Origin of the sequence: Streptococcus constellatus subsp. constellatus, from assembly GCF_023167545.1 — a bacterium.
Taxonomy (GTDB): domain Bacteria; phylum Bacillota; class Bacilli; order Lactobacillales; family Streptococcaceae; genus Streptococcus; species Streptococcus constellatus.
Genome location: NZ_AP014647.1, coordinates 576,716 through 634,386 on the forward strand (window position 1 = coordinate 576,716; position 57,671 = coordinate 634,386).

A 57,671-nucleotide genomic window follows, 5' to 3' on the forward strand; every position below is an offset into this window, starting at 1 on the left:
GAGATTTGCCCTTAGACAAGCAAGCTTATAGACGTTGGCTAATTGGACTGGGCGTGGCTGCAAGTTTAGTTAGTTATGCGGCTGTATGGATGATTCACTTACTGTAAGAAGGGAGGATGAGATTATGTTGAAGAAATTCATAACATTACTGACAACTCTTCTTCTCTCCTTTCTCATGATTGGGACTGTCTGTGCAGAAGAAACCAGCTATATTCGTGATGAAGTCTCAGCCTTTTCAAGCAAGGAAATAACAGAGATTAACAAAGCGGCTAAAGCTATTGAAGAACAATATCATTTGAAAGTTTACTTTTTAGCAGCAAAATCAGTAGGTGAAGATGGTATTTTGTCTTATGCTGAAAAGGTTTATCAAGAATCTGCAGGCACAGCTGAAGGTATTCTCCTTGCTGTTGATAAAGAAAAAAATGAATGGATCCTATATTATGCCGGAAACGCTAAAGAAAAGCTAGGAGCAAAGAGTGACGACATACTTTGGAAAGCTTTTGAGAGTGGGAAAAATATTTATAGCGGTGTTCGGTATTATCTCAATAAAGTAACCAAATTGCTCAATGCATCGGCCAATCCATTACTGGTAGATGAAGCGGACTTGCTGAAGCCGAATCAAGAAAAAGTCTTACTATCAAAGCTCCAAGACATTAGTCAGCGCCAAAAATGCGATGTTGTTGTCGTGACCGTTAAGAGTCTGGAAGGAAAAAGTGCTCAAGACTTCGCAGATGACTACTTCGACTACAATGGCTACGGTCAAGGAAAAAATCATGATGGGGTGCTTTTCTTAATCAGTATGGCAGAACGGAAGTGGCATATTTCAACGACAGGCTACGGCATCACTGCTTTTACCGATGCTGGCTTAGACTACCTATCAAAGCAGTTCTTGCCTGATTTAAAAGATGGTGACTACAATGCTGCTTTTACAACCTACGCTGAGCAGTGTGATGAATTCCTCACTCAAGCACGAAAAGGGCAGCCTTATGATGTAAAAAATCTCCCTAAGGAGCCTTTAAGTTGGTACTGGATTCCTGGAGCATTGGCTATTGGCTTTGGTATCGCCTTTCTCATCGTAACAGGAATGAAAGGTCAGCTCAAATCTGTCTATCATCAAACCGGAGCCACTGATTACATCAAGAAAAATAGTCTCCAGATTACCAATGCTCAAGAATTCTTCCTCTACTCAAATGTAGATAAGAAAGCAAAACCGGAGCCTAGCAGCTCCAGTGATTCTGGGGGTAGTAGCACACATACATCTTCATCAGACAGAAGTCACGGGGGCAGTGGCGGAAGTTTTTAGATGGATAATAGTGGAAGTTAAAAAAGGTCAGGATATTTATGCTGACCTTTTTATTACACTTCATTTTACAACGGTGCGAATTTTAAAATTTTCAAACGATGTTGTCCACAATAATTTTATTTCTAGGGGAATTCAACGAGGAATTGGAAACGCTATTATTTTGCTTTACATCATTTTCCAAGTCAGAAAGAATATCTTCATTTGCCAGTTGATTTTCATACAAAAAAGTAGCAAACATCTTTCCTTTTATATTTGCATTGAAATCTGCAATGACTTTTGCATAGAAATAGCGTTTGCCTGCCAAACCTAAGACAATCAACATATTTCCAAGAATTCCCAACATCAAGATTTGCCAGAGAATCATTAAATTTTTCGTTTGAAAACTATCAATAATCATCCGAACGAGGGTAGGATTTAAGACCGACTCAACCCATGTCAGCACGATAAACAGAAAGTAAATCGCTAGTAGTTTTTTTGAAATAAATCGTTTAAGCATATCTGATAAATCCTTATAGAACATATGAATACTTTAAAAACTCTCAAAAAGCTGTTTGAGAGTTTTAAGCGCGCCGTAGCAATTTTTTAATCAAACTGAGAATTTTAAATTTTAATGGCTGTGGATAATAGCGGAAGGTACCCATTTTGCGAACAATATAACCATTGAAATTTTGTTTAAAGCGGAGCACGCCGTCTGAACCGTCGAAAATTCCAGTAATACCAAGAAAATTATAAAAAGGAATACCTCGCTTGATAGCTTCTTTCATGATGTATTCTTGGAGAAGCGCTGGAGCATAAAATTTGTTAAATTCAGGATAGGAACCACTAAAGAGGTAAGTTGCCTCTTGTGGTGTGTACAGGAAAAGGCTGCCAGCCATCACTTGGTCTTCCATTCCATATTTATCTATCAATTCTTGTGCTTCGGCCTTACGTGTTTTAAAACTTTCAAATTGGCTAGAGAATTCACGCAGTTGATTGTGCTTTTTCTCCGACTGAGGATTTTTTTCTAAATCCGCTTCTAATTTTTGAATTTTTTGTCTGAGTTTTTTTTGATCATTTTGCAGATGTTGCAAATAATCTTGAAAATTAAGCGTTGCAATCATAAAGTCTGCTTGATTACCAAAAGCATCGTAGAAATCTTGGTAGTAATCTAAAGATTTGTCACTATATTCACGCCGTTCGGAAGTGGCAGAAGTGATTTCTTTGAAAATATTTAATTCATCTCGCTTCAATTTTTTTAATTGAATGCCGAAAGTATTCGCCTTTTTGACGGTTGATTTGCCATTTTTGCTGAAGGATTTGATGAGGTCTTTTTCGGTAAGACCTGCCAGATCTTTGACATAGTGCCAGTCAGGTTCCCCACCGGGATAGCCAGTCTGTAAACCATCAAATTCATAACCTAAGTCTGTCAAATCTTTTATCAATTCTGTTTTTTCGGGCGAAGTAGGTTGACCATTGCTGTCAAATGTTTGATAAGTTTCATAAGGTTTGACAATTAGCTCTAAAGCACCATTTTCTTTGGCGTAGGTCTTGAGTTCACGGTAAAAAGCTTGCAGGTCTTGAGGATTTGTTGAAACAGGGCCACAATTTATTTCCATGTGAAGTCCACCTGTCATGGGCATACTGTAGAGCACGGCTGAAACGGTTAATTCACCGTGTTTATTTGTGTGACCGACATATTGGCAAGTAAAACCGCGTTTCGCTAAGAGCTTCTCCATTTCTACCGTCTGCATAAAAGAACGTTGAGCGCAAGAAGCGCTGTGTTTTACAAATTCTTCCTGACGAAGTTGTTTGAGTGTCATGCGATTCCTTTCTTAGTGTTTGCTGCGGTATTTCTTTCTCAAAGTATAAGCAAAGTTCGAGAGATGATAGAGAGGATTAGTTGGGAGGTTAAATTCACCAACATATTCCTCAATAGTTGGATTGAACTTGGATTTGAAATGATAAAGCCCGCCGTTTAGATCGTTTTCAACTCCCCCCATATTTTGCCAATCGGCGCCACGTTCAAAGGCGTGCTTTGCGGTTTCATACCAAGTGAGGAGGGCTGGCTGGTAGCGGCGGTATTCTTCGTCCATTCCAGCATAGATATTTTCAGAGGTAGTTCCATATTCGAGAACCAAAGTTCCAGATAGAGGCACTGTTGTGACTCCTTGAGTCATTTTTTCTGCTAAGAAATCCATTTCTTCTTGCAGCCGTTTTTGTTCCTGCTTGTTGTTTTCAATTTTACCGGGCTTGGTTTTTTCAGTAAATTTGCTAGCTTCTTTTTCAGCCTTGGATTTTTGTACTTGGAGATTTTCTAGACGCTCGTTTAAATTAATACTTGCAAGTGTGATATAGGACTGCTCAGGGTAAGTATCCAGCAGTTTTTGATAATAATCTTGACCACGCAGATGGATACTTTTTCGATTTTCTGTTTTTTTCATCAAAGCAGAGAAATCGTCCAAAAGCTCTGAACCACCAAATTGGACTTGAATACCTTTGTTGCGAGCAGTGCGAATAGCTTGTCGTGTGCTTTTCGATAAAAGTTCTTCACTGAAATTATCCTTGTAAATATTTGCTTGAAAGCGTGGCTGAATGGTTTCATCCAATAATTCAGTGCGTCCAAGCCAGATAGCACCTGCTTTTTGCAAGTTGTTAATCAAATCAAGAGTTTTTGGATTATCCTGTCGTTCTTCCCCACTTTGATTTTGAACTAAGAAAAGACTAGGATCAAACTTGATAAAAAGAGCTTTTTTAGTTTTGGCAAATTTTTTTAAAGAAGTCAGAACAAAGTGTAGCAATTCCTGATCTTGATAGTCCATAATAGGACCACGCGGAATATAAAGCATGGTCATACTGAGCGGCAGTGGCTTGATGAGAATGCTAGCCGAGGCTACTAATTGATTATTTTTGTAAAAACCAATTCGTTCATTGTCCCAGTTATCTTTAACCTTTGCCCAAGAAGCGCTTTGAAGTAAGTTGGTTTGAGAACTTTGCTTAACAAAATCATCGTGTTCTTGAGCAGAGATTCCGATTTTATAAGTGTACATTAGTTTAAAACCCACTCTCTAATAGCGTATGCAACGCCTGATTCGTCATTTGATTTGGTAATGTATTTGGCGATTTTTTTCAGTTCATCAGTCCCATTTTCCATTACAACAGGATTTCCAACGACTTCTAGCATAGAACGATCATTTTCTTCGTCACCAATCGCCATAGTCTCCTCTTTTGTCAATCCTAATTTTTCTGCTAGATGCACGACTGCAGCTCCTTTGTTGACAGTTTTTTTGACAATTTCTAAGTAAAAAGGTGCAGATTTTACGAGTGTGTATTTATCGTACAATTCTTTAGGAAGTTTCGTGATTGCTTGATCCAAAATTTCTGGTTCGTCAATATACATGATTTTAACGATTTCTTTATCTATCATTTCCTCTGGAGTGCGGTAGTAGACTGGCATATTAACTAACCCAGCTTCGTAAACAGTATATTTTCCAATGTTACGGTTAGCAGTATAAATGCCGTCCTTGGTGATAGCGTGCATATGAACTCCTAGCTTGCGGCTGAGGCATTCGATGTCCAGATAATCCTCATAAGACAGGGGTTCTTTGATATATTCTTCCCCTGTGACTGTATCTTGAACCAGCCCGCCATTGAAGGTAATGACATAATTACCTGGCTCATTTAGATGTAATTCTTCGAGCAAAGTTCTCACTCCTGGAATGGGGCGTCCGGTTGCAATGACAATCTTTACTCCAGCAGCTTTGGCATCTTGTACAGCAGAAAAAACTTCTGGTGTGACTTCTCTTTTGGTGTTTAATAAGGTTCCGTCAATATCAACGGCAACTAGTTTAATACTCATGTTTGTGTGCTTCTCCATAGATAAATTGGTCATTTTTGATATACGACAAGAAAGTTTTGCTATTTTCGCTAAAAAGTCCAGCATCTTTCAGCATCTCTTTTGGGAAATAGAAACGATTGTCTCCATGTCTTGTGCCTGCTAACGATTCAACAATGGGCGACAAAGTGGATAATTCAGCAAGATTGCCATCTTTTTGCACAATTTCAATCTGCGTTCGCGGATTTTCTACATGTGGTCGATAGAAATCATACGGCAAGTCAAAATTACGATGAATGGCCGTGTAGTAGTCAGGGTTAAAGCCGACTTCTGCAACTAAATTCCGCATGATATTCAGATATTTTTCATTTTTTTCAGAGAAAATAATGGATTTAAAGACCTTACGGTTGATGAAACGCTGTGCTAAATCAGATAAAATCGTATCAGGACTCGTCATCCAAACTTGGAAATAGGTGTTCATCACACCGTCATCCAATGCTAAATAATCTTTCAAAGTCACTCTTTTTTCAAAGAAAGGAATAAGGTTGGGAGAAGAAAGCAAAAAATAGTCTTTCTGCTTTTCATAGAGAAATTTAGCTCGTTTGAGTAAATTCTGTAAGAGTACCTCCATCGCACGACTAGCTGGATGGAAATAGACCTGCATATACATTTGATAACGACTGACGACATAATCTTCTACAGCATGCATGCCGTTGCGCTTAAAAGCAATGCCATTTTTGACAGGACAAATAACGCGCAAAATCCGTGTTAAGTCAAATTGTCCATAAGAAGCACCTGTATAGTAGGAATCTCGCAAGAGATAATCCATACGATCCACATCGATTTGACTGGAAATCAACTGAACAACCTGTTTATTAGGATAAGTATGGTTGATAACACTGGCTACTTTTTCTGGAAAATCAGGTGAAACTTGAACCAGCACTTGGTTAATCTCTGTTTCAGGGCTCGTGATAATCTGGCGTGTAATTTCTTCATGGTCGGTATCAAATAAACGCTCGAAAGTATGTGAATAAGCGCCGTGACCTACATCGTGCAAGAGGGCTGTTGCCATGACTAAGAGACTTTCATGACGATTCCAAACTTCTGGATATTTTTCGTTAAAAATCTTTGTGATGCGTCTGGAAATTTCGTAGGCTCCAAGACAATGTGAAAAACGGCTGTGTTCGCCTCCATGAAAAGTATAGCCAGAAGTTCCCAGCTGTTTAATGCGGCGCAGTCGTTGAAATTCTTTAGTGTTTATTAAATCATAGATGACTTGGTGATCTACATGAATGTAATTGTGCACGGGATCACGAAATACTTTTTCAATCATGGCTCTATTATACCATAAAACAGAAGAAGACCACACTGAAAAAATTAAAGGAAAGAAAGGAAGAAATCTTTGAGATTTTCTGATAAAATAGAAAAGAAAAGCAGTAGATGAGGAGCTTATAGTGTGAAGATTAGAATCAAAAATCAGATACAGTTTGATGAACAAGTAGAACAAATTGATCAAACTTATGACGGAGAATGGCAGAAAAAGGGAGCTTATCATTACTTGCGTTTTGAAAATGAAGAGAATGAAAATGTTGTTTTGAAGTTTCAGGATGAAGAACTAGTCATGACACGCTTCTCTACTCCTAAATCTTTGATGCGGTTTATCAAAGGAGGAGAAGCTTTGATTGGAATTCCCACACCGGTCGGCATACAACAATTTATCACAAAAACAAGTCATTACCAGGTTGATTTGAAAAAGCAGACACTTGAACTGCATTATCAATTGAGAACACCTGATGGCGGTCGAACTTTTGCGGATTATCAAATGGAAATTTCGTGGAGGTAGAAAGTGATGGGAAGAATCCTTTTTAGTTTAGTAATAGCGGCTATTTTTATTCTCAGCAGATTTATTTGGTTTTTATAACAAGACAAAGCTTAATATGTTCTTTGACCTAACAGGGACACTTGTCATAGCGATTATTTTATTTATTGCGTCTTATTCTTTGCTGGGCAAAATAGATAGAAATTGAACTTTTTTGCTTGAAAAAATTGAAGAATTTGATATAATAAAAACACTCAAGGGAGTAGCTAGCGGGATATCCGTTACAAGGTCGTCAATACGAAAGCAATTTCCGGCCTTGTATGAAACAGCGAGACTTGTTACAGCAAACAGGTCTCTTTTTGTTTGTCAAAAAGAGATTAAAGGAGGAACTATTTTGTCGAAAGAACAAAAGCGCCAAGCGTTTTATACGCAAAGTTCGGAAGAAGTTTTAAAGAATTTGGAAACTTCTAATCAGGGTTTAACAAGCAATGAAGCTACTAAGCGTTTAGATGAGTATGGTCGCAATGAACTAGATGAAGGAGAAAAAAAATCCCTTCTGATGAAATTCGTTGAGCAATTCAAGGATTTGATGATTCTCATTTTGCTGATTGCTGCTATTCTTTCAGTTGTGACTTCAGGTGGTGAAGATATTGCAGATGCGATTATTATCCTAGCTGTGGTCATTATTAATGCCATTTTTGGAGTTTACCAAGAAGGCAAGGCAGAAGAAGCAATTGAAGCACTCAAATCTATGTCTAGCCCAGCTGCGCGTGCGCTGCGTGACGGGCATGTGACAGAAGTGGATTCTAAGGAATTAGTTCCAGGAGACATCGTTATACTGGAAGCTGGTGATGTGGTACCTGCTGATATGCGTCTTTTGGAAGCGAACACGTTGAAAATCGAAGAAGCAGCTCTGACTGGTGAATCTGTTCCTGTTGAAAAACATCTGACTGATGATGTAGCTGCGGATGCAGGACTGGGTGACCGCATCAATATGGCTTTCCAAAATTCAAATGTTACGTATGGACGGGGAATGGGTGTAGTTGTCAATACAGGTATGTATACGGAAGTTGGTCATATTGCTGGTATGCTTCAAAACGCTGATGAAACAGATACTCCACTCAAGCAAAATCTAAATGGTCTGTCAAAAGTGCTCACCTATGCGATTTTAATTATTGCAGCTATCACTTTTGTGGTTGGTGTATTTATTCAAGGAAAAGATCCACTGGGCGAATTGATGACATCAGTCGCACTTGCTGTTGCAGCGATTCCAGAGGGGCTTCCTGCTATTGTAACCATTGTCTTGGCACTTGGTACCCAAGTTTTGGCGAAGAGAAATTCTATTGTTAGAAAGCTTCCTGCAGTTGAAACGCTTGGCTCTACTGAAATTATTGCTTCTGATAAGACTGGTACGTTAACTATGAACAAAATGACAGTTGAGAAAGTCTTCTATGATGGTAGCTTGCACGAAGCAAAACAGGCTATTGAGCTTGGGCTCGACTTGCCTTTGCTACGCTCGGTTGTACTTGCTAATGACACTAAAATCGACCAAGAGGGGAAACTCATTGGTGACCCAACAGAAACAGCCTTTGTTCAGTATGCACTTGATAAGGGCTATGATGTTAAAGCTTTCTTAGAGCAATATCCTCGTGTAGCGGAGTTGCCGTTTGACTCGACCCGTAAGCTCATGTCAACTATTCATCCTTTGCCGGACGGTAGATTTTTGGTTGCTGTAAAAGGTGCGCCAGATCAACTCTTAAAACGTTGTGTGTCTCGTGACAAGGCAGGAACTATTGCGCAGATTGATGAGGCAACGACTCAGCTGATTAAAGATAATAATTCAGGTATGGCTCATCAAGCCTTGCGCGTGTTGGCTGGCGCCTACAAAATTATTGATGAAATCCCAGAAAACTTAACGTCTGAAAATCTTGAAAATGATTTAATTTTCACAGGTATGATTGGAATGATTGACCCTGAGCGTCTAGAAGCAGCAGAAGCCGTTCGCGTTGCCAAGGAAGCAGGGATTCGTCCAATTATGATTACGGGTGACCACCAAGCTACGGCGGAAGCCATTGCCAAACGTCTAGGAATTATCAATGATGATAGTAAAGACCATGTCATGACTGGTGCCGAGCTTAACGAATTGTCAGACGAAGAGTTTGAAAAAGTTGTTGGTCATTATTCTGTCTATGCGCGCGTATCACCTGAGCATAAAGTACGGATTGTCAAAGCATGGCAACATCAGGGGAAAGTTGTTGCTATGACCGGTGATGGTGTCAATGATGCACCAGCCCTGAAGACAGCCGATATCGGTATTGGAATGGGGATTACAGGTACAGAAGTTTCGAAAGGTGCTTCTGATATGATTTTGGCTGATGATAACTTTGCAACGATTATCGTGGCTGTTGAAGAAGGCCGTAAAGTCTTCTCTAACATTCAAAAGACGATTCAATATTTGCTTTCGGCCAATACGGCAGAAGTTTTGACTATTTTCCTAGCAACTCTTTTTGGTTGGGATGTGCTGCAGCCGGTTCACCTACTTTGGATTAATTTAGTGACAGATACTTTCCCTGCCATTGCTCTGGGGGTTGAACCTGCTGAGCCAGGTGTGATGACGCATAAACCGCGTGGTCGCAAGTCTAGCTTCTTCTCAGGTGGTGTCATGAGCTCGATTATTTATCAAGGATTCTTGCAAGGTGCTTTGGTACTTGGTGTTTATGCTTATGCATTGATGAATCCTGTTCATGTTGGGGATATGAGAGCCATTCATGCAGACGCATTAACTATGTCTTTTGCAACGCTTGGATTAATTCAGCTCTTCCACGCTTTTAATGTGAAATCTGTTTATCAATCACTTCTAACAGTCGGGCCATTCAAGTCTAAAACCTTTAATTGGTCTATCTTGGTCTCCTTTATCTTGTTGGCTTCTACTATTTTGATTGAGCCACTAGAAGGAATTTTTCATGTGACAAAATTGGATCTTTCACAATGGACAGCAGTCCTTATTGGCAGTTTTTCAATGATTATCATTGTAGAAATTGTCAAATTTATCCAACGCAAACTTGGCTTTGATCAGAATGCTATTTAAGAAGAGTCTGGGACAATAGTCCCTTTGCTACAAAAAAAGCAACGGATTTGCCGTTGCTTTTTGCATGGTTGCGATAGTCTTGGTAAAATAGAATTGCCCAATAAACCATTTAGAAAGGCTATCCCATGCATATTCACTATAACACAAATCAAACAACTTTACCACTAGAAATCAGTTCTTTCTTGCCACAAGACCATCTCGTCTTTACTATTGAAAAAGTGGTGAATGCCTTGGAGGATCGTCACTTCCACACGTTCTATCATAACTTTGGTCGCCCGTCTTATCACCCTAAAATGCTTTTAGCCGCTCTACTATTTGCCTACTCGCAAGGGATTTTCTCTGGACGAAAAATCGAAAAAATGATGATTGAAAATCTGGCTATGCAGTACCTAACAGGACAGTTGGTTGTCAGCTACCGCACTATCAATCGATTTCGAGTCGCTAAAGGGATGGAAGACCTCATTCGTGATCTTTTCATTGACCTCAATCTTCGTTTAAAAATGGAAGAGTTAGTGACCTTAGATTGTCTGTTTATTGACGGGACTAAGATTGAAGCCAACGCTAACAAGTATAGTTTCGTGTGGAAAAAGGCCACAGACAAGTTTTCCGTCAAACTTCAAGAACAGATACAGGTCTATTTTCAAGAAGAAATCACTCCCCTTATCCATCAGGCCATTAGGCTGGACGAAGAAGAACCGATTGCTTCAGAGCAGTTGATTGAATTCGCTCAAGTCCTCGAAGAAGAATTGGAAAAACTGAACCAAGACATTGAGGAGACACCCGTTAAAGGAAAGGATGAACGTAAAACTCAACGTCGGAAACTCAAGAAAGTCCTGCGTAAAGTCAAGGATGATTTTTCAGTACGTGCTGAAAAATATGAAGGCTACCAAGAGACATTTGAAGGGCGTAACAGCTTTTCCAAAACAGATACAGATGCCACTTTTATGCGGATGAAAGAAGACCACATGAAGAATGGTCAACTCAAGGCTGCTTACAATCTTCAAATCGCTACTGAAAATCAATTTGTTCTTCATTATGATGTCTTCTCAAATCCGACAGATACCAAGACTCTCCTGCCATTCCTTGAAACTTATCCACATGACTTGAAGACCGTTGTCGCAGATGCCGGCTATGGAAGTGAAGAGAACCTCCTTCGTTTAGATGAAAATGAGGTGAACCATCTGATTAAATATGCCATGTTTGATCAGGAACAGAAGAAAGGGTATAAACAGTCGGCTAGAAACTTAGCGAATTGGTACTATGATGACAAGGAGGATAGCTACACTCATCCTGATGGCTGGTGCTATCGTTTTCATCATATCAAACATCAGAAAACACAGACGGACTTTCAACAGGAAATCAAGGTTTACTACGCTGATGAACCTAAATCAGCCCCTCAAAAGGGACTATATATCAACGAACGTTATCAACACTTAAAAGCTAAAGAATGCCAAGCGCTTTTATCTCCCGAAGGTAGACAGATTTTCAATCAACGTAAGATTGATGTGGAACCTGTCTTTGGGCAGATAAAGGCTTATTTGGGTTACAAGAGATGTAACCTAAGAGGCAAGCGTCAGGTGAAAATTGACATGGGTTTAGTGCTCATGGCCAATAATCTCCTTAAATACAATAAGAGAACGACTCAAACTTAAAAAGCTAGAGTTCCATAATTGGGAATCTCTAGCTTTTTTGTGACTGAGAACTATTTTGTCTCAGACTCAATAATCTAATTGAAAAGGAAAGATATGGAAAAAATACTAAAAGAAAAATTAGCACAGGATATGCTGATTTATCAACAAGAAGAAATCCTTTGGATGTTAGATCATATTGGTCATCCAAATTATAAAATACGAGATGACTTAATCTTTGTTTCTCTAGCCAGAGCCATACAAGAACAGTTATTTACAAAGGACCAGTTTGATTTTGTAGTGGTTGAAGCTCTTAAACGACAGGGACTTTTGTATAAAAAGGAAGAAGTTGGTCAGGCTACTCTGATTCGATCTTTTACGGCTTTATTATTCGCTAATTTGCTAAATGCAGATGCTAAGAAAAATTCACTTTATTTTAAAAGACTTTCTAGTCATCAAAGAATGGCTCTATTTGAACAAGGTCTGTCTTATTTATTGTATGAAAATGATAGTACTGGTTATTCTGAAGAATATGGTTGGGTGCATGCCTTTGCTCATGGTGCAGATCTTTTAGTTGAGATTATCTGTCATCCAGATTTTCCTATAACACGAGTAAATGAGGTTCTTCAAGTATTAGAAAAGATTTTTAAAAGAGTGGATTGGCGCTTTATTAGTGATGAGAATGGCGTTTGGCACGAGTAATCTATCAAGCTGTTTTAAATGAGAGACTCTCACAAACCAGAGTTGCGGTTTGGTTAACTTCACTTAGCTTTCCGTTAGAAAACTCAATAGACTTCATACAGTTTTCCAATGTTCGTTCGTGCTTATTAGAAATTTATCTCCAATTAAATAAAGAAAAAGTTCTTGCAGACGAGCTGAGAGAAGCCATTCACTTATTTTCGTACTAGATTTTAAAAGAGATAAGTGTAGCTACAATTTCTTCGTTAAAGTGCTTCTTCTTGTATTTTAAAAAAAGAGATAGGAACGATTGTCGTCAAAAATCATAGGAATTTTTAAGTTTTTTAGTATAAAATTGAGGTAAAGAGGAGGGATAAAAGATAGTCAAATTAGTGGCATTTGATGCGGATGATACATTCCTGTGCTTTGACAATACCTATGATGTGAAGTATTTCGAGAAAATTTATCGAATGTTGCAAGATAAAGATATTAAAGTAGTTGTCATCTCAGGTAATCAATATGCCCAACTGGCTTCGTTTTTTCCAAAAGATCAGTTCCACAAGAGATAATGGCTTTTGGAGACGGTGGAAATGACCTAGAAAAGCTAGCTTATGTAGAGCAGGCTATGCGATGAAAAACGAATCTGAAATAGTAAAGAGAGTAGCAAAGTATCAAGCACCAGGTAATCAAGAATCAGGTGTTTTAGAAGTTCTTGAGCGAGAAATTGCAAAGTAGAACACTACCATACAGATCATTTCGGTATATCTATCTTCTTAATATTTTTCTTCAGCCAGCAACCTATCTAACAATCATGTAACAAAGAACGAAATTTCTTGATTACAACTTAGAAATTTTATACAATAACTATTATGGGGTTCTGTCAGAAATTAGAAAAAAATACTGACTTGTGATATAATAAAACGATATGTGAAAAGAGGTAGATATGGACATTTCAGAAATTCGTCAAAAAATTGACGCAAATCGTGAAAAATTAGCTTCTTTCAGGGGGTCTCTTTGACTTAGAAGGTCTGGAAGAAGAAATTGCTATCTTAGAAAATAAGATGACAGAACCTGACTTTTGGGATGACAACATTGCAGCTCAAAAGACATCTCAGGAGCTCAATCAACTCAAGCAAACCTATAATAACTTTCAGCAAATGACTGATTTGTTTGATGAACTAGAAATTTTGCTGGATTTCTTAGCTGAAGATACATCTGTTCAAGAAGAACTAGAAGAAAAGCTAGTTGAATTGGACAAGATGATGGCAAGTTATGAGATGACCTTGCTTTTATCAGAACCTTATGATAACAACAATGCTATCCTTGAAATTCACCCAGGTTCAGGAGGAACAGAAGCTCAAGATTGGGGAGATATGTTGCTTCGTATGTATACACGCTTTGGCAATGCTCATGGTTTCAAGGTTGAAGTTTTGGATTATCAAGCGGGGGACGAAGCGGGAATTAAGTCTGTTACCTTGTCTTTTGAAGGGCCTCATGCTTATGGTTTGTTGAAATCTGAAATGGGGGTTCATCGATTAGTGCGGATTTCTCCGTTTGATTCAGCTAAGCGTCGGCACACTTCCTTTACATCGGTAGAAGTCATGCCGGAGTTAGATGATACGATTGAAATTGAAGTTCGAGATGAAGACATCAAGATGGATACTTTTCGTTCAGGTGGTGCTGGTGGACAAAATGTCAATAAAGTTTCGACGGGGGTGCGTTTGACGCATATACCGACAGGAATTGTGACACAATCAACGGTTGACCGTACACAATATGGAAACCGTGATCGGGCAATGAAGTTGCTTCAAGCCAAGCTCTATCAAATGGAGCAAGAAAAGAAAGCAGCAGAAGTAGATTCGCTCAAAGGAGATAAAAAAGAGATCTCTTGGGGAAGTCAAATCCGCTCCTATGTTTTTACACCTTACACTATGGTTAAAGATCATCGAACTAGTTACGAAGTAGCTCAAGTTGATAAAGTTATGGATGGTGATTTAGATGGCTTCATAGATGCCTACTTGAAATGGCGGTTGAACTAAAAAGAAGGCTTTTATCAAAGAAAGTGTCATTTTAGTAACTTGAGTATTTAATGAAAGGACTCTTTGCAATATATGTCAATTATTGAAATGAGAGATGTTGTCAAAAAATATGACAACGGGACAACAGCCTTGCGTGGTGTGTCCATCAAAGTGGAACCAGGAGAATTCACCTACATTGTAGGACCTTCTGGAGCTGGGAAATCAACTTTTATTCGATTATTGTATCGTGAAGTGAAAGTTGATAAGGGAAGTCTGCAAGTTGCTGGCTTTAATCTTGCTAAAATTAAAAAACGTGATATTCCAATGTTGCGTCGTAATGTTGGCGTCGTTTTCCAAGATTATAAATTGCTACCCAAAAAGACGGTGTATGAAAATATCGCTTACGCCATGGAAGTTATCGGTGAGCGTCGTCGCAATATTAAAAAGCGTGTTATGGAAGTGCTAGATTTAGTTGGTTTGAAACATAAAGTTCGCTCTTTTCCAAATGAGCTATCTGGTGGTGAGCAACAACGGATTGCGATTGCACGAGCTATTGTCAATAATCCAAAGGTTCTAATCGCTGATGAACCAACAGGAAATTTGGATCCGGATAATTCATGGGAAATCATGAATCTTCTGGAACGAATTAACCTTCAAGGAACAACTGTTTTAATGGCCACTCATAATAGCCAAATTGTAAATACTTTGCGTCACCGCGTTATTGCCATCGAAAATGGTCGTGTGGTGCGTGATGAAGCAAAAGGAGAATACGGATACGATGAATAGTAGATTTTTAAGTCACCTGCTAGAATCGCTTAAAAGTTTAAAGCGCAATGGTTGGATGACGGTTGCTGCAGTCAGCTCCGTGATGATTACGCTGGGATTAGTTGCAATCTTTGTGTCAGTCATTTTAAATACAGCGAAGCTAGCAACAGATATTGAAAATAATGTGCGGGTCATGGTCTATATGCGTCCAGATACGGCAGATAATAAAGAGACGATTACAAAAGAAGGCCAAAAAGTTAAAAATGAGGATTATCATAAGGTTTATGATGCTCTTAATAAAATGGCCAATGTCAAATCTGTTACATTTTCTAGCAAAGAAGAACAATTAAAGAAATTAACGGAAGTCATGGGAAAAGATTGGAAACTCTTTGAAGGAGACGCCAATCCTTTGCATGATGCCTATATCGTGGATACGACAGAACCGAAGTATGTTACTTCTGTCGCAAATAATGCGAAGAAGATTGAAGGAGTTTCTGAGGTCGAATACGGTGGAGCCAATACAAAACGTATTTTTGCTCTGGCTAATTTTATTCGTACGTGGGGTATTGTAGGAGCACTCCTCTTAGTCTTTATTGCTGTTTTCTTAATTTCAAATACTATTCGAATTACGATTATTTCACGCAGTCGTGAAATCCAAATCATGCGTCTGGTAGGTGCGAAAAACAGTTATATTCGAGGACCGTTCTTACTAGAAGGAGCTTGGATTGGCTTACTTGGAGCGGTTGTTCCAGCTGGATTAGTTTATTTTGTTTATGAAGTAGCTTATAAATCGTTCAATCCATCACTTGCCAGTCAGAATCTCTCAATGATTGTACCGCAAACCTTTATTCCATTGATGATTGCCTTCCTTTTTGTCGTAGGAATCATTATTGGCTCATTTGGATCAGTTCTGTCTATGAGACGATTCTTGAGGATTTAGTAGAAAACAATAATAAAAAGCCTGTTTAGGGCTTTTTTCATTGTAAAAATGGATTAAACATTTTTTCGTGAACAATGGTAGTCTGAGAACCATGACCGGGATAAACATCATAATTAGGCAAGGTCAGCAATTCTTCTTTAATGCCAGCAATGAGTTGTTCCAAGTTTCCAGTATAGAGATCCGTTCGACCGATTGCTTCACAAAATAAGGCATCACCAGTTAAAACAAAACGCTCGTTAGGAAAGACAATTGAAACGCCACCGATTGAATGTCCGGGTGTTGGTACGACATAAAAATAAAAATCATCTAAGCTGTAAGAATTATGATAATTATAGAAAACATCGGCAGGTTGGAGGATGATGTCGTCAATATCTTGGTGACGCTCTAGTCCAGATAGATTATACTCCGGACTATAGAGCCAAGTAGCTTCGCTTTCAGCGACATAGACAGGTGGATTGCTAAACTGTTGACGAACTAAATCAACACTCATAATATGGTCGTAATGGGTATGAGTCAGTAAAATAGCTGTAATTGGCTTATTGATTTCTTGGATTTTTGCTGCAATTTTCTCCCAGTCGCTACCCGGATCAACTACGATAAGATGATGCTCGTTTTCTAAATAATAAGTATTTTCGTATGCTTGAGAATTTAAAGTTTTATGAATTGTTATCATGAGATCTCCCTTCCTTTCATAGTTTAACAAAAAATGTGAGAAATGACACAAAAGAAATATTACTTTATTCGTCAAAAGAAAATAAGACATAAAACGTGATACGAAATAGTTGGATTTATGGTATAATTTTTCTAGTATGACACAAGAAAAAAGAAAATATGCTGTGGTAGATTTGGAGGCGACCAGTGCCAGTAGCAATGCAAAGATTATCCAAGTCGGAATTGTGATTATTGAAAATAGTCAAATTGTCAAAACGTATGAAACCGATGTGAATCCTCATGAAAAGTTGACTTCTCATATTCGCCAATTAACAGGATTGACAGATAAGCGATTGAGAAAGGCGCCAGACTTTTCTCAAGTGGCTCGTGAGATATATGAGTTGATTGAAGATGCCATTTTTGTGGCTCATAATGTGAAATTTGATGCCAATTTACTTGCAGAAGCCCTTTTTTGGGAAGGGTTTGAATTGGTGACTCCGAGGGTAGATACAGTAGAACTTGCACAAGTCTTTTTCCCGATGTTTGAAAAATACAATCTAGGAATATTATGTGAACAGTTAGACATCCCTTTAAAACATGCACATACAGCGATTGCGGATGCTTCAGCAACTGCTACCTTATTTTTAAAAATACAGGAGAAAATCCAAAAACTTCCAAAAGAGTTAGTGGAATATTTGTTAACTTTTTCCAATAGTTTGATTTATGAATCACGTTTGGCAATAGAGGATGCTTTTGATCACATGTCGGATTTCACTTGCCATGATTTGGTAAAGCGGCAGGGGATTTTTCTTAGAAAAAGTAAAAAGATTAAAAAAGCAAGGAAATTATCCAAAAATTTCCAACACAATATCAATTTGTTGGCTTTAGAGGAACGAAAAGAACAAGATGAGTTTGCCCATGCGGTAGAACAGGCTTTAAAAAGTCATCAATCAAGCTTTTTACAAGCTCAGACGGGGTTAGGAAAGACCTATGGTTACTTACTTCCAGCTTTAGGTCAAACGAGCAAGCAAATCTTGGTGACGGTTCCTACGAAAGTATTGCAGGATCAGATTGTGGCAAATGAAGGACAGAACTTAGAACAAATTTTTCATATTTCTCTTCATAGCTTAAAAAGTCCTGCCAATTATTTGAAACTTGACTTCTTTTATGATAGTTTGCAACAAGTAGATGATAATCGTCTGGTCAATCGTTGCAAAATGTTACTTTTAGTTTGGCTTACAGAAACAGAATCGGGTGATCTGGATGAAATTGGCCAACGACATCGTTATCAGACTTATTTACAACAGGTTCTTCACGACGGGAAATTGAGCAAAAAATCTCATTTTTGGGATACAGATTTTTGGCAAAAAGGTCAAGAAAAATCGAAGCGTAGTCGTGTGTTAGTGACGAATCATGCCTATTTTTTGAAGCGGTTAGAAGATGATAAGTCAATTGTAGAAAATCGGCTTTTGATTGTGGATGAAGCGCAGAAGTTGTTTTTAGCTTTGGAAAATCTATCTCGAAAATCACTTAATATGACAAAATGTTTGCAGCAGATTCAATTGGAACTAAAAGAAGTAAATACTATCTTAGAACGCCGTTTGTTAGAGGATATCCAATTTGAGTTAGCTCATGCAATAGAACAATTCCAACGCTACAGAAAAAATGAACTGGCAAAGGAAACTTGTTCTAAACTTCGACAAGACTTGTCAGAGATAAATACCTCCTCTCTTTCTGACTTACGCGCTATTTTCGCTACAAAATATGACCAGTTCTGGTTAAAAGAGGAGCGATTTGATGATTATCGAGTGACAATGTTGGAAGCTGCTTGCTTAGAAATGCTAGATTTTAGAGCCTTGCTACCCGAAGAAGTTCAAGTCTTGTTCGTTTCGGCTACACTGGAAATCAGCAAAAAAGTGCATTTGGCTCATTTACTTGGTTTTGAACATGCACCATTTTATCAGTTGCCACAAAAGCAGAAATATCAGCAGAAAATATGGCTGGATAAGAATTTTCCAAATGTTGTAGAGTTGGATATAGATATTTATGCAGATTTGATTGTTAAATGGGTACATAAGTTGGCTACTCAAGGGGTTCCTCTCCTCGTTTTGTTTACATCAAAATCGTTACTACTGGCTGTTTCAGAACGCTTGCGTCTTCCTCATTTAGCCCAGTATAAGAATGGTGAAGCCGCTAATATTAAACGACGTTTTGATAGAGGGGAAAGTAGTATTTTACTAGGAGCGGGTAGCTTTTGGGAAGGGACAGATTTTTCTAGTCAGAAACAAATGATTGAAGTTATTACGCGAATCCCTTTTGATAATCCGAGTGATTTCTTTACGCAGAAGCTCAATCGCAAATTGCGGCAAGAAGGTAAGAATCCTTTTTATGATTATAGCTTACCTGTTGCGATTTTACGGATAAAACAGGCTTTAGGACGTACAATTCGACACCAAGAGCAGCAATCAGCAGTCGTTATTTTAGACAATCGCATTTTAACCAAACGATATGGACGCCAAATTCAAACAGCTCTGGAAAAAGTTGCTCCACTATCCATCACAAGTATGAAACAAATTCCAAAAGAGATGGAGCAATTTTTGAAGAAGGAAACGATGTAACTTCAATTTATGAATGACTCAGTTCAAAGTAAACTGAGTTTTTTTGTTAAAAATACTGATTTTCTCTGCTGCTAGTTTTAAATTTTGTTATAATAGAAACACAAAGAAAGAAGGTTCAATATGTATCAAAAATATCTTCCAGGGATTGGTTTTGCTTTTGTATTAGCGGCAGTAGCAACCGTCTTGGGAAATTTCTTTCCCTTGATTGGCTCCAGCGTTTTTGCCATTCTTTTGGGAATTTTAGCCAATAATCTTTTTCATATAAAAAAGACTTATCATGCTGGTTTAGCTTATTCAGGTAAGAAATTACTGCAATATTCCATTATTTTGCTGGGGTTCAGCATGTCCATTGGTCGTGTCTCTGCTACGGGTATTTCCTCATTAAAGATTAGTATTTTAACGATTCTCATCGCCTTTCTTTCAGCTTATGTGGTAGGTCGTTTGTTGGGGATGGGTAAAGTTTTAACCACTTTGATTGGGTTCGGGACTGCTATTTGTGGTGGTTCTGCCATTGCAGCAGCCTCACCGATTTTAGAAGCAAAAGATGAAGACATCGCTTTATCTATTTCAACAATTTTTTTCTTTAACATTTTAGCAGTTTTTATTTTCCCATTTTTAGGGCATCTGATGCATATGAATAATGCAACTTTTGGAACTTGGGCAGGAACCGCTATCAATGATACATCATCTGTTGTAGCAGCAGGATACACTTACAGTCAGTCGGCGGGAGATTTGGCAACGATTGTCAAACTAAGTCGTGCTTTGATGATTGTACCAGCCTGTCTCATCTTTGCAGGAGTCCGATATATACGCTCACAAAACAGTCATCAAAAAGTTGATTTAAAGAAAATTTTCCCGTGGTTTATTCTGTGGTTTGTCGTGGCATCCATTGTTACTAGTGTGGGGATTTTTCCAAGTTCATTTGTTCCTGCAACGAAGTTCTTGTCACAATGGCTCATGGCAATGGCTCTTGCTGGGATTGGGGCGAGAGTATCCTTTGGACAATTTAGAAAAGCAGGTGTAGCACCGTTGGTAACAGGTGCCTTTGCTTGGTTTGCAGTTGCTGCATCTAGCTTAATTATTCAATACTTTTTCTCGTAAAAGTTTTTGATGTTTATTACGTATGTTGGAGGAGATATGCCTTATCAAAAACGCTCGATTGATTCACGAGTGGATTATAGTTTAATATTACCAGTATTTTGTTTGCTTTTTATTGGTATTGTTGCCATTTATATTGCAGTTAGTCATGATTATCCTAAAAATGTTTGGCCGATTGTAGGGCAACAGATTGCTTGGATTGCTCTGGGGACAGTTATCAGTTTGATTATTATGCTATTTAATACAAAATTTCTTTGGCAAATAACGCCATACTTATATGTATTTGGCTTATCCCTGATGGTGCTTCCGCTTATTTTTTATAGTTCAGAATTAGTTGCTTCGACAGGAGCAAAAAACTGGGTAACTATAGGGCGTGTCACCTTGTTCCAACCGTCTGAATTCATGAAAATTTCTTATATTCTGATGTTGTCACGAGTCGTTGTTAATTTTTTGAAGCGCTATAAAGATAGAGAGCGAACAATTCAATTAGACTTTTTTCTGATTTTTGAATTAGCACTTTATACCTTGCCTGTCCTGATTTTGTTGGCATTGCAGAGTGACCTAGGGACAGCTTTAGTTTTTATTGCCATCTTTTCAGGAATTGTTCTCCTGTCCGGTGTGTCTTGGAAAATAATCGTACCAGTTGTTTTGACAGTTCTGATTGTAGGTGGTGGCTTTTTACTTATTTTCATTTCAAAAGACGGGCGAGCCTTTTTGCATCAAATTGGGATCCCAACTTATCAGATTAATCGAATTTTGGCTTGGTTAAATCCATTTGATTATGCGCAAACAACTACGTATCAACAGGCACAAGGTCAAATAGCAATTGGTAGTGGTGGTCTCTGGGGACAAGGGTTTAATGTATCCAATCTATTGGTGCCTGTACGTGAAAGTGATATGATTTTTACTGTCATTGCAGAAGATTTTGGTTTTGTCGGTGCAACGATTGTGATTGCCTTGTACTTGCTATTGATTTATCGTATGTTAAAAATTACGCTGAAATCAAATAATCAATTTTACACCTATATTTCTACTGGTTTTATCATGATGTTACTCTTTCATATTTTTGAAAATATCGGAGCTGTAACAGGAATTTTACCTTTAACAGGAATCCCGCTTCCATTCATTTCTCAAGGTGGTTCTTCGATTATTAGTAATTTAATTGGTGTCGGACTCTTGCTTTCGATAAGTTATCAAAATAATCTCTCAGATGAGAAACGCTCCCATTATCCTACAAGGCATAAAAAAGTAGTATTAAAACAATTAAAATAAAGGAGAAGAAGTATGATGAAAGTAGCTGTTATGTTAGCCAATGGATTTGAAGAGATTGAAGCGTTGACGGTTGTGGATGTTCTGCGTCGTGCTGATATTACTTGCGAAATGGTTGGCTTTGAAAAGGTTATAACGGGTTCTCATGGTATTTCAGTTCAAGCAGATAAAGTTTGGGCTGGAAAGTTAGAGGATTATGGCCTAGTAGTGCTGCCGGGAGGAATGCCTGGGGCGACAAATTTGCGAGATGATGATCGTTTGATGTCAGCTCTACAGAAGATGCAAGAAGAAGGTAAGTGGATAGCAGCCATTTGCGCAGCACCGATTGCACTCAATCGTGCAGGAATCCTAAAGGATAAACAGTTTACCTGTTACGATGGTATCGAATCAGATATTGATTCTGGTACTTATATCAAGCAAACCGTTGTTGTTGATGGGAAAGTGATTACTAGCCGAGGACCTGCAACTGCTCTAGTTTTTGCTTATGAATTAGTTCATCAGTTAGGCGGAGATAGTGAGCGGCTTGCAACGGCAATGCTTTACAATGATGTTTATGGTGATTGATTTTCTGGGATACTGAAACTTATTTGGAATTAACCAAGTAAGTTTTTTTATGGGAATTCATATCTAAAATAAGCTCTCCTATCCCTTTTTACCGCCATTTTTTAGAAAAATATGTTATAATAAAGGATATGGATTATCAAGATTATATTTGGGATTTAGGGGGAACTCTCCTCGATAATTACGAGACTTCAACGGCTGCTTTTGTAGAAACATTAGCTAGTTTTGGTATTCAAGCTAACCATGATGAGGTTTACAAGGCATTGAAGATTTCCACTCCCTATGCAGTTGCTCAGTTTGTGCCTGATATTCCTCCATTCTTACAAACTTATAAAGCGAACGAAGCGATAGAATTAGCTCATCCTGTTTTATTTGAAGGGGCTTCGGAGTTGCTTAAGAAAATTCTTGCGCAAGGAGGGCGTAATTTTCTGATTTCTCATCGGAATGACCAAGTTTTAGAGATTCTTGAAAAAACAGGGATTTTGGCATATTTTACGGAAGTTGTGACTTCTAGTAGAGGCTTTAAAAGGAAGCCAAATCCTGAGTCGATGCTTTACTTAAAAGACAAGTATCAGATTGAGAATGGTTTAGTCATTGGAGATCGTCCGATTGATATAGAAGCTGGTCAAACAGCTGGTTTTGCGACTTATCTCTTTGATAATATGGAAAATCTCGAGCAATTTATAAAAATATAGAAAAGGAATCGTATGTCAGAAGAAACTAAAGAAATGCAAGCACAGGATTATGATGCTAGTCAAATTCAGGTTCTCGAAGGGTTAGAAGCTGTTCGTATGCGCCCAGGAATGTACATTGGCTCAACTTCAAAGGAAGGACTTCACCACCTTGTTTGGGAAATTGTGGATAACTCAATTGATGAGGCACTAGCAGGTTTTGCAACTCATATTCAAGTATTTATAGAAAAAGATAATTCGATTACAGTTGTCGACGACGGTCGTGGGATTCCTGTGGATATTCAAGAGAAAACAGGTCGTCCTGCGGTAGAAACAGTCTTTACAATTCTCCACGCTGGAGGAAAATTCGGCGGTGGCGGTTATAAGGTTTCCGGTGGCCTTCATGGGGTGGGTTCTTCCGTTGTCAATGCCCTCTCAGCTCAGTTAGATGTTCGGGTTTACAAAAATGGTCAGATTCATTTTCAAGAATATCGTCGCGGTCAGGTCGTAGCGGATTTGAAAATTATTGGAGAAACAGATCGAACAGGGACAACTGTTCACTTTACTCCAGACCCAGAAATATTCACAGAAACTGTTGAATTTGATTTTGAAAAATTGAATAAACGGGTACAGGAACTAGCGTTCTTGAATCGCGGATTGCGGATTTCTATCACAGATAAACGCGAAGGATTGGAACAAACAAAAGATTACCATTATGAAGGTGGAATTGCTAGCTATGTCCAATACATCAATGAAAACAAAGACGTTATCTTTGAGAATCCTATATATACAGACGGAGAAATGGATGATATTACTGTTGAAGTAGCTATACAATACACAACAGGTTATCACGAAACAGTCATGAGTTTTGCAAACAATATCCACACTCACGAAGGTGGAACTCATGAACAAGGATTCCGTACAGCACTCACGCGTGTCATCAATGACTATGCGAAGAAAAATAAACTTTTAAAAGAAAATGAAGATAATCTAACTGGTGAAGATGTTCGTGAAGGTTTGACAGCTGTCATCTCTGTCAAACATCCTAATCCTCAGTTTGAAGGACAAACAAAGACAAAGTTGGGCAATAGTGAAGTTGTTAAAATTACCAATCGTCTCTTTAGTGAAGCCTTTTCAGATTTTCTTTTGGAAAATCCTGCAGTTGCTAAGAAAATTATTGAGAAGGGAATTTTGGCATCTAAAGCTAGGATTGCAGCTAAGCGGGCACGTGAAGTGACCCGCAAGAAATCAGGACTAGAAATCTCCAACTTACCTGGTAAATTAGCAGACTGCTCTTCCAATGATCCGCACGAAACAGAATTGTTTATCGTGGAAGGAGACTCAGCAGGTGGTTCAGCCAAGTCTGGTAGGAATCGGGAATTTCAAGCTATTTTACCAATTCGTGGTAAGATTTTAAATGTTGAAAAAGCCAGTATGGATAAAATCTTGGCAAATGAAGAAATTCGTAGCCTCTTTACTGCAATGGGAACAGGCTTTGGCGCAGACTTTGATGTGAATAAGGCTCGCTATCAAAAGCTAGTCATTATGACTGATGCTGATGTTGATGGTGCCCATATCCGAACTCTTCTGTTGACATTGATTTATCGTTATATGAAACCTGTTTTGGAAGCAGGATATGTTTATATTGCACAACCGCCTATTTATGGTGTTAAAGTTGGCAGTGAAGTGAAAGAATATATCCAACCTGGAGCCAATCAAGAAGAAGAGCTGCAGTTGGCATTGGAACGTTATTCTGAAGGTCGCTCCAAACCAAGCATCCAGCGTTATAAAGGGTTAGGTGAAATGGATGATCACCAACTTTGGGAAACAACAATGAACCCAGAACATCGCTTAATGGCGCGTGTTTCAGTAGATGATGCAGCAGAAGCAGATAAGATTTTTGACATGCTGATGGGTGATCGTGTAGAACCTCGCCGTGAATTTATCGAAGAAAATGCCGTTTATAGTACATTGGACGTTTAAAAAAATCTGAAAAAATTCACATTTACCAGTAAAATTATGATATAATAATCATGATTATTTTCAAGTAATATTTTGAAGGAGTTTTACATGTCTAACGGACTAATCGTACTAATTATAGTGATAGCAGTTCTCTTAATTGTTGCTTATATAGCTGCTGTCTTATTGAGAAAAAGAAATGATGCTTTACTTGCTAAGTTAGAAGAGCACAAAGAAGAACTTTATAATCTTCCTGTAAACGATGAAGTAGAAGCAGTTAAAAATATGCACTTAATCGGACAAAGTCAAGTGGCCTTTCGTGAATGGAATCAAAAATGGGTTGATCTTTCTTTGAATTCTTTTGCCGATATTGAAAACAATCTTTTTGAGACAGAAGGTTACAATAATTCGTTTCGATTTTTAAAGGCAAAACACGGTATTGATAAAATCGAAAGTCAGATTGACCTAATTGAAGAGGATATCACTGCTATTCGTAACGCACTTGCTGAGCTAGAAAAGCAAGAGTCAAAAAACAGTGGTCGTGTCCTGCATGCCTTGGATTTGTATGAAAAGTTACAGGTATCTGTTGCGAATGATACAGAAAGTTATGGTTCGGCACTTCCTGAGATTGAAAAGCAATTAGAAAAAATTCAATCTGAATTCTCTCAATTTGTAACCTTAAATTCATCAGGAGACCCTGTTGAAGCAGCAGAAATTTTGGATAAAACAGAAGATCACATCCTTGCTTTGACGCATATCGTTGAAAAAATTCCAACTCTTGTATCAGAATTAGTGGAAAAATTGCCAGAGCAGTTAGAAGATTTGGAATCTGGTTATCGCAAACTGTTGGAGTCAGGATATCATTTTATTGAAACGGATATTGAATCTCGTTTCCAACAGTTACACACTAGTTTGAAACGGAATAGCGAAAACGTTGCCAGTTTGGAATTGGATAATGCGCAGTATGAAAATACGCAAATTCAAGAAGAAGTGGATGCTTTGTATGACATGTTCAACCGAGAAATCAAGTCACATAAAGTAGTTGTCAAGTTAGTCAATAGTTTACCAGGTTATTTGGGTCATACAAAAGAAAACAATCAAAATCTGTTGACAGAGATTGCCCGCCTTTCAAAATTATATCTATTGACAGAAAGTGATACGAATCATGTTCGTCGCCTTCAAAGTGAACTTTCGAGTTTAGATGATGTTGTTTTAGAAGCTATTGAAGATTCTTCAGAAAGAAAACAAGCTTATTCTGTTCTTCAAGAAAATCTTGAAACAATTCAAAAACGCGTGAAAGAAATTGAAGATGAGCAGTTAGTACTGAGTGAAAAATTGGCCAAAATTGAAAAAGATGATGACAATGCTCGACAAAAAGTCAATATTTATATCAACAAACTGCATACAATTAAACGTTATATGGAAAAACGCAATCTGCCAGGTATTCCACGAAGTTTCTTGACCATTTTCTTTACTGCAAGTGATAACACGGAAAGCTTAGTGGCAGAATTGGAGCAGTATCGTGTCAATATTGAATCGGTGAATCGTATGCTGGAAATTTTGACAAATGATATGAATGAGCTTGAAAATGAAACCTATCGAATTGTTGAAAATGCAACGTTGACAGAACAATTATTACAGTATTCGAATCGCTATCGTTCATTTGATGAAGGTGTACAAACTGCTTTCGACCGTGCATTAGAAATTTTTGAGAATGACTTTGATTATCAAGCTTCATTTGAAGAAATCTCACAAGCATTGGATGTAGTAGAGCCCGGTGTAACCAATCGTTTTGTTACATCGTATGAAAAAACACGAGAAAATATCCGATTTTAAATTGAAAAGTTATACAAATAAAGAGAAGGTTTATTTCCTTCTCTTTATTTGTATTATATGAAAATCCGATTGTTCTATTCCTTTTTATAAGAAAATTACGTGGATCCTCAATGAGTAAATGTATAGGTGTTTTTTAATTCTTTACTTTCGGATCAGTCAAAAAGTAGGCAATGTTTTTTTAAGTAACCCAGAATAATGGTAGCAATTTGTGAACTGATTTTATAGAAAGCTTTTTCTGTTCAATGCTCATTTGAATGTCATTACGGTCTGAGAGGGTTAAATGTTTGTATTTTAGTTTAATAAGTCCTACTAATGTTTTGCACTATTTTGTCATTTCAATCTAACTCTTATTTGTGATGAAAACTGGAGGTGACTTTAAGAAATTACCATTGAATTTGACATTGGATATTTATACATAATTAGTTGAAAAATTAAAAGAAAAGCATTAAAATTAAAGTGTAAGCGAATGCATTTGTTTAATAAAAAATAAAGGAGTAAAAAGTGGTTAATGGAGGTGTTGATTTGTTAACACCTTCAGAATACCCTCCTCTTGAGATAGGCTCAGGAACAAATACGTTGAAAGCAAAGCCACAACAAGTTATTTTAAATATACCATTCCAAACACAGATTAATGATTATTACTGTGGACCAGCATCGGCTTCTATGATTGTTAGGTCATTAGGATATAATAAAAGCCAACATCAAATGGCTGCACTATTGGGGACTACTACCAATGGTACTAATGCTGGTAATGGAGTAGCCAATGCATTGAATGCTGTTGTTGCTGGTTCAAGATATAGATTTAATTGGGAGTGGCATACCTATACACAAATTAGTAAAATGAAAAATCATATTACAGAAGCATTGAGTTGGGGAAATCCAGTTATAGTAAATACGATGGAAAGTCCTGGGGATGTGTATCTTCAAGGTCATAATATCGGAACAGCTTTGTATCATTTTGGTGTTATAGGAGACTATTTTGATAACGGGAACTCGGTTACATATGTTGACCCAGGATATGGAAGATATGGTGGTTTTGTTATGAACCAACGAGTTACGATTCGAAATATGAGCTATGCAACTGGTGGCCGTGGTTATGCATGGTAATAGTTTAGTTAGAATTTATCCCCTCTTTTTGATTTACATTGTTCTTCTTCTTTTAACAGGTTGTTCAAATAGGGATAATGCGAGCTCATCAAGTAATTCAACTGAGACAAAAACTAACCAGATTTCAGATGCAACAGCATTTAAAACTGTTGCATCTGAAGAATTATTGAAACCTTCTATAAAAATTTCTTATCCTGAAGGGGTATATTTCACTCCTACCTATCTTACAGATGATTCACTAGTCATAGGTGGAAGCGTATGATATGAATAATCAAAGTGAAAATTATTTGGCAGTTCTAAACATTAAAGATAGAAGTTTTAAAAAAATAAAATATGTGGATAAAACATCGGAAATAGTAACTATTATTGTTAATTATGCCGATAAAGATTACATTATTTTTGAGGAATTTGATCAAGTAAATCGTAAATCAATATATTTTATCTTTAATTTACGTGAGGGGGACTATAAAATCATTCATTCAGTTTTAAATGTAAATCCTATTCATTATACGCAAATAGCGAGACAGGGTAATAAATTATATATGAATATGTTTTATAAGTCTGATATTTATAGAACGTATTCCTTTGATTTATTGTCTGGAAACATGAAAGTAATTGAAAAAGAAAATAGTAGTCACCCAATTTATTTTAATGGGAATGTATATTTTAATAGATAACAGTCATCAAATTACCAAGATAATTAAATATAATGAACATGACGAATTAAAAAAAGAAGTCAAGGAATTATCTAGGAAAGATAACTTTTATAATGGGCTTTTTTCTAAGGATAAAAATGTTATTATATCCGAATATAAACTTGGAATAAACTATTTATCTTTAGGAAATATAGAAACAGAAAAACAATTCTTTTCTTCCAATTGGATTGAAACTCTTGATTATAAAGGAAATTATATTACATTTTTAGGCGATAGAATTGATAAAGATAGGGTTAGACCACAATATTATTTATTTGATCTTAAAAAAATGATTAATTACAACTATGATGATGGGATTATTCTATTATCAAAAATAGGTATTTTCTGGGTTGATTTTTTAAAGGATGAAAAAGAAATTGAGAAGGGACAAATTTTCACCAATGACAATTCTGTAATGAGATACCTCGCCTTTGATGAATAAAAGAAAGGGGTGACAAGCATGAAAAAGAATATTGGAATGCTAGTAGGTTTGCTGTTAATAATGGTACTAGTTGCTTGTGTTAGTAGTCAAAATTCCTCACTTTCCTCCAAAAACAATAGCACGTCTTCCTCGAAAGTTTCTGAGCAATCTAAGCCTAAAAATAAGACAGATGCTACGAAGAAATCAACTGTAGATTCTAGTAAAAAATCAGAAAGTTCTGAGAAAGAACAGAGTTCGGTAGCGTCCTCACAGTCTAGCAGTGACCCGCAAACAAGTCCAACACAAGGCGGGGAGTCAGGAGAAGTCAAACCAAGTGAGAGGGTGGAGGAAAATCCTCCGATGGACCCTAGTGTTGCAGCGGGGCTGTTGATTGAAAAAGGTATGCAAGGCAGTCAGGTTCAGGCTGTGGGAGGGCAGAGAGTGCGGTTAAATGTACCTCTCATTATCCAGCGTTATTGGAATTACTGCGCTCCGGCAACAGTTTCCATGATGTTAGCTAGTAGAGGGATCAATGTTGATCAGGCTCAATTAGCTAGTGAAATGGGCACAGATGAATCTTTCGGGACACATAACAGCAATGCGATAAGAGTTTTGAATAGATATATGTTTGGCTATGATGCTCCTTATGGCAATCAGGCGGGATATAGATTGGCCACAGTGACAAATCCAAGTTCTGGTTCTGAAGATATGAAATTATTCAAAAAACGCTTGGTTCAAAATATCAATGACGGCTATCCAATGTATTACACTTTTGATAATTCAAAAATGTATCCAGGCAGAAGCGGTGAGCACAATGTTATTGGAGTAGGTTATGTGTTAACAGCAGATGGAACAGATGTGGCTTATGTATATTATTTAGATCCATCTTATATGGTTCAAGATCCTATTTATGGCGGCTTGAAGATAGTGAGTCCTGAAGAATTGCTAAATGCCATGGTTACTTGTATGGAGCCTAATTATGGATGGTAACATAAAATTGTGGACAAGATGTTTGTTAGCTAGATGAAAGCAAGTTCACCTCTAAAGTTAGATTTTGATGTCTAGTCTAGCTTTAGAGGTGTTTTTTCTATAAATAATATAGTTTGTATTTTGCAGTGTATTCCCTTTCTAGGGCAAAGAATCTGTCAAAGTAGGTTAAATTTCAATTCCTAAAAAGTTGCTTATCAGTTTATTTTGGTCTTCTTCAAACAAGTTTAATTTTTTATTCGTTTAAGATATTTTCTCAAGTGATTTTTCATATAATTTTGAATCAGATAAATCACTTGTTCATGCAGACAATCTTATTTATTGTAATTTTAATTGTTTTTGAGAAATGTTCAATAACTTGATCTTATAAACTTATAACCAATGTCTTTCAAATTTTCTTCTACTTATATTGAATGAAAATCTCAGATTTCAGCAGGAATGCGTTTTTTATTTTAGGAATTATATAACAGTCTACACCAATCACAATATGTAGTTTTTTAAAACATGATTTTTGTAAATTTGACAACTATACTGTGCAATTGTGTAAATAGGTATGTAATCCCCTTATTTTTTAATGAGTAAAAGCAACACAAACACCTTCTGGAACAAAGAAATCATGTGAGATTTCTGTTAGTTTTCCTGTTTCTGGGTCGCGTTTGAGGACAGTGGCATTGTCTGAGTCCTGATGAACTGCAATAATATACTGTTGATCTGGTGTAATATTAAAATCTCGTGGATTTTTTCCGTTAGTTGGAACAATTTCTACAAGTTCAAGAGTTCCGTCTCCTACCACTTTGTAAACAACAATTGAATTATGTCCACGATTAGAACCGTAAAGGAACCGACCATCTGTAGATAAACGAATAGCAGCTGTTCCATTAAATTCTGAAAAGTCTTCTGGTAAGGTTGAAATAGTTTGTAGGCGTTCAAATTGACCGTCGCCATCATAAATTAAAACTTCAATAGTAGAATTTAATTCACAAATAAGATAAGCGATTTTGTAATGAGGATGAAACACGATATGACGTGGACCAGCACCAGGTGTTGCATGATAGGTATCTAATCGGATCAACCGACCATAATCACTAATATCATATGTAATAACTTCATCAGTCCCCAAATCACACGTAACCAGATAGTTATCTGGTGTCAAATCTGCAAAATGCACATGAGCAGCAGCTTGGTTTTCATGCGGACCATACCCAATGTGAACATCAGAGTCAACTAATTTTAAGCTGCCATTTTCTTGTCGTCTATAAACTAAGACTTGCCCCTTATGATAGTTTGCTCCGTAGACAAGACTTCTCGTTTCATCGACACTCACATAGCAGAGAGGAGCTCCCTCAGCTACAACATGGTTGAGTAATTGGAATGTTTTATTGTAAGCTGCAATACCTCCTTCCCCATATTCAGCTCCGACAGAGTACAGGTGATGCTGCTTGTCAAAAGCTAAATACGTAGGATTCGGTTCTTTGGCAACAAGTGTTAAATTTGTTAGGTCACCTGTACTAGTATCAAGATCAGCCTTGTAAATTCCTTCAGAGCTACGACGTGTATAAGTTCCAAAATAAACTGTTTGAGTCATCATTCACCTCGAAAAAATTTGATACTTTTATTATAACATAAAAATAGATGAAATAGTTTTCATAAATGAAAGCGCCCTTCATCCTTATGCTTAAAAAATAGATAAAAAATAGATTTGAGGTAGAAAGGGAACAGATAGCTTTGTTACAATAAAATAGATTTATAGAAGCGAAATAGGATTTTTCCAAAGGATAAAGAAGTTTGCTGTAATAAGTATTTTATAAAGGTTTTTAATTATCAAAAAAGACTAAGGAATTTGTCGCTGATTTCTGAAAATGCTTTGATTTTTTGAAGAAAATTTTATACTATATCACAATGTTCAATCTTTGTAAGTTCTCTATTTTGTTGTATAATAAAAGTAATCGTTATATGGATTATTCGTCATTTTATATTTATAATTTAAGGAGTAAAAAATGCATAAGATTTTAGTAGTAGAAGATGACACTACCATCAATCAAGTGATTTGTGAGTTTTTAAAAGAAAACCATTATGAAGTGACTCCCGTTTTTGACGGTGCAGAAGCTTTGCGTATATTTGAAGAAAAATCATTTGACTTAATCGTTTTGGATGTCATGTTACCTTCCATGAGTGGTTTGGATGTACTAAAGGAAGTCCGCAAAACTTCGCAGGTTCCAGTTATGATGTTAACTGCACTAGATGATGAATATACTCAACTAGTTAGCTTTAACCATTTGATTAGCGACTATGTTACTAAGCCATTTTCACCACTTATTTTAATGAAACGGATTGAAAATATTTTCCGTAGTACAGTAACAGAATCTGAAATTCTTGTTGGGGACTTGCGTGTTTCAATCGATGATTGTACAGTTTATTGGCAAGAAGAAAAAATGTCTCCAACCAAAAAAGAATATGAAATCATCCAAGCTCTGGCTAAAAGAAAAAATCATTTAGTGACACGAGATCAATTGATGAATACAATCTGGGGTTATAGCGAACTAGATAGTCGGGTTTTGGACAACCATGTGAAAAATATTCGGAAAAAAATTCCCGGAATTCCTCTTAAAACTATTACCGGTATGGGTTATCAACTTGGGGGCGAAGAAGAGTGAGAATTGCTAAAAAGCATTTCCTTTTGACAGGAACGATTATTTTTATTGTCGTGACAACGGTTCTGGCAACACTTTATTTTGTGATGCCTGTTTATTATGATCAAGTCAAACATCGAGAGGCTAAAAGTGAGTTTTCCCAAATTGCCCAGCAGGTTCAAGGAAAACCGTCAGATGACATGGGAAAGCTTTTAAGTGACTACAATCGAAAGAATACACGCGTCTGGTTTAGCATATTAGATGCAAAAGGAAAACTTATTTATCCTCGTATTGATTTAGCTAATGAAAAGGGGGAATTTCAATTAACAATTTTACCCTCTGACATGAGCTTGAATAATCAAACCAAAAGTATGAGTAAGAAGATAAAAACGGCAGAAGGTACCACATTGACTTTGCGTGGAGAATATTCCCTCCAACCAATATCGGATGCTAATTATGTGCTGTTAAGCCTCTATCCTTATATCTTATTCTTTTCTTTAGCACTAGGTGGTGTGGCAGCTTTTCTTTACAGTCGATTTGCAACCAAACGCATTAAAGAAATTTCAGAAAGTACGCGTAAGATGGCAACTCTTTCTCCAGATGTAATTTGTCCAGTCAAAGGTCATGATGAAATTTCTAATCTTGCTCAAGATATTAACACTCTTTATCAAAATCTGTTGATGAGTATTGAAGCTTTGCGATTGGAAAATGAAAAAGTGGCTGAAAGCGAGCGGGAGAAAGCAGAGTTCCTTCGTATGACCTCTCATGAGTTGAAGACACCAATCACTAGCATGATGGGAATTGTAGATGGTATGATCTATGGAGTTGGTGACTTCAAGGATAAAGATAAATATTTACATAAATGTCGTGAAATTTTAGAAGAGCAATCTAAACTTGTGCAATCCATTTTGGCGATTTCTAAGATTGAAATGCGTATAGAAGCGGAAGAAGAGGAGTTTTCACTTAAGCAGCTTTTAGAGGAAAATTTAAATACTTATAAAATGCTGGCTGATATGAAAGGTTACAAGTTTATCGTTCATTTAGAAGAACTTCATGTGCATGGTAACAAAATGTATTTATTAAAGGCGATTAAAAATTTATTGGACAATGCTTTTCATTATGCATTAGCTGGCGGGGAAATTTTTTTAACGATTCAAAATGGTCAGTTAATGATTGAAAATGATGCGGAACATGTGTTGGATGAACAGCAAATCCAGCAAATCTTTCAACCATTTTATCGTCCAGATTACAGTCGCAATCGTAAAGACGGTGGAACAGGTCTGGGACTCTTTATTGTTCAACAAATTTTGGAGAAACACAACTTGCGTTATCGCTTCGAGGCGGTTGATGGCAAACGAATGCGTTTTATAATTTTTTTCTCAGATAAAGAAGACTAAAAGTGGGAATGGGATAGAACTAAATGAAACAAAAATTTAGTTCGTAGTCTCCCCTCGTAAAGTTGTTTAATAGTTTTCTAGACTGTTGAGGTGGTGAATGAAGAAAACGAAGTTTTTGTCAAAAATTTTCTTCCAAGCTTGAAAAGCGAACCGCCTTGAAACTTGCTTCGCAAGTTCTATCCGATTCCTCAAAGTAGTGCTTTGAGGAATCAGTTATTGCGGTGTTGGTTTATTATATTATATAGTGTATTTTGAGGTTGGGAATTTTTGTCCCAACCTCACTTTTTTATATTTGACTTGGACGCAAGGAAGAAATTCACAAATGGCTACTTTTTCTTCAAGAATTTTTTAGTGAAAAATGCTACAATGAGATAAATAAAGAAAAGGATGTCTGTATGGAACATAAAAAGAAGGATTTCAGTCTATCGTGGTTTTTTCGATGGTTTTTAGATAATAAAGCAATCACTGTTTTTTTGGTGACATTATTGCTGGGATTGAATATTTTTGTATTAAGCAAAATTAGTTTCATTTTTATTCCTGTTCTAGAATTTATCGGGGTTATTATGCTGCCGGTTATTTTAGCGGGGCTTTTGTATTATCTATTGAACCCGATCGTGGATTTTATGGAGAAGCATAAAATAAATCGCTTGGTTGCGATTACGATTGTTTTTATTTTGATTGCTTTGCTTTTGATTTGGGGATTGGCTGTGGCAATTCCAAGTTTGCAACATCAGATTGTGAGCTTTGTAAGGAATTTACCAGCTAATTTGCAAAAGTCGAATAAAATCATTCAAGATTTTTTGGAAAATCGTATTTCTGATGATGTCAAGCCTCAATTGGAAGAAATTGCCAACAATTTTTCAGATCAAGTGACGACTTGGGCAAGTAATTTTTCATCGAAAGCAGTGAATTGGGTGAGCACATTGATTAGTACGGCTTCGCAAGTGATTGTAGCTATTATCATCATGCCTTTTATCCTTTTTTACCTTTTGCGAGATGGGAAAAATTTGAAATCTTATTTGACAAAATTCATACCAACAAAGTTTCGTGACCCTGTTGGTCAAATTTTGACAGACGTCAATACACAGCTTGCTAATTATGTTCGTGGTCAGGTGACTGTTGCTATCATTGTAGCGATTATGTTTATCATTTTCTTTAAGATAATAGGACTTCGTTATGCAGTTACGCTTGGAGTAACTGCAGGGATTTTAAATTTGGTTCCCTACTTAGGAAGTTTTCTCGCGATGTTACCGGCTCTTGTCTTAGGTTTGATTGCTGGACCGCTTATGTTATTGAAAGTTATTGTTGTCTTTATTGTAGAGCAAACGATTGAAGGGCGGTTTGTATCACCATTGATTCTCGGTAGCCAATTGAATATCCATCCGATTAATGTCCTTTTTGTCCTTTTGACAGCTGGTTCTATGTTTGGTATTTGGGGTGTTTTACTGGGAATTCCAATCTATGCTTCTGCAAAAGTTGTGATTACTGCTATTTTTAAATGGTATAAAAAAGTTAGCGGTTTGTACGAAGAAGAATTAGTAGATGAAACAGGAGAGAGAATTGAACAACAGTGAAAAAATGGTCGCTTCTCTACAAAAACAGGATTTGGCGCATGCTAATAAATATTTTGAGAGAGCCCTAACAAATGATACAGAAGAAGAATTACTTGAATTGGCCGATTACTTAGAAAGTATCGGCTTTTTCCCTCAAGCTAAGCGAATTTATGAAAACTTAGCTCCTCACTATCCAGAATCCTATATTAGTTTAGCACAGATTGCTAGTGAAGATGGGAAAGTGGAAGAGGTCTTTGCTTATCTGGAAGAAATTAATTTTGATAGTGATTGGTACGTGACGGCTCTATTGGTTAAAGCCGATTTGTACCAAATGGAAGGGTTGCCGGACGTTGCAAGAGAAAAACTAGCCGAAGCAAAGCAATTGACTGACGAGCCGTTAGTAACTTTTGGTTTGGCTGAAATAGATTTTGAATTGGGAAATTTTAAGCAAGCCATTAAAGAGTATGCTAGTTTAGACAATCGTATCATTTATGAGCAGACGGGTGTCTCTACTTATCAGCGCATTGGCGTTTCCTATGCAAGTCTTGGTAAATTTGAAGCAGCGATTGAGTTTTTAGAAAAAGCTTTAGAGATTGAATACGATGATACGGTGGCCTTTGAACTAGCAACGATTTTATATGATCAGAAAGAATATCAAAAAGCCAATCTGTACTTTAAGCAAATTGATACGATTTCGCAAGACTTTGAGGGCTATGAATACGGTTATGCTTTGTCGCTTCATGCAGAACATCAAGCAGAAGAGGCATTACGCCTCACGCAACAGGGTTTGAGCAAAAATCCATTTGATACACGTCTTTTGCTACTGGCTTCACAACTTTCTTATGAGCTACACGATGAGCAAAAGGCAGAAGAATATCTGCTGCAAGCGCAAGAAAATGCTGAAGACGAGGAAGAAATCGTACTACGTTTGACGAATCTTTATGTGCAGCAAGAGCGTTTTGATGAAGTTTTGGCATTTGAAGAGCGAGATGTAGATAATGTTCTGACGAAGTGGAATATTGCACGTGCCTATCAAGCTTTGGAACATACAACAGCAGCTTTGGAGCGCTACAGTCTGTTGCTCTCAGATTTACAGGAAAATCCAGAATTTTTAGAGCAATATATTTATCTACTTCGTGAAATGGGTGAATTTGAAAAAGCAAAACACCAAGCAGAGCATTATCTTCGCCTCGTTCCGGATGACGGTATCATGCAGGAATTGTACGATAGTTTGTAAAAAGAGTAACAAGCACAATCCTATAAGACGCATGGGAATTATGATATAATGATGAGCGTGATATTCAGGAAGGACGAAGAAAATGACTGAAAAATTTGGTGCTGATCTAATTGTAGATAGTTTAATTAATCATAAAGTGGATTATGTGTTTGGGATTCCGGGTGCAAAGATTGACCGTGTGTTTGATACCTTAGAGGACAAAGGTCCACAACTGATCGTGGCTCGTCATGAACAAAATGCTGCTTTTATGGCACAAGGAATTGGGCGGATTACAGGAGAGCCAGGTGTCGTGATTGCAACCAGTGGACCAGGCGCTTCAAACTTAGCAACGGGCTTGGTTACTGCGACCGCAGAAGGGGATCCTGTACTAGCTTTAGCCGGTCAGGTCAAACGAGCTGATCTTCTTAAACGTGCACATCAGTCCATGGATAATGCTGCACTGTTTAAGCCGATTACCAAGTATTCTGTCGAAGTGCAAGATGGCAATACTCTTTCAGAAATTATTGCCAATGCTTATCGTCATGCCAAATCAGGAATGCCGGGGGCAAGTTTTATCTCCATTCCACAGGATGTGGTGGATAGTCAGGTTCATGTGAAGGCTATTAAACCGTTGACGGATCCGCAACTGGGTTCTAGCTCAGTGGCTGACATCAACTACCTAGCGCAAGCGATTAAAAATGCTGTGTTGCCCGTTCTTCTCTTGGGGAATGGCGCTTCAAGTGCTAAAGTGACGGCTTCTATTCGTCAGTTGTTGGAGCAAGTACAGTTACCTGTGGTGGAAACTTTCCAAGGTGCTGGAATTGTTTCACGTGGTTTGGAAGAAGCGACCTTCTTTGGACGTGTGGGTCTGTTTCGCAATCAGCCGGGGGATATGCTTCTGAAAAAATCTGACCTAGTCATCGCTATCGGCTATGATCCGATTGAGTATGAAGCACGCAACTGGAATGCTGAAATTTCTGCCCGCGTCATTGTGATTGACGTAGAGCCAGCAGAGATTGATACTTACTTCCAACCGGAGCGGGAGCTGATTGGAGATATTGCAAATACTTTGGATTTATTGCTGCCAGCGATCAACGGCTATCAATTACCAGAAGGGTCGCGGGAATATCTGCAAGTTTTGCGAGATAAAATGGACGGTGATGTGAAATTTGACCGCAGCCAAACTGAAACAGGACGACTACACCCGCTGGATATTGTCGAAGTCTTGCAGGAAAATACGACAGATGATATGACAGTTACAGTAGATGTGGGTACGCATTATATTTGGATGGCACGTTATTTCAAGAGCTATGAACCAAGGCATTTGCTTTTTTCAAATGGGATGCAAACGTTAGGAGTGGCATTGCCCTGGGCAATCTCAGCAGCCTTGGTTCGTCCCAACACAAAGATCATTTCTGTGTCTGGCGACGGCGGCTTCCTCTTTTCAGCTCAGGAGCTAGAGACAGCGGTTCGCCTGCAATTGCCAATTATTCATCTTATTTGGAACGACGGGCATTATAATATGGTGGAATTTCAAGAAGAAATGAAATATGGTCGTTCATCTGGAGTGGACTTTGGGCCTGTTGATTTTGTTAAATATGCAGAGAGTTTTGGTGCGAAAGGATTCCGAGCAACATCTCCAGCAGAATTAACACAGTTGCTCCAAAAAGCCTTAAAGGAAAATGGACCGGTTATCATTGATGTGCCAGTGGATTACAAGGACAGCAGTACACTAGGAGAAACGATTTTACCAGATGAGTTTTATTAAATTGAAACTGGGAAAGGGCTCAAGACTATTTCAAGAGAGTTCAATTTCTCATTTTCTTGTACGGTTGATGTGTAGTTCAGTATTAAAAAGTAAAAGGCTGGATGTGAGACCTGCTTTTTTCAAGGAAAGATAGTAAAAATTGCCTAGGAGGAGAAATGGCAAAGCTTGTAACATTATTTCACTACAATACTTTGGGGGCTTTGATGGCGGGGCTTTACAAGGGGACGATGACGATTGAAGAATTGCTTCAACATGGCGATTTAGGGATTGGTACTTTAGACTCTATTGACGGAGAGCTGATTGTGCTTGACGGTAAGGCTTATCAGGCCAAGGGAATAGGAGTAACTCCTGAAGTGATAGAAGTTTCAACAGATAGGACGGTTCCTTATGCTGCAGTGGCTTTTCACAGAGCAGAAGCGTGTTTTCGTCAGGACGTTGAGCTGACTGATGAAGCGTTGAAGAAGCGCATAGAAGCTAGCTATGTCGGGGAAAATCTTTTTCGCTCAATTAAGATTCATGGTGAATTTAGCAGCATGCACGTGCGAATAGCTCCAAAATCCTCTCCGGGAAAGAGGTTTGCAGAAATCGCAGCTCATCAGCCGGAGTATCATGCAGAACACATTTCAGGAACGATTGTTGGCTTTTGGACGCCGGAGCTGTTTCACGGCGTCAGCGTAGCTGGTTATCATCTTCATTTTCTATCTGATGACCACCAATTCGGTGGACATGTCATGGATTTTGTCATGAAAAATGGAGAGGTTGAAATCGGAACGATTGCGGCTTTGGAGCAGCATTTTCCGCTTCAAGACCAAGATTTTCTCTCTGCAAAATTGAATGTGTCGAAGTTAAAGAAAGATATTGAGAAATCTGAATAAAAAACAGTGGACAAAGTTAGACAAAAGCTCAAATTCCATTCAAAATTCAAAAGAATGATGCCAAAAAGGCTTAAAATCGTGTTGTTAAAAGCACTGATTTTAAGCCTTTTACTATTCTAAGAAGTTTTTTCAGTCCCTTATAATGAGAACAAGTTCGTCGCCTCGGTCGACAAAGTGAACGAGAACTGGTTTAAGCTGTCGTCCACATTGACGACCTGCTTGAGAACTGATTTACTCTGTCCGAGGGTCGTACAGCTTACCTGAAAAGAGATTCATTCCGTCCGAGGGTCGGATAGCCTGTCTGAAAAGAGATTCATTTCATCCGAGGGTCGGACATATAAAAAATAGTCAGAAAAAGGTGTCAGTTAGTAGACACCTTACATCTTCATGGATTTAATTTTGACTTCATCAGGAGTAACGCGTAGGGTCTTTTGCCCTGTGTAGGTTACAAAACCAGGTTTACCACCTGTTGGCTTGTTAAGTTTTTTGACTTCAATCATATCCACCTGAACGAGATTGGACAATCTCGCCTTAGAAAAGTATGCCGCCAATTCCGCAGCATCTGTCTTGACATCATCACTTGGATGTAGGTTGCCCGTGATAACGACGTGACTGCCGGGAATATCCTTGGCATGAAACCAAAGTTCCTCTTTTTTAGCCATTTTAAAGGTCAGTTCATCATTTTGCAGATTGTTTCGTCCAACCAGAATAATTGTCTGTCCATCAGTAGACAAATATTTCTCAGGTTTCTTCCGTTTTTGGATTTTTTCACGCTGACGTCGACGAATAAAGCCTGTCTGAATCAATTCTTCTCGGATTTCTGTAATTTCTGTGAGATTAGCTTGCGACAAAGCTGTTTCTACGCTCTCCAAATATTGAATGGTTTCTTTAGTTTCTTCAATCAGTCCCGTTAAATGTTTGACTGCTTCTTTCAGCTTTTGGTATTTCTTAAAATAGCGCTGAGCATTTTGGTTAGGGGTCAAAGCTTTATCTAGCACAATAGTAATTTTCTCGCTTGTGTAGTAATTGTCCAGTTCTACTTGGTCTTGATTGTTTGGAACTTGGTGCAAAAAAGTAGTGAGGAGTTCTCCCTTTTGTCGAAATTCTTCAGCATTTTCAGTCGCGACCAGTTCTTGCTCTTGTTTCGTTAATTTTTTACGATTTTTTTCTAATTCATTCTCCACTCGATGAATCAGTTCGCTGGCTTGTTGATTAACGCGATCGCGCTCTGCCTTATCTTGATAGAAAGCATCTAACAATTGTGATAAACTAGGAAATTCTTTCTGACTATCCGCAAAGAGAATGGGGGTAAATGACTTGCTAGTCAGAGTTGCCTGAGTGGAGCTAGTGAAGAAGGCGCGGAAGATTTTTAACTTATCACTTGTTAAGCGCTGGCTGAGTTCGGCTGCTGTATCGCGCCCCAATCCTTGAAATAAGTTTTGTAAAGAACGGGCCGACAAATCCTCTGTATGCAAAATTTCAAATAATTTTTCATCAGAAATGGTAAATGGATTGCGCTTATCTGTTTGAGGTGGAGTGACATAGCTTGAACCAGGCAGAATCGTACGGTAACTATTTTGAGAAAAGCCGACATGTTTAATAGCTTCAATAATATTGCCGCTTGCCTTATCCATTAGGATGATATTGCTGTGCTTGCCCATGATTTCGATGATAAGAGTTGCTGCCACGTTATCTCCAATTTCATTTTTATTGGAGACAGAAATTTCTAAAATTCGATCATTCTCGATTTGTGAAATATTTTCAATTGTAGCGCCTTGTAGATATTTTCGCATAACCATGATAAATGTGGTGGGCACTGCTGGATTTTCAAAGGCGGTACGGGTTAGTTGAATGCGACTAAAAACAGGGTGAACAGACAAGAGCAATTTATGATTTTGTCGATTACTGCGAATTTGTAGCACTAATTCCTGATTAAACGGTTGATTGATTTTTTGAATACGACCGTACAGTAACTGTTGCCGCAATTCATCTGTCATGTGATGTAAAAAAAATCCGTCAAAGGACATGGTTTTTCTCCTTGAATGGTACTAAAGAAAATTATAACAAAAAATAGTAAGAAAAGGTTGAAAAATTATTATCAGAAAAGTTTGACAAAATACTTGACATTTATTTCAGAAACCTCTAAAATAATATCAAATTAGAAAAGTAATAAAATATTTGTTGGCAGAGAGCTTGTGGTTGGTGAAAACAAGCAGCAGGGTTTTATGAAATTGGGCTAATGGATAGAACTTGAATTTGAAACGATAAAAATTCGGTAAGCACACCTTATAGTGCAACTTGTTGTTAGACAAGATAGAGATGTGGGAAAAGTGTATGATTTTTCCCATAATTGAGGTGGCACCGCGATTTACGCCCTCACACAGGATGAACTGTGTGTGGGTTTTTCTTTTATTGTAAATGGAGGGGAAGTATGTTTAAGCGATGGCGACTCTGGATTTTACTTGAATAAACATTTGAAACATACGAAATGGAGAACAGATATGAAAAATAAACGACTAATGGCAATTATTGCACTTTTAGTAGTCTTAGTTGTTGGAAGAATCATTTATTCTAGCATTAATGATGGGAAAACAACGAAAATCAACAATACAACAAAAACAGTAAAAGTCGGCGTACTACAATATGTTAGTCATCCATCGCTGGATTTGATTTATAAGGGTATTCAAGAAGGTTTGGCACAAGAAGGCTACAAAGGCAAGAAAATCAAGATTGATTTTATGAATGCAGAAGGTGATCAAAGTAAAGTAGCAACGATGAGTAAGCAACTGGTCGCAAATAATAATGATGTGCTGATTGGAATCGCAACGCCTGCTGCTCAGGGGCTAGCTAGTGCAACGAAAGACAAACCAGTTGTCATGGGAGCAGTGAGCGATCCAGCTGGGGCAAATTTGGTCAAAGATTTGAAACAGCCTGGCGGTAATATCACAGGTGTTTCTGATCACAATCCAGCTGAACAACAGTTAAATCTGATTAAACAGTTAACACCGAATGTGAAAACAATTGGTATTCTTTACTCAAGTAATGAGGACAATTCCAAAACGCAGGTAGAAGAATTTACAACTTTGGCTGAAAAAGCAGGCTATAAGGTGCTTCCTTATTCTGTGCCTTCGACAAATGAGATTGCTTCAACCATGAATGTGATGACAGGGAAAGTAGACGCCATTTGGATTCCAATTGATAACACCATTGCTTCTGCTTTTTCAACAGTTGTTTCCAGCAATCAAACAGTTAAAAAACCTATCTATCCAAGTGCGACAGCTATGGTAAAAGAAGGTGGTCTAGGTTCTGTTGTAGTAGATCAAAAAGAACTTGGAGTAGCGACTGGAAAAATGACTGCGAAGATTTTGAAAGGGGCTAAACCAGCAAACACAGCGGTTGAAATCTTTAATACTGGAAAAACGGTTATAAATAAAAAAGTGGCTGCTCAGCTAGGAATAACGATTCCAGATGATGTTCTGAAAAAAGCAGGACAAATCATTGAGTAATCCGATTGATAAGAAACGATATTTTTTAAAGTTAGGACAACATTATGATTATTTCGATTGTCTCACAAGGACTTGTTTGGGCCATACTAGGTTTGGGGATTTTTATGACTTTTCGTATTTTAAATTTCCCTGACATGACAACAGAAGGGTCTTTTCCCTTGGGGGGAGCAGTGGCAGTTACGCTGATTAGTAAAGGTATCAATCCCTTTCCGGCGACTGTCGTTGCCATTCTGGCAGGGTGTTTGGCAGGTATGGCAACAGGACTTCTTTATACCAAGGGGAAAATACCTACTCTACTTTCTGGAATTTTGGTCATGACTTCCTGCCATTCGATTATGCTCATGTTAATGGGGCGAGCAAATCTTGGTCTTCTAGGAACCAAGCAAATTCAAGACTTTCTGCCATTTTCTAGCGAAATCAACAATCTTCTAACAGGGCTACTTTTTGTCAGCTTGGTAATAGCTGCATTGCTCTTTTTCTTAGATACAAAATTGGGTCAAGCTTATATTGCTACAGGAGATAATCCTGATATGGCGAGGAGTTTTGGTATTCACACAGGGCGAATGGAGCTGATGGGGTTGGTGCTATCTAATGGTGTTATTGCTCTAGCTGGAGCCCTCATTGCTCAGCAGGAAGGTTATGCGGATGTCTCGCGCGGTATTGGAGTGATTGTTGTCGGACTTGCTAGCCTCATCATCGGCGAGGTGCTCTTTACTAGTCTGACATTAGCAGAACGTTTACTAACGATTGTTGTCGGAGCTATTTTCTATCAATTTCTGATTTGGGGTGTGATTGCACTTGGTTTTAATACCAGTTATCTCCGTCTGTATAGTGCGGTTATCTTGGCGGTTTGCCTCATGATTCCGACTTTTAAAAATAAATTCTTTAAAGGAGTCAAGTTAAGCAAATGACAGCAATTGTAGAATTAAAAAATGCGACGAAAGTTGTGAATAATGGCTTTGATGAAAAAACGATTCTTGACAATGTTTCCTTGACCATTCATAAGCATGACTTCATTACCATTTTAGGTGGAAATGGGGCGGGAAAATCTACTCTGTTCAACGTCATCTCAGGAACATTGCCATTGACGAGTGGCAGCATTTATATTCTAGGTGAAAATGTGACGAGTTATTCGCCAGAGAAACGTGCTAAGTATCTGTCACGTGTCTTTCAAGATCCAAAAATGGGAACAGCTCCTCGTATGACAGTGGCAGAGAATCTGTTAATTGCAAAATTTCGTGGTGAAAAACGTCGTTTGGTCCCACGTCGTCTGAAGCGTTATCGCAAAGAATTTCAAGAAATAATAGAGAAAATCGGCAATGGTTTAGAAAAGCATTTGGATACGCCAATTGAATTTCTTTCTGGTGGTCAGAGACAGGCTTTGAGTTTGCTGATGGCGACTCTCAAGCGCCCAGAACTGCTTCTTCTAGATGAACATACAGCAGCGCTGGATCCGAAAACTAGTGTTGCTCTTATGGAGTTGACTGATGATTTTGTCCAAAGAGACCAACTGACGGCTCTTATGATTACTCATCACATGGAGGATGCTCTCAAATATGGCAATCGTCTCATTGTCATGAAAGAAGGACAGATCATCCAAGACCTCAAACAGGAAGAAAAAGCCAAAATGACCATAGCGGATTATTATGGTTTGTTTGAATAAAAAATTCCAATCTCATTTGAGGTTGGAATTTCTTTTTTGTGCTTCTCTGATAGTATTAGGAACCAGACGAATCCGCTTAATATCTGAAATACGAATAATGGTAGACATGCTTTTCTGGAAATTTTTTATAATGAGCTGCTGGCGTTCTTTGTCATATTTGACAATATCACCCGTAAAACTTTTATCTAAAAAAATGACATGTACGCCTGATTTCTTTTGCAAAGCGGTTTCAATCATCTGCAAAATATTGGCGTTGTCCTCCTCTATTTCTTGCGTATTCTTTTTGTAATTGATAAATTCACTTGCGCGTTCTAAAATCATTTCGAGAAATTTTTTCATAGCTAAATTCTCCATAACTTGTTACAATATATTATATAATAAACTTGCTAAAAAGTAAATTTTTTACGAATAAATCAAGAAAGAGGAAAAAGGAGAAAAAATGTCAGAGTTTAAATTTGAGATAGAAGAAAAATTATTGGTTTTGTCAGAAAATGAAAAAGGCTGGACAAAAGAGCTGAACCGAGTGAGTTTCAATGGTGCGCCAGCAAAATACGATATCCGTAGCTGGAGTCCTGACCATACAAAAATGGGGAAAGGGATTACGCTTTCCAATGAAGAATTTCAAGTATTGGTAGAGGCTTTTAAGGCTTAGTAAAGCGTAAATAGAATAAAGGCAAGAGAGTGAGAGACAGACGATCTATAAATGTAACTGTTGATGACTCTCTTTTTTGTTGTAAAAAATAAGGAATTTTACACAAAAACTTGAAAATCCGCTTTCAAAAGATTATACTATTAAATATAGAAAATCTATATATGCATATAGTAAACTTAGAATTTTAGGAGGTTTAGGATGCTTGAAATTCAAAATTTAGAAAAAAGTTTTGGGCAAAAACAAGTTCTGTTTGGTGTCGATTTTAGAGCTGAATCAGGACAAATCCTTGGTCTGATTGGAAAAAACGGTGCTGGGAAAACAACGATTTTTCATAGCATTCTGCGTTTTTTAGAATATAGCGGTAGGATTTCTTTTGAGGGCAAAGCTATTTCTCAAGACACTTATCGGGAAATTGGCTATTTACCAGAAGAACGAAGTTTGATGCCTAAGTTGACTGTCTATGAGCAGGTGCGTTATTTGGCGAATTTAAAAGGTGTATCAAGTGCAGTTGTGAGAGAAAAATTGCCTCAGTGGATGGAACGATTGCAAGTTAAAGGAAAATTGACTGATAAAATCAAGAGCTTGTCAAAAGGAAATCAGCAGAAAGTGCAGCTGATTATTACACTTTTACATGAGCCAAATTTGATTATCTTAGACGAGCCTTTCAGCGGTCTTGACCCAGTTAATACGGAGATTTTAAAGCAAGTTATTATTGAAGAAAAAGAGCGCGGAGCGACCATTATCTTTTCTGATCATGTCATGACAAATGTGGAAGAATTATGTGATAAGATCATCATGCTTCGTGATGGTAAAGTCATTTTGGATGGTAGTGTACAAGAAGTTCGTAATCGCTATGGGAAAACACGACTCTTTGTATCTAGTGCGCTTTCTCAAGCTGAATTAGAGGCGCTTCCTCACGTAAGCAGAGCCAGTCTGACCAATCAAGGAACATGGCGATTGATATTAGATGACGAAACAGCTGGGAAGGACTTGTTTGACTTGCTGACTAAAGGACAATATATTGCAACTTTTGACCAACAAGCTCCAACAATTGATGAAATCTTTAAATTAGAATCAGGGGTGGAAGTATGAAACAGACGTTAATTGTGATCAAAGAGACTTATCTTCGTCATGTCAAGTCATGGAGTTTTGTCTTCATGGTTCTTTCTCCTTTCATCTTTATTGGTCTTAGTTTTGGAGTTGGGTATCTTTCTTCCATGTCAAGTAGCAATTCTAGCCGTATTGCAGTTGTAACAGACGATGCACAAATCAAGGAAGTTTTAAAAGATATCAAGAATCTGGACTTCGATTATAAAGATGAAGCAGCAGCCAAGAAAGCTATAAAAGACGGTGATGTCGGGGGGTATTTGCTGCTATCAGAAGCAAGCGGTCAAATTAAAGCAACCTATGTCGCTGATACAGGGATGAATGGCACTACAAAGGCAGCAATTTCACAGAAATTACTACAGTTACAGCAGGTTGCAAATATCAGCCAAGCTAATTTATCAGCAAACCAAGTTAAACTGATTTCAAGGGGGATTGATTTTAAGGAAAAAATTGACGAAAAGAAAGAGGCTAAGAAAACGATTCAAACAGTTGTTGCAACAGCAATTGGTTTGATATTGTACATGATTCTCATTGTTTATACAAGCTCAACTGCGCAGGAAATTGCAAGCGAAAAAGGAACAAAGATTATGGAGGTTATTTTCTCCAGTATCAAGGCATCTGAATATTTTTATGGTCGAATGGCTGGAATTTTTGCAGTGATTTTGACACATGTAGGAATTTACGTGATAGGAGCAGTGCTCTTACTAATATTTTCTGACAAGGTTTCTTTTGTAAAAGAATTTTTGCAAGCTAATCCAAATTTGATGAAGCATCTAGGTGAAGCCATTTCTTTTAATACCATTGCTTTCATTACTTTAAGTGTCTTTTTGTTCGTTGTCCTATCTGCCTTTTTAGGCTCGATGGTAACGAGAATTGAAGATGTTGGGAAAGCCGTTCAGCCTGTTGTGATGCTAGTTGTACTAGGATTCTTAGGTGTAACAGCTCTTGGAAATGCAGGTGATACGATTTTACTTAAAGTTGGCTCGTATATTCCATTTATTTCAACCTTTTTTATGCCTTTCCGTGCTATCAATGGTTATGCAACTAGTTTGGAAGCGTGGATTTCCTTTGTGATTGCGTTCTTATTTACCACTGGAATGACGGTTTATATTGGTCGAATTTATTCCAGCTTGATTTTGCAAACAGATGATATTGGTATTTGGAAGAGTTTCAAAAAAGCTTTAGCTTATCGTTAAAAATAGTTCTCCACAAGTATTCTTGTGGGGATTTTTCTTGAAAAGGCATGCAGTCAATCGCTGTTGAAAAACTTTAAAAATGATATAATTAAACTATATTTTGACAGAAACAGGATGCTCATGAAATTACTTTATACAGATATTCGCAATCCCTTAACGAAGATTTTGGTGAAAGAAGCAGAACGCTTGGCACAGGAAGGTAAGCGCGTGTTTTATATTGCACCTAATTCTCTTTCATTTGAAAAGGAGAGAGCTGTTTTGGCTCTTTTAGAAAACCATGCTTCCTTTGCTATTACAGTGACACGTTTTGCGCAGATGGCACGTTATTTTGTCCTCAATGATGTGCAAAAGGGAGAAAACATAGATGATATTGGGCTTAGCATGCTCTTTTATAAAGTGCTTTCAGAAATGAATGAGCATGATTTGAGGCTGTATGGTGGCATTCGGACGGATGCACAATTTATTCAGCAATTGGTTGAGCTCTATCATGAACTGCAAGTCGCTCAGATGAGTTATACAGACCTAGACTATTTGGAAGAAGCAGAGAAAAAAGCAGATTTAATCAAGATTTTTCAAGTAGTGATGTATCAGCTTAATCAGAGTGAATTTACTTCTGATTCAAATATCATGGCCTTTACCCATCATATTATAGCAGGTGATGTGGATGAGGAACTGCAGGATTTAGTCTTGGTTATTGATGGGTTTACGCGCTTTTCGGCTGAGGAAGCTTATTTGATCGAGCTTTTGCATAATAAGGGTGTGGAAATTATCATCGGTGCTTATGCAAGTGAAAAAGCGTATCGTGCAAGTTTTCGAGAGGGCAATCTTTATCAGGCGAGTGTTGATTTCTTGCGACAGTTAGCAGGTAAATTTGAAGTGAAACCTGAATATATACCAGCAAGCCAGCCAGATGATGCTTTTGGAAAGATTTCAAAACTGTTAGAAAGTCGGTATGATTTCTCAGATGTTGACCTAAAGTTAACGGAGCAGGATCGATCGCATGTGCAGATTTGGTCAACAGTCAATCAAAAAGAAGAATTAGAATATGTGGCAAAAAGCATTCGTCAGTTAGTTCATGATGGAGTTCGTTATAAGGATATTCGCGTTCTTTTGGGAGATGTGGAAACGTATCATTTACAGTTAAAGACGATTTTTGATCAGTATCAAATCCCTTTTTATCTGGGACGAAGTGAGGCTATGGCCCATCACCCTTTGGTGCAATTTATTGAAGCTTTAGTGCGCCTAAAACACTACAATTTTCGAACGGAAGATTTGCTCAATCTCTTAAAAACAGGTCTTTATGGTCATTTAAAGCAAGAAGAACTAGACTTGTTTGAGCAATATATCCGTTTTGCAGACGTGAGAGGAATGAGTAAGTTTTCTAAAGAATTTACTCATAATCAACAACGAAAATTTAATCTAGTTCATATCAATCAATTAAGAAAAAATATAGTCACTCCTCTCTTGGAATTTTTTAAATCTCGCAGTCAAACAGCGACAGGCCTGCTTCAAAAATTTCATCAATTTTTAACAACAATTTCTTTTTCTCAGAATTTTGCTGGTTTAGTAGATTTTACGAATCCGCAAGATCAAGAACGGCAAGAAGAAGTTTGGAAAGCTTTTTGCCATGTTTTGGAACAATTTGCCAATGTCTTTTCAGCTAGCAAAGTCAATCTAGATGATTTTCTGACTCTGGTGCAGTCAGGAATGCTGTTATCTAATTATCGAACGATTCCAGCAACAGTAGACGTTGTGACCGTTCAGTCTTATGACTTGATTGAGCCGTTGTCAAGTCCTTTTGTTTACGCGATTGGTTTGACCCAAGACTATTTTCCCAAAATTGCACAAAATAAGACTCTTTTGTCAGATGAAGACCGTTTGTTGCTAAACGAAGTGACAGATGAGCATTCGGAATTGCTGATTGCTGCTCAGGAAAATCTCAAGAAAAATCGTTTTGTCGCCTTGTCACTTCTAAATGCTGCAACGGATAGATTGGTACTTTCCACTCCTCAGATTGTCAATGAAATAGAGAATGACATTTCTCCATATCTGTTGGAACTGCGTGAGCAACCAATTGCTTTGCCAATTGAGGTGAAGCATCCGCAGGCAACAAGTGATGATATTGGTACTTATCGTGCTTTATTGGCGAGGGTTATTGAGTTGAATCAAGGAGATATTGATAAAGAGCATTCTTTGACTGAGAAAGAACAGACTTTTTGGTCAGTAGCTGTACGAGTTTTGCGCAAAAAATTGGAAAGTGAAGGCATTTCGATTCCGAATGTCACGTCAAGTCTTGAGACAGAAACCTTGTCAGAGCAGACTTTGCAAATCCTTTATCCGCCTCATCAAGTATTTCTATTGTCGACTTCAGCTTTGACAGAATTTTATCGTAATCAGTATGCTTATTTTTTGAAGTATATTTTGGCTCTGCAAGAAGAAATGACAATTTACCCAGATGCGCGCAGTCATGGAAATTTTCTGCACCGTGTGTTTGAAAAAGTCGTGCACGATCAATCGAACGAGCAATTCGACATCCGTCTAGAAAAAGCCATTCAGGAAGTAAGCTGTGAACCGGAGTTTGAAGCTCTTTATACCGAAAGTGCCAAAGCATTGTTTGCTCATGAAGTTTTGCTTGACGCAGCGCGTGCGACAGGGCGTGTTCTAGAAAGAAATGATTTAGTAGAAACTATTCAGGAAGAGGCTGTTTTTGGGCAAGAGAGTGCAGAATTTTTAACCTTATCAGACGGACGCAACCTTCAAATTCGAGGAAAAGTTGACCGTATTGACCGATTGAGAAGTAATGACAGTCTGGGAATTGTGGATTATAAATCAAGTGACACAGATTTTGATTTTCAAAAATTTTTCAATGGTTTGAATTCTCAATTACCTACGTATCTAATGGCATTGAAACAAGAAAAGTGGACGAGTGATGAAGCACAGGTTTTTGGCGCCATGTATTTGCAGATGACCAATCCACTCGTACCTTTAGCGAAGACCAAGTCGCAGAGTGATGCAGTCAAAGAGGTGATGAAAACGTTAGAATACAAGGGGCTATTTCTATCGGAGCAAGCTTATCAGCTCAATGATTTGTATAATAAAAAGAAAGTCAATTTATTAAGTCAAGAAGAGCTAGAAACTTTGTTAGCTTATAATGCACTCTTGTACCGTCGTGCTGCCGAGCAGATATTGACAGGGCATTTTAAGATTAATCCTTATACAGAAAATGGCAAAAGTATTGCACCTTTTGTGGAACAATATAAGTCCATTACAGGTTTTGAAGCCAATCTTCATCTTTCTAGTGCCCGACATTTAGTGAAATTAGAAGGTAAGAACTCAACGGGTGAGAAGAAGCGTCAAGCATGGATAGAAAAGATGAAGGAGGAGTTAGAAAAATGAGACAAATTCCATTTTTGACTCAAGCAGAGATTCGTGCTTTGCAGGATCAGGAAGTTCAGTCTGACAAAGTTCAAAAATGTACACCAGAACAGATTGAAGCCATTTACTCTTCCGGACAAAATATTCTGGTTTCTGCTTCTGCGGGATCAGGAAAAACCTTTGTTATGGTGCAGCGGATTATTGACCAAATTATGCGGGGAGTTCGTATTGAGCAGCTCTTCATTTCAACTTTCACCGTCAAAGCAGCTAGTGAATTAAAAGAGCGCTTGGAGAAAGAGCTGTCCAAGGCTTTGAAAGAAACAAATGATGAGGAATTAAAACAACACTTGGCTCAGCAATTAGCCGATATTCCGAATGCAGATATTGGAACCATGGACTCTTTTACCCAAAAAGTCCTGAATAAATATGGTTATTTGTTGGAGTTAGCACCAAATTTTCGCATTTTACAAAGTACGAGTGAACAATTATTGCTACAAAACGAAGTTTTTGAGCAAGTTTTTGAAGACTTCTATCAATCTGATCAGGCTGCTTTGTTTAAAAAATTAGTCAAAAACTTTACAGGTCAGAGAAAAGATTTGCTTGGTTTTCGAGAGCAAGTTTATAAGATTTATTCTTTTTTGCAGTCTACTAGTAGTCCAATAGAATGGTTGGAAAAAGACTTTTTGAAAGGCTATGAGTTTGCAGATTTCCAAGAAGAAAAAGCGCAACTTTTAGCACAAACAAAAGAAGCCCTCTTTGATTTAGAAGATTTTTTTAGCTATCATTTGGTTCATGAAGCCAAGGAATTTTCCAAAGCAAAATATCTTGAAAATGTGCAGCGTGTGCTTGATGACCTTGCAAGTTTACAAGGGCATTCCTCTGAGGAAGCCTATCTCACAACGCTCAATAACATTGTAGAAATATCGCGTGCCAGCAATGGAAAAGCCTTGACGAACAGCGGACGAAAAGAAGAATTAAAAGAAATTATTAACGCCTATAACGAAAAACGCAAAGAAAAAATTCAAGTTTTACGAGACTTGGCAGATCAATTTTATCGTTTTGAATTTCAATTGACCTACCATGAGGAAGCAAAAGAAATTTTACTTGTTTTGCAACAATTTATGAAATTGTTTGTTACAAGCTATTTGAATCGCAAAAAAGAAGAAAATGCTTTTGAATTTGCGGACATTAGTCATTTTGCTATTCAGATTTTAGAAGAATGTTCGGATGTGCGTCAGTTTTATAGGAACAAATACCATGAAGTCATGGTAGATGAGTATCAAGATACCAACCACACGCAAGAGCGGATGCTAGAACTGTTATCAAATGGGGGTAATCGCTTTATGGTGGGGGATATTAAACAGTCTATTTATCGTTTTCGTCAAGCGGATCCACAGATTTTTAATGAAAAATTCAAATTGTATCAAAGCGATAGTCAACAAGGGAAATTGATTGTCTTAAAAGAGAATTTTCGCAGTCATTTGGAAGTCTTGGAAGCCACCAATGATGTTTTTAAGCGCCTCATGGATGAAGAAGTGGGAGAAATTGATTACAATGAAACGCATTATCTGGTAGCTGGAAATCCCGATAAGAAAGAACCAAATCCCTTGTATCAGACAGAGTTTCTCATTTATGACGGAACTCTTGAGACAGATAATGAGGAGAACGACAAAGATGTTTCTTCTGTTTCTGCAGGAGAAGTGGCGCTGGTTATCAAAGAAATTATTCGTTTGCATAATGAAGAAAATGTCCAATTTGAGGATATTACTTTACTAACAGCTTCACGCACACGCAACGATATGATTCTAGCTGAGTTCGCTAAATATGGTATTCCAATCGTTTCAGACGGTGGTGAGGACAATTACCTTCAGTCTGTTGAAGTCATGGTGATGTTAGACACCTTGCGTACAATTAATAACCCTCTCAATGATTATGCTTTAGTGGCGCTTTTAAAATCGCCAATGTTCAACTTTACAGAAGATGAATTGGCACGTTTAGCTTTGCAAAAGAAGGTGACTGAGGCAAATTATGTTGTCCATCAGGAAAATCTCTATGAGAAGTTGAAGAATGCTCTGAATGGGTACGGTCACTATCCTGAACTTATCACGCCTCCTCTTTTAAAAAAAATCCAGCAGTTTCAAGAAACACTACAGGCTTGGCGAGAGTATGCAAAAACAAATTCGCTCTATGATTTGCTTTGGAAAATCTATCAAGATCGTTTTTATTACGATTATGTGGGAGCTTTACCAAATGGAGCGGGACGTCAAGCTAATCTCTATGCCCTTACTTTGCGCGCAAATGATTACGAAAAAATGAGTTTTAAAGGCTTGTCACGTTTTATCGGGATGATTGATAAAATATTGGAAACACAGAATGATTTAGCAAGTGTCGTTGTTGCAGCTCCGAAACACGCGGTTCGCCTGATGACAGTTCATAAGAGCAAAGGTTTGGAATTTAAATATGTCTTTTTGCTCAATATGGACAAAGTTTTCAATCGTAAAGATAGCAGTTCCGCTTTGATTCTCAGTCGTCAAAATGGCGTTGGTATCAAGTATGTAGCTGATGTAGCAGTAGATGTTGCTGATAAGTTAGCTCCAAACCATGTTCGTTTGTCTATTAATACTCTGCCTTATGAGCAAAATGAGCGTGAGATTCATCTAGCCAGTATTTCTGAACAAATGCGTCTACTCTATGTCGCCATGACACGCGCTGAAAGGAAACTGTATTTAGTTGGTAAAGGTCATCAGAAAAGTTTGGAGAAAAAAGGCTTTCCTACTCCAGTGAAGGAGCATTTAGCTGCATCTATCAGGCAAAGTATGACAAGTTTTCAAGATTGGATGTGGGCTTTACATGTAGTATTTGAGAAAGATAATCTAGCTTTTTCAACGCGATTTGTGACAGATAATGACTTGACAAGTGAAAAAATAGGTCAACTGAAATTGAAAGATGCGGTTATTGAAGAGGATTTAATAGACAATCGCCAATCTGAGGATATTCGCAGGGCTTTGGATATTTTGGAAAATGTAGATCGACTGAATACCAAGTATCAAGCTGCCATCCATTTACCGAGTGTTCGAACACCGAGTCAAATTAAGAAATTTTATGAACCAATTATGGATACAGATGGCGTTGAAATTATGGAGAAAAGGAATCCGACCATTGTAGGAAAAGCTTCTTTTGAGCTACCAAATTTTGCTAAAAAAGCTCCAGTTACAGGAGCGCAAATTGGTAGCGCTGTCCATGAACTGATGCAGCGTATTCCTTTGGATCAAGCCCCTACGATAGCTATTTTGAGAAAAGTTTTAAAACAGGTTCAGGCAGAAGAAAGTGTTAAAAAGAAAATTGATTTGCAAAAGATAGCTAGTTTTTTTGGGACTGAACTTGGGCAGCTCCTTTTGAAGCATACAGACAGAGTATATCGTGAAGCTCCTTTTGCTATGTTAAAGCAGGATCCAGCAAGTGGACAATATTTTGTAGTCCGTGGGATTCTGGACGGTTATCTACTGCTGACGGACCGAATCATTCTCTTTGATTACAAGACGGATCGATATACAAATCCAAGTGAATTAGTGGAGCGCTACCAAGCACAATTAGCACTTTATGCTGAAGCTCTTAGTCGTTCATACAGTATTGAAAAAGTTGAAAAATACTTAGTATTGTTAGGCGGAGCACAGCTTCAAGTGGTGAAAGTAGAATAGATAAATCGCCCTCTTATTCACGAATGTTTTCTTCATAAAAATTAAAAATAGTTCCTAAATTTTGTGTTTTATTGAAAATATTGCTTGAAAATTTCAGAAAAGTTCGATAAAATAATAGTAAATCAGAGAGTGGAGGAAAAATATTTGAAATTAGATCGTAATTTTGCGATTTGCTACTATAAAATAAATAGAAAAGGCAGCATTGTGCGGCCTTTTTATAAAGCTATATAGACCTTTATGAAAATTTTCATTTAAGTAGCTTTGATATGTTAGTGGCTATTTAGTAGGAATGGAATGAAAATTTTAGAATTCCAACAAAATCTAGTTATTTTTAATAATAGTGAGTATTATTTGAAGAAAAGTTCGGTTTTGCGAATTTTTTGTAATAATATTGGAAATTTACTTGAAAAGCAATAGGAAAAATAGTAAAATAGAATTATAGAAAACGCTTACAAAGCGAGGTGAAAAAATGGATAGACAAGAAGCATTGAGAACTTTTACCACAGGTGAAAATTTCCATTTACAACACTATTTGGGGGTTCATCAAGATGAAGTTGATGGACAAAGCGGCTATACATTTCGTGTATGGGCGCCAAATGCTCAAAGTGTGCATTTGATTGGAGACTTTACTGACTGGTATGAAAATCAGATTCCTATGACACGCAATGAAGGTGGTGTTTGGGAAGTATTCACGGATTTGCCAAAGGAAGGAGATATTTACAAATACAATATTAGACGAAGCAGCGGTCAAGAAATTTTAAAAATTGATCCTTTAGCTATCTATTTTGAAAAACGTCCTGGTACAGGTGCAGTTGTTCGGACAATTCCTGAAAAGAAATGGAAAGATGGCTTGTGGTTAGCTCGCAGAAAACGTTGGGGATTTTTCTCTAGACCGGTGAATATTTACGAAGTTCATGCAGGATCTTGGAAGAAAAACGAAGATGGGACCCCGTATTCATTTGCCCAATTAAAAGATGAACTCATTCCATATCTTGTCAAAATGAATTACACGCATGTGGAATTCATGCCTCTTATGGCGCATCCACTTGGACTGAGCTGGGGTTATCAGCTGATGGGATATTTTGCACTTGAGCATACGTATGGAACTCCTGAAGAGTTTCGTGATTTTGTAGAAGAATGTCATGTGAATAATATTGGAGTTATCGTAGACTGGGTGCCAGGTCATTTTACTATCAATGATGATGCCTTGGCTTATTATGACGGTACACCTACATTTGAGTATCAAGATCATGACCGTGCCCATAATTACGGCTGGGGCGCTCTTAACTTTGACTTAGGAAAGAATGAAGTGCAGTCTTTCTTGATTTCTAGTATTAAGTTTTGGATTGACTTTTATCACTTAGATGGAATCCGTGTGGATGCTGTTAGCAACATGCTCTATCTAGATTATGATAGCGGTCCATGGCAACCAAATATTGACGGTGGCAATCGCAACTACGAGGGCTATTACTTCCTTCAACGCTTGAACACGGTTATCAAACTGGCTCATCCAGATGTCATGATGATTGCAGAAGAAAGTACGAGTGATACAAAGATTACGGGGATGATAGAAATGGGTGGTCTTGGATTTGATTATAAGTGGAACATGGGCTGGATGAATGACATTCTGCGTTTCTACGAAGAAGATCCGATTTACCGCAAGTATGATTTTAATCTAGTAACCTTTAGTTTCATGTACGCTTTTTCTGAAAACTTCTTGTTGCCATTCTCTCATGACGAAGTGGTACATGGTAAGAAGAGTCTCATGCATAAGATGTGGGGAGATCGCTATAATCAATTTGCTGGTCTGCGAAATCTCTATACTTATCAAATATGTCACCCAGGGAAGAAATTACTATTCATGGGCAGCGAATGGGGACAATTCTTAGAATGGAAATGCGAAGAATCTTTAGAATGGCGTGATTTGGCAGATGATATGAACGCTAAGATGCAACATTTCACTTCTCAACTCAATCAGCTTTATAAAGAAAATCGTGTTTTATGGGAAAACGACTTGAATTGGGATGGCTTAGAAATTATTGATGCGGATAATACAGATCAAAGTGTACTTTCCTTTATTCGGAAAAATGACAAGGGAGATATGCTAATTTGCGTCTTTAATATGGCTCCGGTAGAGCGCAAAGACTTTACCATTGGTGTTCCGGTGACAGCCATATATGAAGAAATTTGGAATACTGAATTAGAAGAATGGGGAGGTGTATGGAAAGAGTATAATCAAACAGTTCAGTCTCAAGAAGGCTTGTGGAAGGATTATCCTCAGACGTTGACCTTTACTTTGCCAGCATTAGGGGCAAGTATTTGGAAAATTAAACGTCGTGTGAAATCAGCAAATGGAAGTAAGAAGTCCAAAAAGGAGTAACAGATGAAGAATGAAATGCTAGCTTTGATTCTTGCCGGTGGGCAAGGAACACGCCTTGGAAAACTCACTCAAAGTATTGCCAAACCAGCAGTACAATTTGGTGGACGCTACCGTATCATTGACTTTGCTTTGTCCAATTGTGCCAATTCAGGAATTCATAATGTTGGTGTCATTACTCAATACCAACCATTAGCTTTGAATAGTCATATTGGAAATGGTTCTAGTTGGGGACTGGATGGTATTAACACAGGAGTTTCTATTCTCCAGCCATATTCAGCAAGTGAGGGCAATCGTTGGTTTGAAGGAACTAGTCATGCGATTTATCAAAACATTGATTATATTGATACTATCAATCCTGAGTATGTCTTGATTTTGTCTGGTGACCACATTTACAAAATGGACTACGATGATATGCTTCAATCTCACAAGTACAACAACGCCAGTCTGACGGTAGCTGTTCTGGATGTTCCTTTAAAAGAAGCGAGTCGTTTTGGTATTATGAATACAGATGCCAATAACCGCATTGTCGAGTTTGAAGAAAAACCAGCTGAACCTAAGTCTACTAAGGCTTCTATGGGGATTTATATCTTTGACTGGAAACGCCTGCGTAATATGCTGGTAGCTGCTGAAAAGAGCAATGTAGATATGTCTGACTTCGGTAAGAATGTTATTCCAAATTATCTTGAATCCGGCGAAAGTGTCTATGCTTATGAATTTAAGGGATATTGGAAA

The 57,671-nt window shown here is 37.8% G+C and carries 45 protein-coding genes, 2 pseudogenes and 1 other annotated feature (2 of these 48 running past the window's edge); of the genes and pseudogenes, 38 read left to right on the plus strand and 9 right to left on the minus strand.

Going from position 1 to position 57,671, the window contains the following annotated elements; translation table 11 throughout:
• Positions 1 to 107, plus strand: partial view of a TFIIB-type zinc ribbon-containing protein gene (locus tag SCSC_RS02895; protein ID WP_006270133.1) — the final stretch only. 979 nt of this gene lie to the left of the window's left edge; only the last 107 of its 1,086 coding nucleotides appear in the window; its start codon lies off the left edge, out of view; the stop codon is at positions 105 to 107.
• Positions 108 to 124: 17 nt separating this feature from the next.
• Positions 125 to 1,303: a TPM domain-containing protein gene (locus SCSC_RS02900; RefSeq protein WP_006270171.1), complete on the plus strand. Its 1,179-nt coding sequence runs from the start codon at positions 125 to 127 to the stop codon at positions 1,301 to 1,303.
• Between the two features lie 160 nt (positions 1,304 to 1,463).
• On the opposite strand, the pseudogene SCSC_RS02905 reads toward SCSC_RS02900, so the two are convergent.
• From SCSC_RS02905 to SCSC_RS02925, 5 genes and pseudogenes are all read right to left on the minus strand, one after another.
• Positions 1,464 to 1,799 (minus strand): annotated as a pseudogene (locus SCSC_RS02905) (ABC transporter ATP-binding protein); the annotation flags it as partial.
• 64 nt (positions 1,800 to 1,863) lie between these two features.
• The gene (locus SCSC_RS02910) at positions 1,864 to 3,102 is read right to left on the minus strand and encodes an aminoacyltransferase (RefSeq protein ID WP_006270168.1); all 1,239 of its coding nucleotides are present in this window, start codon (positions 3,100 to 3,102) and stop codon (positions 1,864 to 1,866) included.
• Positions 3,103 to 3,114: 12 nt separating this feature from the next.
• Positions 3,115 to 4,329: an aminoacyltransferase gene (locus SCSC_RS02915; RefSeq protein WP_006270165.1), complete on the minus strand. Its 1,215-nt coding sequence runs from the start codon at positions 4,327 to 4,329 to the stop codon at positions 3,115 to 3,117.
• Entirely contained in the window at positions 4,329 to 5,138 is an 810-nt protein-coding gene (yidA, locus tag SCSC_RS02920) for a sugar-phosphatase (protein WP_006270131.1), read from the minus strand. The genes SCSC_RS02915 and yidA overlap by 1 nt, the downstream gene beginning before the upstream one ends.
• Complete coding sequence (locus SCSC_RS02925) at positions 5,128 to 6,447, minus strand: HD domain-containing protein (protein WP_003025361.1); 1,320 nt, start codon at positions 6,445 to 6,447, stop codon at positions 5,128 to 5,130. Before SCSC_RS02925 ends, yidA begins: the two co-directional genes overlap by 11 nt.
• A 123-nt stretch (positions 6,448 to 6,570) precedes the next feature.
• On the opposite strand from SCSC_RS02925, the gene SCSC_RS02930 reads away from it, so the two are divergent.
• The 8 genes and pseudogenes from SCSC_RS02930 to ftsX all read left to right on the plus strand — a co-directional run bounded on the left by SCSC_RS02930 (position 6,571) and on the right by ftsX (position 16,050).
• On the plus strand, positions 6,571 to 6,957 hold the full coding sequence (locus tag SCSC_RS02930; protein ID WP_003025360.1) for a YwiB family protein: 387 nt from the start codon (positions 6,571 to 6,573) through the stop codon (positions 6,955 to 6,957).
• 370 nt (positions 6,958 to 7,327) lie between these two features.
• A complete protein-coding gene (locus SCSC_RS02935) occupies positions 7,328 to 10,021 on the plus strand; it encodes a cation-translocating P-type ATPase (RefSeq protein ID WP_006270128.1) in 2,694 nt (897 codons plus the stop codon).
• Positions 10,022 to 10,146: 125 nt separating this feature from the next.
• On the plus strand, positions 10,147 to 11,673 hold the full coding sequence (locus tag SCSC_RS02940; protein WP_115342911.1) for an IS1182 family transposase: 1,527 nt from the start codon (positions 10,147 to 10,149) through the stop codon (positions 11,671 to 11,673).
• Positions 11,674 to 11,766: 93 nt separating this feature from the next.
• Positions 11,767 to 12,557, plus strand: a pseudogene (locus SCSC_RS02945) (DUF2785 domain-containing protein).
• Positions 12,558 to 12,957: 400 nt separating this feature from the next.
• The gene (locus tag SCSC_RS02950) at positions 12,958 to 13,062 is read left to right on the plus strand and encodes a hypothetical protein (protein WP_003069829.1); all 105 of its coding nucleotides are present in this window, start codon (positions 12,958 to 12,960) and stop codon (positions 13,060 to 13,062) included.
• Between the two features lie 208 nt (positions 13,063 to 13,270).
• Positions 13,271 to 14,366 (plus strand): peptide chain release factor 2 gene (gene prfB, locus SCSC_RS02955; protein ID WP_100207684.1). Its coding sequence is split into 2 segments (ribosomal slippage): positions 13,271 to 13,342 and positions 13,344 to 14,366, totalling 1,095 coding nucleotides; the frame shifts between segments, so codons are not numbered across the junction.
• 72 nt (positions 14,367 to 14,438) lie between these two features.
• A complete protein-coding gene (gene ftsE / locus SCSC_RS02960; protein ID WP_003069826.1) occupies positions 14,439 to 15,131 on the plus strand; it encodes a cell division ATP-binding protein FtsE in 693 nt (230 codons plus the stop codon).
• Positions 15,124 to 16,050: a permease-like cell division protein FtsX gene (ftsX, locus tag SCSC_RS02965; RefSeq protein ID WP_003069824.1), complete on the plus strand. Its 927-nt coding sequence runs from the start codon at positions 15,124 to 15,126 to the stop codon at positions 16,048 to 16,050. Before ftsE ends, ftsX begins: the two co-directional genes overlap by 8 nt.
• Positions 16,051 to 16,087: 37 nt before the next feature.
• Here the strand turns inward: ftsX and SCSC_RS02970 are convergent, their stop codons facing one another.
• Positions 16,088 to 16,723, minus strand: a complete 636-nt coding sequence (locus SCSC_RS02970; RefSeq protein ID WP_003069821.1) for an MBL fold metallo-hydrolase — start codon at positions 16,721 to 16,723, stop codon at positions 16,088 to 16,090.
• Positions 16,724 to 16,859: 136 nt separating this feature from the next.
• Here SCSC_RS02970 and SCSC_RS02975 point away from each other — a divergent pair, with 136 nt between their 5' ends.
• The 12 genes from SCSC_RS02975 (at position 16,860) to SCSC_RS03030 (ending at position 29,926) form a co-directional block, all read left to right on the plus strand.
• The gene (locus SCSC_RS02975; RefSeq protein WP_006269921.1) at positions 16,860 to 19,319 is read left to right on the plus strand and encodes a bifunctional DnaQ family exonuclease/ATP-dependent helicase; all 2,460 of its coding nucleotides are present in this window, start codon (positions 16,860 to 16,862) and stop codon (positions 19,317 to 19,319) included.
• Positions 19,320 to 19,439: 120 nt separating this feature from the next.
• Complete coding sequence (locus SCSC_RS02980) at positions 19,440 to 20,420, plus strand: YeiH family protein (protein WP_006269936.1); 981 nt, start codon at positions 19,440 to 19,442, stop codon at positions 20,418 to 20,420.
• Positions 20,421 to 20,456: 36 nt separating this feature from the next.
• Positions 20,457 to 21,689, plus strand: a complete 1,233-nt coding sequence (locus SCSC_RS02985; protein ID WP_006269943.1) for an FtsW/RodA/SpoVE family cell cycle protein — start codon at positions 20,457 to 20,459, stop codon at positions 21,687 to 21,689.
• Between the two features lie 12 nt (positions 21,690 to 21,701).
• Positions 21,702 to 22,250: a DJ-1 family glyoxalase III gene (locus tag SCSC_RS02990; RefSeq protein WP_006269930.1), complete on the plus strand. Its 549-nt coding sequence runs from the start codon at positions 21,702 to 21,704 to the stop codon at positions 22,248 to 22,250.
• A gap of 128 nt (positions 22,251 to 22,378) precedes the next feature.
• Complete coding sequence (locus SCSC_RS02995; RefSeq protein ID WP_003069805.1) at positions 22,379 to 22,942, plus strand: HAD family hydrolase; 564 nt, start codon at positions 22,379 to 22,381, stop codon at positions 22,940 to 22,942.
• 12 nt (positions 22,943 to 22,954) lie between these two features.
• Complete coding sequence (gyrB, locus tag SCSC_RS03000) at positions 22,955 to 24,901, plus strand: DNA topoisomerase (ATP-hydrolyzing) subunit B (protein WP_006269927.1); 1,947 nt, start codon at positions 22,955 to 22,957, stop codon at positions 24,899 to 24,901.
• 87 nt (positions 24,902 to 24,988) lie between these two features.
• Positions 24,989 to 26,713, plus strand: coding sequence for a septation ring formation regulator EzrA (gene ezrA, locus SCSC_RS03005; RefSeq protein ID WP_006269928.1), 1,725 nt, complete (start codon positions 24,989 to 24,991; stop codon positions 26,711 to 26,713).
• A 501-nt stretch (positions 26,714 to 27,214) separates the two neighbouring features.
• Complete coding sequence (locus tag SCSC_RS03010; RefSeq protein ID WP_006269923.1) at positions 27,215 to 27,820, plus strand: C39 family peptidase; 606 nt, start codon at positions 27,215 to 27,217, stop codon at positions 27,818 to 27,820.
• Positions 27,810 to 28,082, plus strand: coding sequence for a hypothetical protein (locus SCSC_RS03015; RefSeq protein WP_006269940.1), 273 nt, complete (start codon positions 27,810 to 27,812; stop codon positions 28,080 to 28,082). The genes SCSC_RS03010 and SCSC_RS03015 overlap by 11 nt, the downstream gene beginning before the upstream one ends.
• 1 nt (position 28,083) lies before the next feature.
• The gene (locus SCSC_RS03020) at positions 28,084 to 28,497 is read left to right on the plus strand and encodes a hypothetical protein (RefSeq protein ID WP_006269945.1); all 414 of its coding nucleotides are present in this window, start codon (positions 28,084 to 28,086) and stop codon (positions 28,495 to 28,497) included.
• Complete coding sequence (locus SCSC_RS03025) at positions 28,436 to 28,957, plus strand: hypothetical protein (protein ID WP_142743653.1); 522 nt, start codon at positions 28,436 to 28,438, stop codon at positions 28,955 to 28,957. The genes SCSC_RS03020 and SCSC_RS03025 overlap by 62 nt, the downstream gene beginning before the upstream one ends.
• A gap of 18 nt (positions 28,958 to 28,975) precedes the next feature.
• On the plus strand, positions 28,976 to 29,926 hold the full coding sequence (locus tag SCSC_RS03030) for a C39 family peptidase (protein WP_006269929.1): 951 nt from the start codon (positions 28,976 to 28,978) through the stop codon (positions 29,924 to 29,926).
• A gap of 568 nt (positions 29,927 to 30,494) precedes the next feature.
• Here SCSC_RS03030 and SCSC_RS03035 read toward each other — a convergent pair.
• Complete coding sequence (locus SCSC_RS03035; RefSeq protein ID WP_006269937.1) at positions 30,495 to 31,508, minus strand: lactonase family protein; 1,014 nt, start codon at positions 31,506 to 31,508, stop codon at positions 30,495 to 30,497.
• 412 nt (positions 31,509 to 31,920) lie between these two features.
• On the opposite strand from SCSC_RS03035, the gene SCSC_RS03040 reads away from it, so the two are divergent.
• The 6 genes from SCSC_RS03040 (at position 31,921) to budA (ending at position 39,362) form a co-directional block, all read left to right on the plus strand.
• Positions 31,921 to 32,577 (plus strand): response regulator transcription factor, encoded by a 657-nt coding sequence (locus SCSC_RS03040; protein WP_003069790.1) that lies wholly within the window; start codon positions 31,921 to 31,923, stop codon positions 32,575 to 32,577.
• Positions 32,574 to 33,950 (plus strand): HAMP domain-containing sensor histidine kinase, encoded by a 1,377-nt coding sequence (locus SCSC_RS03045; protein ID WP_003069789.1) that lies wholly within the window; start codon positions 32,574 to 32,576, stop codon positions 33,948 to 33,950. The genes SCSC_RS03040 and SCSC_RS03045 overlap by 4 nt, the downstream gene beginning before the upstream one ends.
• 395 nt (positions 33,951 to 34,345) lie before the next feature.
• Positions 34,346 to 35,524, plus strand: coding sequence for an AI-2E family transporter (locus tag SCSC_RS03050; protein WP_003069788.1), 1,179 nt, complete (start codon positions 34,346 to 34,348; stop codon positions 35,522 to 35,524).
• Positions 35,511 to 36,740: a tetratricopeptide repeat protein gene (locus SCSC_RS03055; protein ID WP_006269931.1), complete on the plus strand. Its 1,230-nt coding sequence runs from the start codon at positions 35,511 to 35,513 to the stop codon at positions 36,738 to 36,740. The genes SCSC_RS03050 and SCSC_RS03055 overlap by 14 nt, the downstream gene beginning before the upstream one ends.
• Before the next feature lie 82 nt (positions 36,741 to 36,822).
• Positions 36,823 to 38,487, plus strand: a complete 1,665-nt coding sequence (gene alsS, locus SCSC_RS03060; protein ID WP_115342912.1) for an acetolactate synthase AlsS — start codon at positions 36,823 to 36,825, stop codon at positions 38,485 to 38,487.
• 155 nt (positions 38,488 to 38,642) lie between these two features.
• Positions 38,643 to 39,362: an acetolactate decarboxylase gene (budA, locus tag SCSC_RS03065; RefSeq protein WP_006269926.1), complete on the plus strand. Its 720-nt coding sequence runs from the start codon at positions 38,643 to 38,645 to the stop codon at positions 39,360 to 39,362.
• Positions 39,363 to 39,739: 377 nt separating this feature from the next.
• Here budA and fbp62 read toward each other — a convergent pair whose 3' ends face one another.
• Positions 39,740 to 41,389: an Rqc2 family fibronectin-binding protein Fbp62 gene (gene fbp62, locus SCSC_RS03070; protein ID WP_006269925.1), complete on the minus strand. Its 1,650-nt coding sequence runs from the start codon at positions 41,387 to 41,389 to the stop codon at positions 39,740 to 39,742.
• Positions 41,390 to 41,506: 117 nt separating this feature from the next.
• Positions 41,507 to 41,743 (plus strand) — a binding site (T-box leader).
• 120 nt (positions 41,744 to 41,863) lie between these two features.
• Here fbp62 and trpX point away from each other — a divergent pair.
• Genes trpX through SCSC_RS03085 form a run of 3 tightly spaced genes read left to right on the plus strand, consistent with a single transcriptional unit; the run spans position 41,864 to position 44,531 of the window.
• Complete coding sequence (gene trpX, locus SCSC_RS03075; protein WP_022524609.1) at positions 41,864 to 42,868, plus strand: tryptophan ABC transporter substrate-binding protein; 1,005 nt, start codon at positions 41,864 to 41,866, stop codon at positions 42,866 to 42,868.
• A gap of 44 nt (positions 42,869 to 42,912) precedes the next feature.
• A complete protein-coding gene (locus tag SCSC_RS03080; protein ID WP_006269907.1) occupies positions 42,913 to 43,779 on the plus strand; it encodes an ABC transporter permease in 867 nt (288 codons plus the stop codon).
• The gene (locus SCSC_RS03085; RefSeq protein WP_006269920.1) at positions 43,776 to 44,531 is read left to right on the plus strand and encodes an ABC transporter ATP-binding protein; all 756 of its coding nucleotides are present in this window, start codon (positions 43,776 to 43,778) and stop codon (positions 44,529 to 44,531) included. Before SCSC_RS03080 ends, SCSC_RS03085 begins: the two co-directional genes overlap by 4 nt.
• A 12-nt stretch (positions 44,532 to 44,543) precedes the next feature.
• On the opposite strand, the gene SCSC_RS03090 is transcribed toward SCSC_RS03085, so the two are convergent.
• On the minus strand, positions 44,544 to 44,885 hold the full coding sequence (locus SCSC_RS03090) for a hypothetical protein (protein WP_037565830.1): 342 nt from the start codon (positions 44,883 to 44,885) through the stop codon (positions 44,544 to 44,546).
• An 85-nt stretch (positions 44,886 to 44,970) separates the two neighbouring features.
• Here SCSC_RS03090 and SCSC_RS03095 point away from each other — a divergent pair, with 85 nt between their 5' ends.
• The 7 genes from SCSC_RS03095 to SCSC_RS03125 all read left to right on the plus strand — a co-directional run.
• The gene (locus SCSC_RS03095) at positions 44,971 to 45,183 is read left to right on the plus strand and encodes a YdbC family protein (RefSeq protein ID WP_003069777.1); all 213 of its coding nucleotides are present in this window, start codon (positions 44,971 to 44,973) and stop codon (positions 45,181 to 45,183) included.
• Between the two features lie 198 nt (positions 45,184 to 45,381).
• Positions 45,382 to 46,275 (plus strand): ABC transporter ATP-binding protein, encoded by an 894-nt coding sequence (locus tag SCSC_RS03100; RefSeq protein ID WP_006269933.1) that lies wholly within the window; start codon positions 45,382 to 45,384, stop codon positions 46,273 to 46,275.
• Positions 46,272 to 47,486 carry an ABC transporter permease gene (locus tag SCSC_RS03105; RefSeq protein ID WP_006269939.1) on the plus strand — a complete coding sequence of 405 codons (1,215 nt, stop codon included), beginning with the start codon at positions 46,272 to 46,274 and terminating at the stop codon, positions 47,484 to 47,486. Before SCSC_RS03100 ends, SCSC_RS03105 begins: the two co-directional genes overlap by 4 nt.
• A 120-nt stretch (positions 47,487 to 47,606) precedes the next feature.
• The gene (rexB, locus tag SCSC_RS03110; RefSeq protein ID WP_006269918.1) at positions 47,607 to 50,882 is read left to right on the plus strand and encodes an ATP-dependent nuclease subunit B; all 3,276 of its coding nucleotides are present in this window, start codon (positions 47,607 to 47,609) and stop codon (positions 50,880 to 50,882) included.
• Positions 50,879 to 54,559 (plus strand): helicase-exonuclease AddAB subunit AddA, encoded by a 3,681-nt coding sequence (gene addA / locus SCSC_RS03115; RefSeq protein ID WP_006269935.1) that lies wholly within the window; start codon positions 50,879 to 50,881, stop codon positions 54,557 to 54,559. Before rexB ends, addA begins: the two co-directional genes overlap by 4 nt.
• Positions 54,560 to 55,028: 469 nt before the next feature.
• A complete protein-coding gene (gene glgB / locus SCSC_RS03120) occupies positions 55,029 to 56,939 on the plus strand; it encodes a 1,4-alpha-glucan branching protein GlgB (protein WP_006269910.1) in 1,911 nt (636 codons plus the stop codon).
• Between the two features lie 3 nt (positions 56,940 to 56,942).
• Positions 56,943 to 57,671 carry the 5' portion of a glucose-1-phosphate adenylyltransferase gene (locus tag SCSC_RS03125; RefSeq protein ID WP_006269944.1) on the plus strand. The gene runs 414 nt beyond the window's last position, so only the first 729 of its 1,143 coding nucleotides appear in the window; its start codon is at positions 56,943 to 56,945; the stop codon falls past the right edge of the window.

Excerpts from the sequence above, each read along its gene's own strand:
- rexB (WP_006269918.1), top strand. The coding sequence starts at position 47,607 with ATGAAATTACTTTATACAGATATTCGCAATCCCTTAACGAAGATTTTG.
- SCSC_RS03100 (WP_006269933.1), top strand. The coding sequence starts at position 45,382 with ATGCTTGAAATTCAAAATTTAGAAAAAAGTTTTGGGCAAAAACAAGTT.
- addA (WP_006269935.1), top strand. The coding sequence starts at position 50,879 with ATGAGACAAATTCCATTTTTGACTCAAGCAGAGATTCGTGCTTTGCAG.
- alsS (WP_115342912.1), top strand. The coding sequence starts at position 36,823 with ATGACTGAAAAATTTGGTGCTGATCTAATTGTAGATAGTTTAATTAAT.
- SCSC_RS02950 (WP_003069829.1), top strand. The coding sequence starts at position 12,958 with ATGAAAAACGAATCTGAAATAGTAAAGAGAGTAGCAAAGTATCAAGCA.
- yidA (WP_006270131.1), bottom strand. The coding sequence starts at position 5,138 with ATGAGTATTAAACTAGTTGCCGTTGATATTGACGGAACCTTATTAAAC.
- SCSC_RS02915 (WP_006270165.1), bottom strand. The coding sequence starts at position 4,329 with ATGTACACTTATAAAATCGGAATCTCTGCTCAAGAACACGATGATTTT.
- SCSC_RS03090 (WP_037565830.1), bottom strand. The coding sequence starts at position 44,885 with ATGGAGAATTTAGCTATGAAAAAATTTCTCGAAATGATTTTAGAACGC.
- SCSC_RS02985 (WP_006269943.1), top strand. The coding sequence starts at position 20,457 with ATGCCTTATCAAAAACGCTCGATTGATTCACGAGTGGATTATAGTTTA.
- SCSC_RS03095 (WP_003069777.1), top strand. The coding sequence starts at position 44,971 with ATGTCAGAGTTTAAATTTGAGATAGAAGAAAAATTATTGGTTTTGTCA.
- trpX (WP_022524609.1), top strand. The coding sequence starts at position 41,864 with ATGAAAAATAAACGACTAATGGCAATTATTGCACTTTTAGTAGTCTTA.
- SCSC_RS02925 (WP_003025361.1), bottom strand. The coding sequence starts at position 6,447 with ATGATTGAAAAAGTATTTCGTGATCCCGTGCACAATTACATTCATGTA.
- gyrB (WP_006269927.1), top strand. The coding sequence starts at position 22,955 with ATGTCAGAAGAAACTAAAGAAATGCAAGCACAGGATTATGATGCTAGT.
- ftsX (WP_003069824.1), top strand. The coding sequence starts at position 15,124 with ATGAATAGTAGATTTTTAAGTCACCTGCTAGAATCGCTTAAAAGTTTA.
- SCSC_RS02975 (WP_006269921.1), top strand. The coding sequence starts at position 16,860 with ATGACACAAGAAAAAAGAAAATATGCTGTGGTAGATTTGGAGGCGACC.
- SCSC_RS03015 (WP_006269940.1), top strand. The coding sequence starts at position 27,810 with ATGCATGGTAATAGTTTAGTTAGAATTTATCCCCTCTTTTTGATTTAC.
- SCSC_RS03035 (WP_006269937.1), bottom strand. The coding sequence starts at position 31,508 with ATGACTCAAACAGTTTATTTTGGAACTTATACACGTCGTAGCTCTGAA.
- SCSC_RS03040 (WP_003069790.1), top strand. The coding sequence starts at position 31,921 with ATGCATAAGATTTTAGTAGTAGAAGATGACACTACCATCAATCAAGTG.
- SCSC_RS02995 (WP_003069805.1), top strand. The coding sequence starts at position 22,379 with ATGGATTATCAAGATTATATTTGGGATTTAGGGGGAACTCTCCTCGAT.
- budA (WP_006269926.1), top strand. The coding sequence starts at position 38,643 with ATGGCAAAGCTTGTAACATTATTTCACTACAATACTTTGGGGGCTTTG.
- SCSC_RS03085 (WP_006269920.1), top strand. The coding sequence starts at position 43,776 with ATGACAGCAATTGTAGAATTAAAAAATGCGACGAAAGTTGTGAATAAT.
- SCSC_RS03030 (WP_006269929.1), top strand. The coding sequence starts at position 28,976 with ATGAAAAAGAATATTGGAATGCTAGTAGGTTTGCTGTTAATAATGGTA.
- SCSC_RS02980 (WP_006269936.1), top strand. The coding sequence starts at position 19,440 with ATGTATCAAAAATATCTTCCAGGGATTGGTTTTGCTTTTGTATTAGCG.
- ftsE (WP_003069826.1), top strand. The coding sequence starts at position 14,439 with ATGTCAATTATTGAAATGAGAGATGTTGTCAAAAAATATGACAACGGG.
- SCSC_RS02910 (WP_006270168.1), bottom strand. The coding sequence starts at position 3,102 with ATGACACTCAAACAACTTCGTCAGGAAGAATTTGTAAAACACAGCGCT.
- glgB (WP_006269910.1), top strand. The coding sequence starts at position 55,029 with ATGGATAGACAAGAAGCATTGAGAACTTTTACCACAGGTGAAAATTTC.
- SCSC_RS02970 (WP_003069821.1), bottom strand. The coding sequence starts at position 16,723 with ATGATAACAATTCATAAAACTTTAAATTCTCAAGCATACGAAAATACT.
- SCSC_RS02940 (WP_115342911.1), top strand. The coding sequence starts at position 10,147 with ATGCATATTCACTATAACACAAATCAAACAACTTTACCACTAGAAATC.
- SCSC_RS02900 (WP_006270171.1), top strand. The coding sequence starts at position 125 with ATGTTGAAGAAATTCATAACATTACTGACAACTCTTCTTCTCTCCTTT.
- SCSC_RS03105 (WP_006269939.1), top strand. The coding sequence starts at position 46,272 with ATGAAACAGACGTTAATTGTGATCAAAGAGACTTATCTTCGTCATGTC.
- SCSC_RS03020 (WP_006269945.1), top strand. The coding sequence starts at position 28,084 with ATGAATAATCAAAGTGAAAATTATTTGGCAGTTCTAAACATTAAAGAT.
- SCSC_RS03050 (WP_003069788.1), top strand. The coding sequence starts at position 34,346 with ATGGAACATAAAAAGAAGGATTTCAGTCTATCGTGGTTTTTTCGATGG.
- SCSC_RS03080 (WP_006269907.1), top strand. The coding sequence starts at position 42,913 with ATGATTATTTCGATTGTCTCACAAGGACTTGTTTGGGCCATACTAGGT.
- SCSC_RS02990 (WP_006269930.1), top strand. The coding sequence starts at position 21,702 with ATGATGAAAGTAGCTGTTATGTTAGCCAATGGATTTGAAGAGATTGAA.
- ezrA (WP_006269928.1), top strand. The coding sequence starts at position 24,989 with ATGTCTAACGGACTAATCGTACTAATTATAGTGATAGCAGTTCTCTTA.
- fbp62 (WP_006269925.1), bottom strand. The coding sequence starts at position 41,389 with ATGTCCTTTGACGGATTTTTTTTACATCACATGACAGATGAATTGCGG.